Below are 57,671 nucleotides of genomic sequence, written 5' to 3'. Positions count from 1 at the left end.
GGTGTCGCACTGCCCGTTAATCGCGCGCGATAAACATGCAGCGATTCAATCACGCGCATCACATAGTTGCGCGTTTCGGTATAGGGAATATGTTCCACCCAATCGACAACATCGACATCTTCCTTGCGCGGGTCACCATATTCTTTGATCCATGCATCTGCACGGTGCGGCCCTGCGTTATATCCCGCAAATGCCAATACATATGACCCGTTATATTTATCCAGCAAACCCGCCAAATAATGTGTGCCAAGTGTTGCATTATATTTCCAATCTTGGCCAAGTTTTTGCGTTGAATAATCAACCCCAATTTCACCCGCGACCAGTTTTGCCGTGCCGGGCATGACCTGCATCAAACCACGTGCGCCTGCATGGCTTTGCGCGTATGGGTCAAGCTCGCTTTCACGTCGTGCGATAGACATGGCAACCTCGCCATCAACCTTTGATGTAAAACTCGCTAAATCTGTGACGGGGAAATAGGGGCGCGGCAAAACGATACCCCGCTTTGCAACCTCTTTTGCGATTCCAATTGCCACGAAAGGGCGATCCATTTCCAACGCCAAATCGGCCAGTTGCGCCGCCTCTGTTGCATCCATGGTTTCGGCCATATGCATGAAAAACTGGCGCAATCGGTTCTGGTTATCCGCATAATGAAAGATCAGGCCAGCTTGGAAAGCTGAGCTATTCACAAACGCTGCATCACGCCAATCTGGTACGGTTTCTTTCCCTGATAATGTATCATCCGTTGCTCCACCTAATTTTTCCGCCGCCAACTGGCCATAATAAGATGTTTGGTGTTGTGCGCCCAATTCATAGGCCACCATCGCGGCGTCATAATTACCCATCGCCTCAAATGCGCGCCCTTTCCAATAACCCGCACGGCCCAAGCTAATAGGCGATGCAACAGCGGTTTGAAAATTGTTAAAATGCTGCAACGCTTTTTGCGGGCTGTTCAGATATCGCAGCGCAAGATATCCCGACAGCCATTCCAAATCCGCATAATCGTCACCTGTGAATACGCCATGATTGCTGGCCAAAACATAGGCCGCGGCATGATCACCTGATCGCATTGCACGGCGTGCAAAACCACGGCGACGCGGTGTCCACTCTTCTGCACGGCCCAGTTGTTTGGGGTCTTTGGATTGTTCCAAAATCATTTGCTGGGCATCGTCCCAACGGCCCTTTGCAATCCGCCACAAGAACCGCTCGAATGTAAGCCCTGCATCATTTTGCAATCGCGCGGGCACGGCAGCGATCAGCGTATCAACGTTTTTGTCGACGCGGCGTAAACCGATACGTGCCTTGGCCAGTTTTTGCATATCTGCGCCAACCAATGGCAACATATCCGTCGCCTCGTTTGTCCAACCCTTCCACAACAGGTTTTCCAATCGATCAAGATGCTTGGATTTTAACACTGATGGGTATCGCGCCAAAAATGCTTCTTGCTCTTCGTCATTCAACGACAGATCAAGCCAAGCGCGGACAATTTCGCGATGCGCCGCATCCATATTTCCCTGGGCTGCATATGCCTCTGCTAAACGCAAAGCACCCTTGCCAGTTTGTGGCAATTCTATTTCGAAAAAGCTACGGATTTGCGTTGGTGAACCGCGATGAGGAATGGATGCTTCGCCTTTGCGACGCAACAATTTTAGCCCCGGCCAATCGCCGTTTCGTTCGATGAAACTTTGATAGTTATCCCACCCGCCCTGACCCGAACGCAGACGTTGCCATTCAACAACGTCGCGCGCAACAGGATCAGTCATTGATTGGCGCAGAGTATCAACTTGCTCCCAGTCGTTCTGAGCGGCAGAAATCAGCGCATCGGCCAACAATTGCCCGTCTCGTTCTGCTGTATCGGCCAACGCAACCGCGTTGAATGCCCATACCAACGTACACGCCAGAATCGCAAAAACCCTATTTTTCATTATTTTCCTGCCCTTAAGTCGTGGCAAATTAGACGAAAGCAACGCCAATTCCTATCCAGAACTTGGCAATCGCATTTTTGCCCGTTACCTTTGCACAGTTTCACGCTATTAGGGCGGCGACTCAAATCAATTTTCAGGGAGCACGAAAATGTTCAAAGGTTCTATGCCAGCACTTATCACGCCAATGTCCAATGGACTTGTGGATGATAAGGGCCTGAAACAATTGGTTGAATGGCACATCGCTGAGGGCACACATGGTTTGGTTCCCGTTGGCACAACAGGCGAGAGCCCAACGTTGAGCCACGACGAACATCAACATGTTATTCGCGTGGTGGTGGAAACCGCGGCAGGTCGTGTGCCCGTAATCGCGGGTGCGGGTTCAAACAACACCGCCGAGGCGATTAGCCTGTTACAATTTGCCAAAGATGTAGGTGCGGATGCTGGATTGGTTGTAACGCCATATTATAACAAACCAACACAGGCAGGTTTGATCGCGCATTACACTGCGTTAAACGAGGTTGGCCTGCCCATCATCATTTACAACATCCCTGGGCGTTCAGTTATCGATATGACTCCGGCAACGATGGGCGAATTGTCCAAATTGCCCAATATCGTTGGCGTCAAAGATGCCACCGGCGATATCGCACGTGTCAGCCTGCAACGCATCACCTGTGACGCCGATTTCATTCAGCTCACCGGCGAAGATGCATCCGCACTTGGTCATGCAGCACATGGCGGCAAGGGCTGTATTTCAGTGACGGCAAATGTTGCACCACGTCTGTGCGCCGAATTCCAAGACGCCTTGATGGCGGGTAATTTTCCGCGTGCATTGGAATTGCAGGATCGCCTGATGCCATTGCACAATGCGATATTCATGGAACCTGGTTTATGTGGGGCGAAATATGGTCTCTCGAAATTGGGTCACTGCAATAACGAAGTTCGCTTGCCGATGACAACCGTCGGGTCAAACACACAAGCCGCGATTGATGCTGCGATGCGCCACGCAGGTTTGATAAACTGATCCACGCCATTATTACCCAAGAGGCAATCTGCCTCTTGGCCTTGGCCGTTGATTAACATATATCCATCCATCATGGCCAAAAAAACGAAACCATCCGACAGCAATAACAAACTGGTCGCCGAAAATCGGCGGGCGCGGTATGACTATGCGATTCAAGATACATTTGAATGCGGCATGGTTTTGATGGGATCAGAGGTTAAATCCTTGCGCGAAAATTCCGCCAACATCACAGAAAGCTATGCCGATGTGGAAGATGGCGAATTGTGGTTAATCAACAGTTCAATCGCGCTTTACGCTCAGGCAAAAACATTTGGCCACGAAGAACGCCGCCGTCGCAAATTATTGGCATCCAGCCGCGAAATCGCGCGGATGTTCCAAGCGATTGGTCGCAAAGGTATGACACTGGTTCCGCTCAAGCTTTATTTCAACGACAAGGGTCGTGCGAAATTGTTGATCGGGCTAGCCAAGGGTAAAAATCATTCGGACAAACGCGCCACAGAAAAACAGCGTGATTGGCAAAAACAAAAATCACGATTGCTGCGCGATCACAGTTAACGACACCTTTGGTGTTGCGGATTTTTTCACACGGTCATAGCGTTGCGATATGAAAGTTACCGTATCCACAGATTGGCTCGCCCAACATATCAATGATCCCAAGTTGCGCATTTTGGATGCGTCTTGGTATTTACCCACAGAAAACCGCGATGGTCATGCAGAGTATAACACCCAACATATCGCAGGTGCTCAGTTTTTCGACATCGACAAAATATCCGATACATCAAGCGATTTGCCACATATGGCACCAACGGCAGCGGCGTTTGAAACCGCGGTTCGCGCTATGGGAATATCAAATGATTCAACGATCATAATCTATGATGGTGCTGGATTGTTTTCTGCCGCGCGCGTTTGGTGGATGTTTCGCGCCATGGGGCACGATGACGTTTACGTATTGGACGGTGGTCTGCCTGAATGGATCAACAAAAAACTGTCAACCCAATCCCAATCCAGCCAACCCGATGCGGGAAATTTCAGTGCTAGTTTTGATGCAACAAATGTCGTCGATGAAACACAGGTGTTGGATACCACCGCACAGGTCATCGATGCGCGCCCACCCGCAAGGTTTCGCGGCGAAACTGTTGAGCCCCGCGCAGGATTGCGATCTGGGCACATCCCAAATTCAACAAACGTGTTTTTCAAAGCGGTGTTAACCCCCGACAATCATCTAAAATCTGTCGATGAATTGCGTGATGTTTTTCAAGGTAAGAACATTGATCTGACCAAACCCATCATCACCAGTTGTGGATCAGGCGTAACTGCGGCAGTTTTGGCATTGGCGCTTGCGCGACTAGACGTAACGGAACAAGCGCTTTATGACGGGTCTTGGGCGCAATGGGGCGCCGATAAAAATCTACCTATCCAAACAGGTTAACAGGACCTTACCATGCTGACTTCGCTTCACGCACAACCCGAAGATAAAATTCTGGCACTTATGGGCATGTTTCGTGCCGATGACCGCCCAAACAAAATTGACCTTGGTGTTGGTGTTTACAAAAACGCCGAAGGCCAAACGCCAATTATGCACGCTGTTAAAAACGCGGAAAAACAGTTGTGGGAACAAGAACAAACCAAAAGCTATACTGGCCTGATCGGTGATGCGGGTTATCACAAGGCAATGTCAGACATGGTTTTGGGTGGTGTTGTTGATGCCGATCGTTTGGCATTTGCACATACACCTGGTGGCACAGGCGCCATTCGCCAAATCATGGAACTGGTTAAAATGGCCGATACTGGTGCAACCATTTGGCTCAGCGATCCAACATGGGCCAACCACCCAAGCATTATTAAACACGTGGGTTTGCCACAAACGACCTATACCTATTTCGATAATGAAACACGTTCAGTGAATTTTGATGGCATGATGGACAGCTTGCAAGGTGTGAAATCTGGTGATGTTGTCTTGCTTCATGGTTGCTGCCACAATCCAACGGGTGCAAACCTGAACAATGAACAATGGGCGCTGGTTGCCGATTTGTTGTTGGAAAAAGGCGCGATTCCATTTGTTGATATCGCCTACCAAGGTTTTGGCGATGGGTTGGAAGAAGACGCATATGGCACGCGCCTGCTTGCGCAAAAATTCCCTGAAATGTTGATCGCGGCAAGCTGTTCGAAAAACTTTGGTATTTACCGCGAACGCGCTGGGATTGTGATCGCAATTTCACCCGATGCGGCCGCAAGCAAAATTACCCAAGCTAACCTGAGCTATCTAAACCGCCAAAACTTTAGCTTTCCACCCGATCACGGTGCACGGCTGGTGACGATGGTTTTAACAGATGATGCGCTTCGTGCGGAATGGAAGGCCGAATTAGAATCCGTTCGCACTGGCATGTTGAACATTCGCCAAATGCTCGCCGATGCATTGCGCGCCGAAAGCGGATCAGATCGTTTTGGTTTCTTGGCTGAACATCGCGGCATGTTTTCACGTGTTGGCGCAACACCAGAACAGGTTCAAAAACTGCGTGAAGAGCACGCGATTTATATGGTCGGCGACAGCCGTATGAATATCGCTGGGATCACCGAAAAAACCGTTCCAATATTGGCCAAGGCGATCATCGCTGTTGGTGTTTAAATCTCACGCCCAAGGTTGAAGCCTTGGGCGTTTTTATTTGGGGTAATGCATACGCAAGACTTGCGCATCCTGACCTGATAATTTGGTAATGCTATCGGTGCCGACCTGCGCAAAAATGGATCGTTTGTCGTAATAGGGATTGTGAATATCCCAAGTAAGGCCAAGGCTTTGCACCACTTCTTCCAGTACAATAGAGTTCAATTTCGATTGTTTCACACGATCAACGGAAACGGCAATCCCAGATGACAGTATATATTTGCCAACAACAGCGCTCGCCGAAATGGCGTTGTTCACCTTTTGCCCATCCAACAACCGATATCCTGTATTTTTGATGATACGATTGCTGCCGCGTGGTTTTACCAAATGCACTTGAATATTTGCATTTTGCGCAGCGCTACCCGAATACAGACGCAACCGCACGCCTGCACCCGTTGCATTCACTTGTTGCACCGCGTTTTTGATCGCACGCTCGGTTGCCTTAACATAGGCACCATTTTTATTCACACTTTGCACCCCAACAAGCCCAACCGAAATGCCATTGCGCATTTGTTTGGGCCAGCGGCGCAACGGAGTTTGACAGGATTGCCCCGGTGTCGCCTTACATGCGATTGATTTATAAAACGCTTGGTTTGATAATTTTCCTTTGCTTTGCGTGAAATCCTTGGCGGAAATGGAAAATGAACCCACCAACAACGCCAACAATCCAAGCAAAGATTTTTTCATAACGTGTGCCATATCGTGCCTCGTTGTAGATTAAACCTTACGTAACCCGCATAAGCCAAAATTCCAGTCTATGCTTGCGTTTTAAATCATAACACCCTATGCCCGCGCTGCTGAAGAGCAAAAGTGTCCGCTACCTTTTCAAAACGGAGTACATTATGAATCGCGGTATCATCATTGGCGTCATCGCCATGGCAGCCATTGTCGTTGCCTCTAATATTCTTGTGCAATTCTTGTTGGGCGATTGGCTCACTTGGGGTGCATTTACATATCCATTCGCATTTCTTGTGACCGATTTGATGAACCGTGTTTACGGCACATCCGCGGCGCGCAAAGTTGTGTTTGCCGGTTTCATCGTTGGCATTATCTGTTCGTTCATCGGAACGCAGATTATTGGCGAGTTCGGGCCATTGGTGACATTGCGTATCGCAATTGGATCAGGCACTGCATTCTTGGTTGCGCAATTGATCGATGTTTTGGTGTTCGATCGCCTGCGTGCGGGCAAATGGTGGCGTGCTCCACTTGCATCAACATTAATCGGCTCGTCGCTGGACACCGCGATTTTCTTTACCATCGCATTTTCTGCGAGGCTGGCAATGATCGAACCAACCAATGATGTGTCATGGGCAAATGAACTCGTCCCCTTGCTGGGTGCAGGTGCAATGTTGCCATTGTGGGTGTCTCTCGCCATTGCCGATTGGGGTGTAAAATTGGTGCTGGCATTGATCGCATTGATTCCTTTTCGCCTGTTGGCACAACGCTTAACGCTGCGCATGGCCTGATCATTCACAGCACTTTCACCGAACTGTTTCAAAAAAACGCTTGGAGATTTTCCAAAGTCGTTGCATGATTCGTTTATCGGACAACGATCCGACACACGGAAACAATCAGAAAGGAGGTGCCAATGATTATTGGGAAAACAGAGCAGCTGGTGAAGGATACGAGCGAGGTGCATTTTTAGGGGGCAATCCTCCTACTAACACATCTGGCCTCAAAGCCTCCGGGTTTTGCTTGCCACCTCTAAATCTCGAGAAAAGCCTGCGTTCCTTGGCGCAGGCTTTTTTGCATGTTAAAGGATGGTAATGATCCGCATTAACGACACCATAGCCATCCAAGATTGGGAAATAAGCGAAAATTTTCAACGCGCTTCTGGCCCAGGCGGACAGCATGTGAACAAAGTGTCCACCGCCGTTGAGTTGCGCTTCGAAGCAGACAGATCACCCAATCTGCCAGCCCCTGTGAAAACTCGCCTTCGCAAATTGGCCGGACGAAAATGGACAAAGGATGGCGCGGTTATCATCACTGCAGATAAACACAGATCGCAAAAATTGAACCGCGAACTGGCACGAGAAAAACTAATCGAATTGATCGCCGCGGCATTGCAGCGCCCGAAATTTCGCGTCAAAACCAAGCCCACCCGCGCATCACAACGCCGCCGCATGGATGCAAAAACACAGCGCGGACAAGTGAAATCACTGCGCGGCAAGGTCAACCCAGATTGATTGTCGGCACTGGACGAACCCCAATCAGCGGCGTATATGGCGCGCATGACAAAAATCATCGTTGCCGCTCTTTATCATTTTACCAAGTTTGCAGATTATAAATCACTGCAAGCGCCGCTTCAGGCTGTTTGTAAATCAAACGGGGTGAAGGGATCGCTGTTACTCGCGTTCGAAGGCATCAATGGCACCATCGCGGGATCCCGGACAGGTATCGATACCGTGCTCGCGGCCATCCGCGCCCTACCTGGTTGCGATAATTTCGAACACAAAGAAAGCTTTGCGAGCGAAATGCCGTTTAACCGCATGAAGGTAAAATTGAAAAAAGAGATCGTCACAATGGGGCAACCCAACATCGATCCCACCGCAAATGTCGGCAACTATGTCGATGCGGCGGATTGGAACGATTTGATTACACGTGACGATGTGGTGGTAATTGATACGCGCAACGATTACGAGGTTGCGATTGGCACATTTGATGGTGCCATTGATCCCAAAACAAAATCATTTGGTGAATTCCCCGCATGGTGGGAAGAAAACAAACAACGTTTTCACAACAAAAAGGTCGCTATGTTTTGTACCGGTGGTATTCGGTGTGAAAAATCCACCAACTACCTGCTCGGTGAGGGTGTTGAAGATGTTTATCACCTGAAAGGTGGTATTTTGAAATACCTCGAACAGGTTCCACAGGAAAATAGCACTTGGGATGGTGAGTGTTTCGTTTTCGATAGTCGCGTTTCCGTCAAACACGGACTGGAAGAGGGGAAATACGATCTCTGCCATGCTTGTCGCATGCCGCTTGCACCCGAAGATTTCAATCGTCCAGAATTCGAAAAAGGCGTCAGTTGCCATCAATGTATTGATACAACAAGCGACACGCGCAAAACGCGTTTTCGCGAACGGCAAAAACAGGTTGAACTGGCAAAAACGCGCGGCAAGCATCACATCGGTTAACAAATACAAATTGCGCTAGACCGTGATGTTGCTTGCTGATAGCGCTTTGGTATGAGCGATCCAACAATCACGATCCTTTTGATATTATTTGCCGTCGCATTTTGCGCAGGTGCGATTGATGCAATCGCCGGCGGCGGCGGATTGATCACAGTGCCCGCATTATTATTGGCAGGTGTTTCCCCGATCCAAGCTATTGCAACGAACAAGTTTCAGGGATTGTTTGGCACAGGGACCGCCGCTTTTACCTTTTTACGCAAAGGGCATTTGAACATTCGCCGTGAATGGCCAGTTGCAGCTTTATGCTTTGTGTTATCTTTTTTGGGTGCCTATGTCGCATCATATGTATCCAGCGATGTGTTGGAAATCGCATTGCCCGTTGTGTTGATTAGCATCGCAATTTATTTCGCATTTCAACCAAAATTGGACGACAAATCAAAAAGGCCTCTGTTACCTATCGCGCTGATCAGTTTTGCCGCGCTACCGCTGGTGGGTTTTTATGACGGGTTATTCGGCCCCGGTGCAGGTAGCTTTTATATGCTTGTGCTGGTCGCACTCGGAGGACACGGGGTATTAAACGCCACGGCAAAAACCAAGTTGTTCAATTTCGCTTCCAATCTTGGAGGATTTGTAAGCTTTCTGTTCCTTGGCGTTATTTCGTGGAAAATTGGCGCGGTCATGGCCTGTGGGCAAATCTTGGGCGCGCGCGTTGGTGCAAACCTCGCGATCACCAAAGGGAATACAATTATCAAACCAATGCTTGTTACCATCTGTGTCGCATTAGCGTTAAAGTTGTTGTTCTGGAGCTAGCGTAGGTGAAAATCGCTCTAACATTTCGTACACTAATTTTTTCTTCAAAGGCTTTGCCAAATAGTCATCCATTCCAGCGGAAATAAATCGATCCCGATCGCCAGCCATAGCATGAGCTGTTAGGGCAATAATTGGCGTCGGCGGCATGTTGTTCATTTTTTCAATATCACGAATTTGGCGGGTTGCCTCATCCCCATCAAAACCAGGCATGGAGATATCCATAAACACAATTTTGGGCATTATTTTTTGATACTGTGCAACGGTATCAGGGCCGTCGCCACACACCGTCAAATTCAAATTTAACCCCTTTGTCATTTGCCTAAACACCAGTTGATTGGTTTTATTATCCTCGGCAAGCAGAACGGGTAAGTTTTCCAAGTTACACAGTGCGCTCGATTCAACGAGCATTGGCTGACCACCAAGTTCTGACGCATCAAACACACAATTAAGAGATTTATATAATTCATCGCGCAATGATGGCCGTTGCAAAATCGCGGTGAAGCACCCCGCGTTAGCCGATGACATTTTTAGATTGCGAAGATCCGAGCTCAACATAAAAATAGGTCCTTTGAACCCAAGTTCGCGAATTTGAATCGCCAACTGTTCCCCTGTTTGTTCCGGCATTTGATGATCGGTAATAACCATATCGCAGGGTGTTCCATTTTTAAATGCAGCGACAGCGTCATCCACATTTGAATATTCGTACGCGTGTAAATTCAGCGCACCCAATTGTTTTTTCAAAATTGTGCGGTTCTGTTCCAAATCATCAACAATCATTATATTATAAATTTCTTTGGGAGCAGTCGGCTGTCGGTAATATTCGTCGGTTTGCGATTTCAATCCAATTTTGAATCCAAAAACAGATCCTTTGTCCTGCTCCGAATCGAGCCACATTACACCGCCCATTTTTTCCACCAGTTTCTTACTGATCGCCAAACCCAATCCAGTGCCTTCTAATTTGCGATTTTCGGAATGATCAACTTGTTTGAATTCACTAAACACCTGCGCTTGTTTTGCCGAAGGTATTCCTATTCCAGTGTCTTCTACCGCGATATGAATTTTGTAATCCGTATCGTTCGCTGTCACCCCTACTACCCGAATTAACACGAAACCAGTTTGGGTAAATTTGATCGCATTGCTGATCAAATTCAAAAGAACCTGACGAATACGCCCCACATCACCAACAAAACCAGTGGGCAGGAACATGTCGTAGTCCAACAATAGATCCAAATGTTTGTCGTTCGCTTTAGACTGAAGCAACCGAACGCAATCTAAAACCATTTCTTCCAGATTGAATGGCTCTGGGAACAGTTCCATTTGACCTGCTTCGATCTTGGAATAATCCAAAATGTCATTGATAATTGTCAGCAACGCTTCGCCGGAATTACGAATAGTATTCGCAAACAGCGATTGTTCCTCATCCAAATCAGTTTCGGCCAGTAATTCGGCCATCCCGATCACACCGTTCATCGGTGTGCGAATTTCATGGCTCATATTCGCAAGGAACGCTGATTTGGCACTGCTTGCAATGTCGGCACGTTTGCGTGCTTGTTCTAATTCAAGAGCGCGCATTTTTTCAGCGGTAATATCAACGCGATAGGTTACGCTATCGCCAAATTTCGTTTTACGGGTTGTGATGCGAAACCATTTGCCATCCGTGGTTTGAAGCGTGCTCTCGCCAAAATCTTCTGATCGCCAGTTCGGTGCGGTTTCATCGAACCAATCTTGTGCCGTTTTCCCATTAAAATCGATCAGCCCAGTTAATGCCGCTTTTTTCAGTATATCCAAGCGTGACATACCAATTTCAATTCGGTTTTCACCATCACCGTTTGCGCTCAGATATGCTTTGTTGGCGGCGACCAACAGATCATTTTCATCGAATAATGCCATCGCATCTGGCGCGGACATCATCGCAGCAAGTATCCGTTCAGACAGATGTTTTTTTTGTTCGGCCTCGGTTTTTACGACATCACGAAAACGGGTCAGCGCGCCTTCTGCAGAAATGCGCGCTGCGCGTTCTTGTTTTAATTGTTCTTCAAGAATTGCAATACTTGTCAAAACTAATCCCACCTGTTGGCCTTGCGTTTGTGCTATGCCAAGAAGTTTAGTTTTGCGTTAATCACATAAAATTATTCGATAAAATTGAATCTAGATGCCACTAAAGAGCTTGCCGTAATTTCAACGGAATTTCTTTCACGGGGATATGAACCAATGCGCTGAATGCGCCCACGCCCACACCAACCCACCACACGGTGTTATAGGTTCCGTACATATCGTACAGTTGACCACCCAGCCATACACCAAGGAAAGATCCGAGTTGGTGACTGAAAAACACCAAGCCATACAGTGTTCCCATGTAACGCAAACCATAAATATAACCAACCAAACCCGAGGTCAGCGGCACCGTTGCCAGCCATAACAATCCCATTGAAAAACTGAACAAAAGCACCGTTACAGGGGTCATTGGAAACAGGATAAATGCCGCCGCAACAACGGTACGTGCCACGTAAATCCACATCAGCAGGTTTTTCTTTTTAAATCGCTTACCAAAATAGCCTGCTGCGATTGTGCCAATAATATTTGCTGCGCCAATCACCGCGATTGCCAATGCGCCAAGCGCACTCGTGGTGCCGACACCAATACTTGCGAGCAATCCATCGGCGGCAATCGGTCCGCACATCTCGGTCACAAACGCGGGAAAATGTGCTGTGACGAATGCCAACTGAAACCCGCAAGAAAAGAACCCGATAAAAATTAGTGTAAAGCTTGGATCGGCCAGCGCCTTTTTCAATATTGCGCTAAGCGTTTCGTCCAGTTCATCACGTTTAATCGGCTGATCCGTTTTCAAAAACGGCAATAACACCACAGAGGCCATAATAACCCCAGCGAAAACCAAAAACACGGATGACCAATTCATATAGGTCAGCAAATATTCCGCGGCTGGTGGCCCGATAATTTGCCCGACCGATCCTACCGCTGTGGCAATGCCCATGGCCATTGATCTGTTTTCATCCGACGCCGCGCGCCCAACAATCGCAAGGATTACACCAAAACCCATACCCGCAACGCCAAAGCCAACAAATAACGAGAGCATTTGATGCCCAGCAGGTGTGATTGCAAAGCTCGAAGCAACCAAGCCAAAGACATAGCATAAGATGCCAATGAAAATTGCCTTTCGATCGCCCAGCTTTTCTGCAATCGCACCAAAAATCGGCTGACCAAATCCCCACGCTAAATTTTGAAAGGCAATCGCAAGTGAAAATTCGGATCGCAGCCAAGAAAATTCTTGGGCAATTGGAATTTGAAACACACCAAAAGACGCGCGCACCGCAAAGCCCAGCATCAATATCAGTGAGCTGGCAATCAATACCGGTGTGAATAAATTTTGCTTTTGGGTAGTTTCCATTGTGACACGATGCGCAAGTTGTTATCTGAGGTCAAAGAGATTTTTGTAAGGGTTACAATTTTCATGACGCCAATTGCAACATATGATCAACGTGTGGAGTGTGGTGAATTAACCGATGATGCGGCGCAGCGGCACGCCCTAACTGCATTGCAAAACCTGCACGAACAACTTGTCGATTATAAACCTAAATCCAAATGGTTGTTGTCAGGTTTGTTCGGGGTTGCACCACCACGCCCCAAGGGACTGTATATGTATGGCGGTGTGGGGCGTGGCAAATCCATGTTGATGGATTTGTTTTTTGACACAGCGCCAATTAAACGCAAACGCCGCGTTCATTTCCACGCCTTTATGCAAGAAATCCAAGACAGCCTGCACGCCGTGCGTAAAACAGGTGTCGAAGATGCAATCAATCCCGTTGCCCAAAAAATCGTCGCCGAGGCGTCATTGCTCTGTTTTGATGAAATGCAGATTACCGATATCGCCGATGCGATGATCGTTGGGCGTTTGTTCGAGCATCTGTTCGAGGCAGGCGTGATTGTTGTAACCACGTCCAACCGTCATCCAAATGATCTGTATAAAAACGGATTAAACCGACAATTGTTTGTGCCGTTTATTGATTTGATCCAAGATTATCTGGTGATGCATAATCTGGATAGCGAAACCGATCATCGCCAAAATCGTTTGGCGGATGAACAGCTATATTTTACGCCACATGATAATGCCGCGCAAAAACAGATCGATGCGCTTTGGGATGACCTGTCCGGCGGGCAATCCACCCAATTGGTTTTAAAACGCAAGGGGCGCGAAATTACATTGCCGTTTCATAATAACAGCACGGCAATGGCCAGCTTTAATGATCTGTGTGGCAAACCACTTGGCCCTGGTGATTATTTGGAAATTGCGAAATCGGTCAAGCTGTTGATCGTAACCGACATCCCCGAATTGTCATCGGCGAAGAACAACGAAGCAAAGCGGTTCGTCACATTGATCGATGCACTCTATGAAGCGAAAACAAAACTGATTGCCTCCGCCGCGACAGAGCCAGAACAGCTTTACACAACTGGGCGCGGCGCGTTTGAATTTGAACGCACCGCCAGCCGTCTGCGCGAAATGCAATCCGCCGACTGGGGCAACGATTAACGCGTACGCTTGCGCAGCAAATTCAACAAATCTTGGTTTGCCTTACCGTCGGGCACAATGCCAAGCGATCTTTGAAATGCGCTGACGGCGTCAATGGTGTTAGGCCCCAAAATACCGTCGGCATCACCGACATCAAAACCCGCCTTGTTCAAACGTTCCTGAACCTCGATCTTTTGCGCAAGCTTTAACGCACCGGGTCCACGTGGCCATTCGCGCGCAAATTCACCGCCGCCTGTGATTTTATCCGCCAAATGCCCTACGGCCATCGCATATGAATTCGCGTTGTTATATCGTTTGATTACACCAAAGTTTTTGAACACAACAAATGCAGGGCCATCCGCACCCGCAGGCAGAAAAATCGATCCTTGGCCATGATTTGGAATGCGTCCACCATTCACCAATCGCACACCCAATTCCGTCCAACGTGCAGGTGTTGCGTTCACCTTAAGGCTCGCGTTGCCATAATTGAAACCAGATGGCAATGTCACCTCTAACCCCCATGGTTGGCCTTTGACCCAGCCGAATTTTTTCAAATAATTCGCGGTGGATGCCAATGCATCCGATGGGTTTCGCGGATCCCAGACATTACGTTTACCATCACCTGTGAAATCTTGTGCATATGCCTGATAGCTGGTTGGAATAAATTGTGTGTGCCCCATTGCACCCGCCCAAGACCCATTCATGCGCTTGGGGGTAATATCCCCGCGCTGAATAATACGCAGCGCTTCAAGCAATTGGGTTTCACCAAATTTTTGGCGTCGTCCCTCATAGGCAAGTGTGGCCAAAGCCTCGATAATATTAATATCGCCCATGTTTTCGCCGTAAGACGATTCCAAGCCCCAAATTGCAACAACGACCTCAGCATCGACGCCATATCGCGCCTCGATCTTTTTCAACGTGTTGCGTTCTGATCTAAATTTCTTTTGACCATTGGTTACACGTTTGGGGGATGTTGCGGTATCAAGATAATCCCAAATCTGGCGCGAAAATTCCGCCTGTTTACGATCATAACCAATCACGGTTTGGTTTAATTTCACGCCGCGAAATGCACGGTCATATGTTTTCGCAGACACGCCTTTGGTCAATGCCTTGGCGCGAAAGGATTTTACCCAACGCTCAAATCCCGCCTGTGTTTGCGCCACAACGATATTTTCCTGTGAATTAAAATTGCCCGTTTCGCCCGCGATACCAAAATTTGGAATCGCCAAAAATAGCGCGGCAGCACCGCCTAACATCACCTGTTTCATCAAAATCTCCTGCTCGGGATTTGTTATATTTTTTATCAGTCTAGCGATTCTTGCGCCAAGACCAAAGCGCAAAAACATACTGTTTGATCACAATGCGAATAGTCGCTTATCCTGTTTGCGACATGACCCGATGGACAGGTAATGATGAAATATCCAATTTCAAACCCGCAAATTGAACAGGCCTATGCAAGCTTTCCCGAAAATGTGCATGAAGGTGCAAATCGCCTGCGCGACCTAATTTTGACGACGGGTGCGCAACTCGCGGATGTCGATAACATCACCGAATGCCTCCGCTGGGGGCAACCGTCATACATTTCCCCGATCGGAACTGCATTGCGTATCGGCGTTCCCAAATCGGGCGGTTTTGGGTTGTTTACCCACTGCCAAAGCAATGTCATCTCCAATTTTACACAGACCTTTGGCCCCGACTTTCGCTTTGACGGCAATCGCGGGGTTTTGTTTGAAACTGAAAACGATATTCAACCGGACAAGCTTCGATTGATGATTGAACATGCTCTGACGTATAAATTGAAACGCAATTAGCGGCTGCGTTTTACTTTGCGTCGGTGCTTGGCGGATTTTGATTTCGCCTTAACCAGATTGCGCCGTGCTCCACCCTTTGAACGCGCGCGCGAACTGCCCTTGGGCATTGGTTTCCCGTCAAGCTCCAACATTTCAAGTGTCAAACCACCAGTGACCGCCGTTGCATCAACAAGGCTTACCTTGCACGGCATACCAACCTGAATAATACGCCCAGAATCCTCGCCCTTGAGCGAGCCATCTCGTTCGATATATCGCCAATATTCACGCCCCAAATTCGCCAACGGAATGATCCCATCTGCGCCCGTTTCATTCAGTTTCACAAACAAGCCGAATTTCGCGATGCCGCTGACGCGGCCTTCAAATTCATTACCAACCCGTTCGGCCAGAAATGCCGCTAGATATCGATCCGTTGTATCGCGTTCAGCCAACATCGATCGACGTTCAGTTTGCGAAATCCATTCACCCGTTTCCTTGAGCTGTTCGATATCTTCGGGGCGCAGTCCATCATCGCCAAACCCATGTGCCGTTACCAATGCACGATGGACGATCAAATCGGCATAGCGACGAATAGGCGATGTGAAATGCGCATAGCGTTTTAAGTTTAAACCAAAGTGACCAAAATTAACGGGTGCGTAATACGCTTGGGTCATGGAACGCAGCACAGACATATTGATAACTTCGGCGTCTTCGGAATCTTTGGCTGCCTCTAGCAATTTATTGATATGTTGGGTTTTCAATACCTGCCCCTTGGCAAGCGTCATACCCGCAGCATCTGCAACCTCGCGCAGTGCGTCTAGCTTTTCTGGGCTTGGTTCTTCGTGAACGCGATACAGCAATTCTGTGCGTTTAGATTCAAGCGTTTCTGCCGCACAGACATTTGCCGTGACCATGAATTCTTCGACCAATTTATGCGCATCGAAACGCGCGCGAAAATCAACCGACAACACCACGCCCTCGTCAGACAAAACAATTTTACGTTCAGGCAGATCGAGATTCAACGGCTGGCGTTTATTGCGAGCCTTGGTCGCGCTCGCATACGCAGCAAACAGATCTGCAATCGGCCCCGCCAACGGTTTCGTGGCGTCATCATATCGCCCTTCATGTGCGGCTTGTGCTTGTTCATAGGATAACGATGCCGGTGAGCGCATCAAACCGCGATGGAATTCGTGGTGCAATTTTTCACCTTTGGAATCCAAAACGATCCGCACCGCCATACAGGCGCGATCCACACCTTCGTGCAGTGAACACAGGTCGCCGGATAACGCATCAGGCAACATCGGCACAACGCGATCGGGGAAATAGGATGAATTACCACGGTTGCGCGCTTCTTTATCCAGCGGCGAACCCGCCCGCACGTAATGTGCAACATCGGCGATGGCGACCCATACAATATGCCCGCCTTCGTTTTTTGGATCATCATCGGGGGCGGCACAAATCGCATCGTCATGATCGCGCGCATCGGATGGATCAATTGTAAATAATGGCAGATGACGCAAATCGGTGCGATCGCCCAATTCTACGGGTTGGGCATTCTCAGCCTCGGCCACCACATCATCGGGGAAATGATCGGGGATTTCATGTTGGTAAATCGCGATCAGAGAAATTGATTTGGGCGCCATCGGATCCCCAAGACGTTCCACAATCCGCGCCGATGGCAAACCCATGCGCCCCTTGGGGCCAGATTGCTGTGCCTCGACCAGTTCACCGTCTTTGGCACCATTGGAATCTTTGTCCGCAACACGCCATTCGCGATCGCGTTTTTTATCCACGGGCATGATGCGCCCGCCCTCTGAACCCGTGCGATAAATCCCAACGAACAGTTCTGGTCCTTCGCTTAATTTGCGAATGATCCGCGCATCATAGGTGACATCGTCCTGCGTGCTCGGCGAGAGGCGGCACAACACTTGTTGACCTTTGGCGGGGGAGGCTTCGCCTTTGCTTGGTAAAATGTGGATACGAGGTGGATCGCCATCACCATTCCATTCCAAGGCTTCCGCCCAAACATCGCCGTCCTTATCCGGTCCCAAAGATCGTAGAACCGATACCGGTGGTAATCCATTTGGGTCGTGAAACGTGCGCTTTTCTTTTTGCAAATGCCCCTCGGCGGTCAATTCTTTCAGCATGCGTTTCAAATCGATACGCGCAGCACCCTTGATCCCAAATGCACGCCCGATGTCGCGTTTGTTGGTTTTTGTGGGGTTCTCGGCGATCCAATTCAGGATTTCGTCTTTGGTAGGAAGTTTTTTCATACCCGTTGCTTAACATGCAAAATCTATGGGGTCATTGCAATTTAACGGGCGATGATCAAATGACCGCCGATTGGTAAAATTAACATCCACACCTTAATACTTGTAACGTGGACGTGAACTTCCTAAATTTACTTCATAATTAGGCTTATAATATTGGGGAGAGCCATCTTGCGTACCGTGATCGGAATATTAATCCTAGTTTTGGGATATTTGTTTTTGGGTTTTGTTGGAACGGGCAAAATACTGACACATTGGAATTTTGGCAAAGATACAAAGGAAATCGAAACATTCGTTGCCCAATCTGCCGCTGATAGCATCCCTGTTACGGCGACATTGGTTGAAACCCATGTATCGGGGCGCGATATCACCGCCAATGGCCTGGCCGAGAATCAAGACCAGAAAGACGCAATATTATCCGCATTAAATGACGTCGAAGGACGCCGTGTCGTCAATGACAACATCACTTTGATGGACATTGCGTCACCCTATGCGTTTCATGCCGAAAAAACTGATGATGGCAATGTCACCTATTCAGGAAACACCCCACGCAACGACACATTTAGCGGTGAAATCACAAGCGAAACACTTTCGCTTGCGTCTGGGATGCCCGACAACGAATGGCCAAATGTCGTAAAAAAATCCTTTGGCGCGCTGGGGGCACTTACAAACGCAAAACTTGATATTTCCAATCGCAATATTACGCTGACTGGGTTGGCGGAAAACCTCGAAAATCGCGATGGCGTTGCGCAATTGTTTGACGTGTTACCAGATGGGTATGCGGCAAATGTAAATATTGATGTCACACCGACCCGCCCCTATGTTTTTGATGGCCAAAAAACAACCGATGGGATCGCATTTCAGGGTTTGATACCGTCCGTCGATGCCGCTGGTGAATTTACCGATATGATCGGTACCGATGCACAATTAAAACCTGCATTTGGTATGCCCGATGAAAATTGGCCGGCATTTGTTGGCAAAGGTGCGGATGCATTAGAACAATTAACCATTGGTGAAATGAGCATTGTAGATCGCACCCTGACCATCACAGGCGAAGCGGCAAATCCAACGGTTGCACTGGCCATTCAATCTGCCCTGAACGATTTACCACATGGTTACACCGCAAATGCAGATCTCACCGTCAAACCGCTGGACGAATATACATTTCGCGGTTCAAAAAACGGCGAGCAAATTGATTATGCTGGTTTCATCCCAGACGAATCCGTGCGTGAAGACATTGCAGAATTTATCGGTGATCAAGCCGAAAATCTACAACTTGCGGCTGGAATGCCCGATGAAAACTGGCCTGCCTTTGTTGGTGCAGGTGTAGATGCACTTAACGGATTAGAAGACGGTGAATTAACCATCGTTGATCGCAAATTGACGTTAACGGGCACGGTCGAAAATCCAAATGCCGCCGATAATGTGGCAACGCAAATTGGCAAAGTACCACAGGGATATGATGTGGAACTTCATTTGACCGCGCTTGACGATGGGGCGCCAGCGGTTATTTCGTTTGATTATGGCGAAGGCGCCAATGGCACCATTTCTGGCAAAGCACCAAACGGATTGACCGATGGCGAAGTCGCAGGCGCATTGGGGCTTGCAAGCGTATCGGGTGGCATCACACCCAGCCGATTAAGCGGCAAAGATGAAATCAAAACCCGCCTGATGGCAATTGGGGGCTGGGTTCCGACCTTTGAAACCGCGAAGGCATCAATTGGAACGGATTTTACAGAACTTTCTGCTGTGCTTCGTCCCGGACAGGCGTGCCGATTGGAAGAGACCAAAGCGGAAATGATCACAGCCTTTGGTGAAAATGCGGATATTTCATTGCAAGTATCCCAACAAGAACCTGCAAATGGTTCCGAACGTGTGAATGAACAAACTGGCAAATCGGAAGTGTACCAAGATTGTTTTTGGCTGGTAAAACCAGAAGAGCCAAAACCAGAACCTGTGATTTCCCAACCAGAACCAGAACCCGATCCCGCACCACAGACAGAGGATGTCGCATTGCCAACCTTGGCAACATGCCAACAGCGCACCACCGATGCGTTGAAAGGTGCAAAAATCAACTTTGTTACCGCCAAAGCAGACCTTGACCCAAGTTCGATTGAATTGATTGATCAATTAGCCGAAATTTTGCGAGTATGTATTGAACAGGGTATCTCTCTCGAGGTTGGCGGACATACCGACAGCCGAGGAAGTGCAGAATATAACGCGCAGTTAAGCCTTGAGCGCGCATCATCTGTTGTTGCAGCACTGGTTGAACGTGGTGTGGATGCATCAGCAATAAGTGCCAAAGGCTACGGTGAAACCGACCCAATCGCGTCAAACGAAACAGAAGAAGGCCAAGCCACCAATCGGCGCACGACCTTTACTTGGAATCAGAACTAAGGCGAATGCCAACCCAAAAGGAGACAAATTATGTTTAAAGAATGGGGATTTTTACTCTCGGAATGGTGGATTTTGCTTGCCTTGGCGGCATTGCTTGGATTGTTCGTTGGTTGGTTGATCTGGGGGCGGTCACGACGCCATATTGATACGTTGCAAGCCCAATTAAACGGATGCCGCGCCGATCTTGATGAATGTCAGGCCGATTTGGATGATTGTCGCAATGCCAAATCCACACCAGTCGCAGCATCTGCAGTATCCGTTGATATGTCAGAGGATTTCGATGGTGATGGCGTTATCGAAGGCACTGGCGAAGGTACCCGCCCCGATGCATTGGATGGCCCTCGCGGTGGCGTTGCCGATGATCTGAAACAGATCAAAGGTGTTGGTAAAAAGATGGAACAGCTGTGCAATAAGCTTGGCTTTTATCATTTCGATCAAATCGCCAATTGGACCCCAAACGAGGTTGCGTGGGTCGACGCGAATTTGGAAGGCTTCAAAGGCCGCGTAACCCGCGACAAATGGGTTTCACAATCCAAAATTCTGGCTGCCGGTGGCAGCACTGAATTTTCCAAAAAGGTCGAAGGTGGCGATGTAAATTATTGATCGCCCTTGATCACCTGTAAATCAGACAGATGATCAACATCCTGTAAGACATCAATATAAGCGACGCTTGCATCTGCCAGCGTCGCTTTTGTATCTGCAAGTGTGTGTTCACTTGACCAGCGCACATTGTCAAACAAACCTCGTGGTACGGATTTTGCGCCGCGTTTCAACCCGATCAACCAATATCCCCCATCAGGCGCCGCGCCAAAAACCGCGTTGTGATCGCCAAGTGCGCGAAATGCGCGATCAATCAGTTCGGGCGTGATATTCGGAATATCGGCACCGATAATCACGACTGCTCCATTTGGTGCATGGCGGAAAATACGCCCCATACGATCGCCCAAATCCCCACGTCCCTGTGGCCATTTGGGTAAATGGTTTGGCCAAATACGGCTTTGCAAACCTGCATGATCGGGTGCCACCGCCAGTACCGTGCGCCAACGACGATCATTTGATAAACGCCTGATCAAATCGCGCGATTGATGGCGAAACCACCACGCCGCGCGTGTCATCCCCAAATCCGCGCCAAGACGTGTTTTTACCCGCCCTGCTTGGGGTTCTTTCAACATGATGAAAAGATGTTTGTTCACGCAAAATAGTCCTGCAATATGCGTTTATAAATCGCCTTGAGTTGGTGAATTTGGGTGACTTCTACACGCTCATCGACCTGATGCATGGTTTTGCCAACCAGTCCAAATTCAACCACGGGGCAATGATTTTTCACAAACCGCGCATCGGATGTACCACCCGTTGTCGATGCCTCGGGCACCACGCCTGTTTCCGCATGAACCGCACTTGCAATCAACGCTGACAGTTCACCCGGTGGTGTGACGAAGCTTTCGCCAGAAACGGAAACATCCATGTCAATTTCAACATCAAATTTCTCGGCGACATCATCCGCTACACTTTGCATCCATTTGGTAATTTCTGATGAATGATGTGCATCATTGAAACGAATATTCGCGGTCGCCTTGGATTGTGCGGGGATCACGTTGTTCGCTGGGTTGCCCGTATCAATCGTCGTCACCGCCAGGGTTGATGCATCAAAATGCTCGGTACCATTATCCAATGTATGCCCCGCCAAACGGCAAACTAAGTCGGCCATCGCAGGCAACGGATTTTTCGCACGATGTGGATAGGCCGAATGCCCCTGCACACCGCGTACGGTGAAATAGGCAGTCATCGAACCGCGCCGTCCAATTTTCATCATTTCACCCATCGTGTCGGGACAGGTTGGTTCACCCACCAAACAGTGATCCATTTTTTCGCTCTGGGCATCCATCCAATCCAACAGTGCGATTGTGCCATCCTTGGCATCGCCCTCTTCGTCGCCCGTAATTGCCAATACAATTGAACCATCGGGTGGCGTATCGTTGATGAAATCGATAGCAGCAGCAGCAAATGCCGCCACGCCAGATTTCATATCTGTTGAACCGCGCCCATATAGAAACCCATCTTTGATTTCCGCACCAAAGGGATCAATCGACCATGCCTTTACATCGCCAACGGGTACAACATCCGTGTGACCATTAAAGCCAAATGTTTTCCCCGCACCCCAGCGCGCAAACAGGTTTGATACATCGCCGCGATCAACGCGCGTACAGATGAAACCAGCATCGTTTAACAATTCTTCTAGCAACACCAGCGCGCCACCTTCAGTTGGGGTGACGGATGCGCATTGCACAAGCTTTGCGGTTAATTCTACGGGATCAATTGCCATCGCATTTTCCTTTTGTTGATGCCGTGAATATCGGTTTCAACTCTTTGGGGCAAGCGGGCGCTTAAAACGGCACCTTGGCGGTGAATTCACACCATGCACCACCTGTTGGATGACGAAACCTGAGCATTGATGCATGAAGCGCAAGGCGATCCATGCTGGCAACAACACGCGCATCACCATAAAAACGATCACCCAAAATGGGATGCCCTATGGCCAACATATGCACGCGCAACTGATGACTGCGACCTGTTTTTGGCGATAATTCAACATATGTTGAATTATGATTGCGTGACAACACTCGCCATTCGGTTTGCGCAGGTTTTCCCATTTTAAAATCCACCTTTTGTAACGGGCGGTTCGGCCAGTCCACAATCAATGGCAGATCGATCAGACCTGTTTCACCCTGAACAAGCCCTGCGACAATCGCATGGTATGTCTTTCGCATCTGACGCTTTTCAAATTGCAGACCCAGATGGCGTTGTGCGGGCTTATTGCGTGCAAAAACCATCACACCCGATGTATCCATATCCAACCGATGCACCAAAAGCGCATCGGGATACTCATCACGCAATCGCGTTTCCAAACAATCGGCGTGCTCTGCCGCCTTGCCTGGAACCGATAACAAGCCAGATGGTTTATCAACCACCAACAAATCAGCATCCTCGAACAAAATGCACAAAGGTGCCGTAGATGGTTGATAGTTTAACTTTTCCAAAATCCGCTTACACCTTAACCCGTTCTGACTTGGGATCGTACATCGGGCGAAGACTCGCGGTTGCTGCCACACGCGTTCCAGCGACATCAATTTCATATGTTGATGTCAGAACATCCGCCGCCGCTTCGCCCGCACAAGGAACATAGCCCAACCCAACAGCCCCACCCAATGTGTGGCCATAGCTACCCGAGGATAAATACCCAACAATTTCGCCGTCACGCAAAATCGGTTCGTTGTGATACAACATCGGCTCACGATCATTCAGCATGAACTGCACCATGCGGCTGTTCAATCCCGTTTCCTTTTTAAGCAACACTGCATCGCGGCCAATGAAATCGGGCTTATCCGTTTTCACCGCAAAACCCAGTCCCGCTTCCATTACATGGTCTTCGCACGTGATGTCATGCCCAAAATGGCGAAATCCCTTTTCGATGCGACAACTATCCATCATGTGCATGCCGCACAGTTTCAGATCGAAATCTTGCCCTGCTTCATGAAGCGTTTCAAAAACATGCGCGGCTTGATCAGCGCTGATGTACACTTCCCAGCCAAGTTCCCCAACATAGGTCACGCGATGCACTCGCGCCAAACCCATACCAATTTCAATTTCTTGAGCGGTGCCAAATGGATTGGTCGCATTGGTGAAATCATTTGGGCTGACGGTTTGTAACAATTTACGGCTGTTTGGCCCCATAACCGCGAGCACGGCTTCACCCGCGGTGACATCGGTAATGACAACATTGTATTCACCAACATTGCGTAGCAGCCAGGTCTGATCGGCCAATCGCGTGGCCGCAGGTGTCACCACCAAATACGCGGTTTCTATCAGGCGCGTAACCGTTACATCCGCCTCGATCCCACCCGTGGAATTTAAAAATTGAGTGTAGACAATTTTGCCAACAGGTACGGACATGTCGCCACCGCAAACATAGTTTAAAAACGCTTCAGCATCGCGTCCTTCGATTCGAATTTTGCCAAATGAAGACATATCATACATGCCGATATTTTCACGCACCGCGCGGTGTTCAGCGGCAGAGTTTTCAAACCAATTCTGACGTTTCCACGAATATTCATATTCTGGTGTTTGACCCGCATTGGCAAACCAATTGGCGCGTTCCCACCCCGCCAGCTCACCCATCACCGCGCCATTATTCAACAAATGTTGATGAAATGGAGTTCGGCGAATGCCACGTGCGGTTGCCTTTTGACGATAAGGAAAATGGTCGGCATAAAGCAACCCAAGCGTTTCTTTGGATCGTTCAAACAAATATGTTTTATTGCCCTGAAATGGTTGCATACGACTTATGTCCACGTCGCCCAGATCAAACGGTTTTTCCCCTGCATCCATCCATTGCGCCAACGCCATGCCCGCGCCACCAGCAGATTGGATGCCGATGGAATTGAACCCCGCCGCAACCCAGAAATTTTCACATTCAGGCGCCAAGCCCAAATGATAAGCATCATCAGGGGTAAAGCTTTCTGGTCCATTGAAAAACGTGTGAATGCCGGCATCCGCTAACATTGGCAATCGTTCACATGCCTTTTCCAAGATCGGCTCAAAGTGATCGAAATCCTCGGGCAGTTGATCGAATTCAAAATCCGATGGAATGCCATTCATTCCCCAAGGTTTTGCATTCGGCTCAAACGCGCCCAGCAGGAATTTTCCCGCGTCTTCCTTGTAATACGCACATTCATCAGGAACGCGCAGCACTGGCATTTGGGTCAAACCCTTGATTGCCTCGGTTACGATATAAAAATGTTCGCACGCCTGTAGGGGCACGTTCACACCCCCCATACGACCCATTTCGTGACCCCACATGCCAGCGCAATTCACCACATGATCAGCAGCGATATGACCACGTTCGCCGTTCGCTTCCCAATCAATACCCGTGATGCGTTTCCCCGACTTGGTTATATTTTCAACGCGCACATGTTCACGCACAATCGCACCATTTTGACGCGCACCTTTGGCCAATGCCAATGCGATGTTGGCGGGATCGCCTTGACCATCCAGTGGCAACCAAACGCCTGCCTTAACACCATCAATGTTTAGGTGTTCGTATTTTTGCTTCACTTCGGTTGGTGAAATCTCTTCGACTTCGACCCCAAAGGCACGCGCCATTGCGGCTTGGCGATAAATTTCCTCTTTACGCTCGTCCGTTAATGCAACGGTGATCGATCCACAACGCTTGAACCCTGTTGAGACACCCGTTTCGGTTTCCAATGCGCCGTAGAGTTCTTGGCTATATTTCGCAAGCTTGGTCATATTTGCGGTTGCGCGTAGCTGTGCAATTAACCCCGCCGCATGCCATGTTGTGCCAGATGTCAATTGTTTGCGTTCCAACAAAACAATGTCTTTCCAACCCAGTTTTGCAAGATGATAGGCAACCGAACACCCGATCACCCCACCACCAATAATGACGACCCGCGCTTTATCTGGAAGGTTTGTCATGCGCGTAGTCTTTCATTTTCAGGATCCCACAACGGTTGGTCGGGCTGAACAACGGCAGCGTAACGTTTGCCGTAAATTTCCACTTCTAGCTTGGTATCTGGCACCGCCAAATCGGCGCGAACCATTCCAAGTGCGATGGATGCATCAATGCGATATCCCCATGCCCCGGACGTGGTTTCGCCAACAACTTGCCCATCATGCCAGATCGTAGACATATAGGGCGCGTCGCAATCATCCGCATCAACCAGCAATGTTACAAATGCCTTTTTACGCCCTTGTTGCATTTCATTTTGAAGCGCTGCTTTGCCCGTGAAATCCTGTGGTTTGTCCAATCGAACGAACCGATCAAGTCCGCCTTCGAACAATGTGTAATCAGATGAAAGATCACCTTTCCATGTGCGATACCCTTTTTCGACTCGAAGACTGTCCAGTGCATACATGCCAAATGGTTTTGCACCCGCCTTGATTATCGCATCATAAATTGCTGGCATGTCATCGTTCATCGCATGAATTTCCCAACCCAATTCACCCGCGAATGACACACGAACAAGGTGACATTTATTTCCGGCCAGCATTGCCGATTGATGTGTCAACCAACCCAATGATAAATCACCATCAGTTAACGGCGCGAGTATTTCACGCGATTTTGGACCTGTGACAATCAACGTATCGCGTGTAGTCGTCACATCTTTGACGGTCACGCCATCAGGTGCGGCGTTCATCAATAATTCGCCATCATGCCATTGTGCGGTTGCCGCCGTAATCAACAAAAACTCATCTTCGCCAGAACGAATACACGACATTTCCGTCAAGATGCGTCCACGCGGATCGGCCACATAGATCAGATTCATACGGCCGATTTTCGGCAATGCCCCAGTACAATACCCGCGAATAAATTCAGCAGCACCTTCACCATAAACTGCAAAACGTGAAAATCCTGGTAAATCAAGAACACCACAGTGATCGCGCACTGCTTCACATTCTTCGCGCACGCGTTGTTCCCACGGGCCAGAGCGCCCCCAAGTATGGGTCGCATCCAGCGATGTGTCATCTCCATCCTGCGCAAACCAGTTGGCACGTTCCCAGCCATTATACGCCCCCATGACACCGCCAAGTTCTTTGACGCGGGAATGCACCGGGGACAGCTTTTTATCACGCCCAGCTGGCCATTCATGGCGCGGGAAATGCATCGCATATTCGTGGCCATAAGTTTCCATACCTTTTTGAATGCAATAATCGGCATCTGTGTAATCGGTATAACGGCGCGGATCGACCGCCCACATATCCCATTCGGTGTAACCTTCGGTAATCCATTCGGCCAATACCTTGCCCGCGCCACCCGCCTGCGCGATTCCGAATGTGAACACACAAGCCTCGAACGCATTTGGAACCCCAGGCATTGGACCAAGTAATGGTAATCCATCAGGTGCATATGGTATGGGGCCATTGATCACCTTGTTGATACCCGATTGCCCTAACAGCGGCACGCGCGCCATGGCGTCCTCGATATACCATTCAAGACGTTCCAAATCATCTGGGTAAAGCTGAAAACTGAAATCTTCTGGGAATGGATCATCGGGTGTAATCCAATGGGCCTTACAATTACGCTCGTATGGGCCAAGGTTCAGGCCGTGTTTTTCTTGACGCAAATAATATGATGTATCCACATCGCGCAAAAGCGGCAGCTTACCATTTTCTTTGGAATACTCTTCGATTTCGGGGATTTCGTCGGTCAGCAAATACTGATGGCTCATGACCATCATTGGCACGGTACGCCCGCCGTAAGGTTTGAACCATTCACCAACCTTTTGTGCATAATAACCAGCGGCATTGACAACGTATTCCGCGCGAATTTCACCCTTTTCGGTTTCAACAACCCATTCGCCGTTTTCACGGCGTACACCAATTGCGGGCGTGAAACGGAAAATTTGCGCACCCATATCACGCGCACCCTTGGCCAATGCTTGGGTCAACTGGCTTGGGTCCATATCCCCATCATAGGGGTCGTACAATCCACCCGCCAAATCATGCGTTTCCAAAAACGGATAGCGATCTTTGAGCTCATCAACCTGCATCATTTCGATATCCATGCCCTGATATCGCCCCATGCCAGCGGCACGTTCAAATTCGCGCATACGCTCCGCACTATGCGCCAAACGCACAGAACCCGTCACGTTGTAATTCATCGGATAATCAACTTCTTCCCCTAAACGGCGGTAAAGTTCGGTTGAATAACGCTGCATATTCATGATCGACCAGCTTGTGGAAAATGTCGGAATATTTCCCGCCGCATGCCACGTTGACCCCGCGGTCAGTTCGTTTTTCTCCAACAGCACACAATCGGTCCAGCCTGCCTTTGCCAAATGATAGAGACTGGATGCGCCAACCGCGCCCCCGCCAATTATCACAACACGTGCGGTCGTTGGAAAATTTGCCATGCTTTCATACCTTTTGCTTGGGGATGCGCGATCCCGTTGTTAATCGTTTGAATTGTCCAAGTCTGCCGCTTGTGGCAAGCCATCGGAAATGTCGTAATAATCGCCCTGATCGGCACAACAGATGTGTTTTTCAGTTTTCAAATCGGTTTTGCCATCTAATGTGCCAGCACCGATTGATGTCGCACCCTCGCCGTCCAATTGCCAAAACAGGCTTGCGCCGCAACCCGTACAAAAACCGCGCCGTGCAAAATTGGAAGAGCGGAACCATTTCAACCCAGAATCTTCTGTTATGTTCAGTTGCTCATTTTCTACCTGCGTCGCCGCCCAATAATGCCCGCTGGTTTTGCGGCATTGCGTACAATGGCACGCTACCACAGGGCGCAATTTGCCCGTAACCTCGAATTTCACCGCACCACATTCACAAGAACCCGTTTGCATGATTAACCTAATACACTGGCGGTGCGATAACCCAGATCGCAACCGCGGTTTCATTATATGGATTTTCCCATCTGTAGCCTTCACCACGAATGCGAAAGCTGTCACCAGCGTTCAGATCAAATTGTTCTTCACCCAACCAAAGCGTCAAGCGACCAGAAATAAGATAACCAACCTCTTGGGTCTCTCGCGTGATAAAATCTGTGCGTGCGGAATTGGGGTGAAAAACCGAGCGCACCATTTCAAAATCATCTGTCAAATCTGGCGAGAGTAATTCTTCAACCAACCCTTCCTCGCTCCCGCCGATTTGGCGCCGCGCGCCCGCACGCACAATGCGACCGGTTTCATTTTCTATTGTGTCCGATTGCCCAAAGAAGAGAGAAAGCGATACCCCCAATATGTTTGAAAGTTTACGCAAGTCGTTAATTGATGGTTCCGATAAATCCCGCTCTATTTGCGAAACCCACCCGACGGAGCGTTGGGTTTGTTTCGCCATTTCCGCCAAAGTGATTCCACGCGATTTACGCAATGCGCGCAGATCGGCACCCAGTGAAGTGGCAAGATTTTGTGATGTTTTACTCATCGTTTTCTTTGTTTCGTGAAATTTGATCTAATTTTTTCACCAAACCTTTTGTTTAGTCAAGAAAATTCATTGCTTTCGAAATTCAGCACTATTTGAAGTAGATTTTGCGTATCTTCCAAAAGTGTGATATAGGTCACTTATTATCCGCTTTCCCTAACGTAACTAGAGCCATGCAGCGAAACGAACTCACATTTCCCAAAGGCACATTTCTTGGACAGATAAGCCAAGAAAGCTGGAACATTTTGTCCAGCGCATGGTCCACACATTTGTACAGCTCTGGACAGTTTTTAATTTCTGCCGATGACAGTAACTCTGATGTATTTTTCGTATTACGCGGTGCGGCCAAGGCAACAATTTACACCGACAAAGGGCGTGAAATTTCGTTTATTAGCGTGGCAACGGGCGATTGTTTTGGTGAATTTTCCGCGATCGACAATTCGCCGCGTTCATCCAGCGTTGTTGCATCTGGTGAATGTTTGGCTGCATCACTGCCCGCCGAGAAATATCTGGAATTGATCAAGACCTATCCCGATATGACGTTCGCAGCACTCTCGATTTTGGTTAGCCATCTGCGCCATCTGTCCAAGCGTGTGGTCGATTTCAATGCCAAATCTGCCGATCTGCGCTTACGCGAAGCATTGCTTGAACTTGCACTGAAAAATACGCGCGGTCCCGATGAAGATAACGTATTGATCGACCGCCCCCCAACACAAAGCGAACTGGCGGCGTTCATTTTTTCAAGCCGCGAAGGCGTCGCACGCGAAATGGGGCGTTTGCGCAAGGCGGGAATTATCGGGCGCGAGAAACGCAGCTTGCGAATTCCATCAATCGCACAGCTACGCAAAACAATTGCAAATTCGCATTAGGGCGTTTTACGCGTAAACACCCAATCGGTTTCACCAGACAATTCTGCGTTAAATTTGTATCCGTCCGTATCAAATGATTTTAACGTATCAAGTGTTTCAATACGATTTTGCACGATATAACGCGCCATTGAACCGCGCGCTTTTTTGGCAAACAAACCAATCATCTTCAAACCACCATCGCGCTCCTCTTTGAACGCTGGAGTGATAACTGTTGATTTCATATGCTTGCCAGCAGCCTTGAAATATTCATGCGACGCTAGATTGATTATCGCGCTGCCATTCGCAGCGGTATCAAGCGCTTGCCCAATCCGATCCCCCCAATAAGCGTAGAGCGTTCCGCCAGATTTGGTTTGCAATTTTCGCCCCATTTCAAGCCGATAAGGTTGAATACGATCTAACGGGCGCAACATGCCGTAAAGACCAGACAAAATGCGCAGATGATCCTGTGCATAGGCAAGATCATCATCTGACAAACTTTCCGATTGCAGACCAGTATAAGTGTCACCTGCAAATGCAAATGCCGCTTGTTTGGTTTCCAAGTCAGTTGGCGCATCTTTGAAGGCCTGAAAACGTTCTCGGTTCAACTTTGCCAAATCCTCTGAAATTTTCATCATCGCGCGAAGTTCAGAAACCGACAGTTTTTTGGCAACCTTTACCAGCACGTTCGCATCGGACTGGAATTGCGGGTTGCTGTCGGGAATTGGTTTTTCCAAAGCGTCAAAATTCATCTTTTTCGCAGGAGAGATCACAGCAAGCATTTGAACACCTTCGTCATTTTAGAATTATTCTAAACATACTCATTTTTGGCCCGAGGCCAAGCATTAATCGCCATTCAAAATATCCAAAAATGCATCACCAAAACGTTCGGTTTTTTGCGTTCCCATACCTTGGATTCGATCAAGGCTGGCCAAGTCTCTTGGTTTGATTTGCGCGATTTTGGACAATGTTGAACTGTTGCATGACAATGGTTTTCCCGTGCCATCCGCACCACGTTGCAATTCAATTTGCACAGCTTGCAATCGATCAAAAATTTCGCCTGTGTCGCGCCCGGCCAATTTACGCCGTGCTGGGTGTGATGGCGCAGATTCGCCATTTATCACGGTCAAAAAGGCCGCGCCATAGCGTTCCAATTTCACCGCGCCAACACCGGGTAATTTTGCAAACTCGTCCAAGTTTTTTGGTTTTATCGTCGCCATTCCAATCAAAGTGCTGTCTGGGAAAACCACATATGCAGGTGCTTGCAATGCCTCTGCCAATGCACGACGTTTGGCCTTGAGTGCGGACAACAATGGTTCGTCCTCTTCATTTATCAAGGCTTTTACGCGCACGGAACGGCGTGATTCTTTGACAATGGTATCGCGGCGCAATTCGATTTTTTGCTCGTCACGCAATATTGGTCGCGCAGCATCTGTCATACGCAACGCACCATATCGTTCCATATCGGGACGCACCAAATCATATCCCATCATCTGTCGAAAAATCGCCTGCCATTCGCCCTTGGAATATTCTTTGCCGACACCAAATGTGGGTAACGAATCATGTCCCTTGGCGCGAATTTTGTCGGTGGATACACCGCGCAAGATATCAATCAAATGCCCCGCGCCGAAATATTCACCCGTGCGCAAAATCGCAGAAAGCGCCATCCGCACCGAAGTCGTGCCGTCAAACAACTCCGGTGGGCTATCGCATAAATCGCAATTGCCACAGCCTTCGGTTTCATCCCCAAAGTATCGTAGCAACACACGTCGCCGACAACGCCGCGCCTCTGCCAGACCGAGCAGTGCATTCAACCGCCCATGATCCGCTTGTTTGCGCTCAACAGGTGCCAAGCCTTCGTCAATTTGGCCGCGGCGCAATCGAATATCATCTGCCCCATAAAGCGTGAGCGTTTCCGCAGGCGCACCATCACGCCCAGCGCGACCAATTTCTTGGTAATAGCTTTCCATTGATTTTGGCAAATCAGCGTGAACAACATAGCGAATATCGGGTTTATCGATCCCCATGCCAAAGGCAACGGTCGCACAAACAATTAGCCCATCTTCGCGTTGAAACCGTGATTCCGCGATACGGCGTTCTTCGGCATCCATACCAGCATGGTAGTGTAAAGCAACGTGACCCTCGGCGCGCAACGCTTGTGCCAATGTTTCGGTTTTCGCACGCGTCCCACAATAAACAATACCTGATTGATCCTTGCGGGTTGTTACAAATTTCAAAACCTGTTGGCGCGGCGTATTTTTGGCGGCAAACGCGAGATGGATGTTGGGTCGGTCAAACCCGCGCAAGAAAATCTTGGGTTCAGTTTTTGCAAACAACCGCGTTATAATTTCCGCACGCGTTTCTTCATCCGCCGTTGCGGTAAAGGCCGCAAGGGGTACGTTTAGATCATCGCGCAATGTACCGATACGTAAATAATCAGGGCGAAAATCATGTCCCCACTGGCTTACGCAATGGGCCTCGTCAACGGCGATGCGCGATACACCCACCTTGCGTAGCATCATTGCTGTGCCAGGATTGGCCAAGCGTTCAGGAGCGATATATAAAAGTTTTAGCGCACCGTGTTCCAGTGCTTCAAAAACCTCTTCAGTTTCTTCGTCAGTGTTTCCGCTGGTGAGTGCCCCAGCATTCACACCGATTTGTTTAAGTGCTGCAACCTGATCGCGCATCAATGCGATAAGGGGGGAAATAACCACCGTCACCCCATCGGACATTAACGCGGGCAATTGGAAACACAATGATTTCCCGCCACCCGTTGGCATGATTGCCAACACGTCTTTGCCAACGGTCACAGCATCAACAATTTCCTTTTGCCCATCGCGAAACGCGTCATGGCCAAATACATTTTTTAACAAGGATGCCTGCACGTTCCGACCTTTTCATCGTATTTGGCACAGAATCGCATATCACAACACGACGAACAAGCGCGGATTATTTGGTAACATATTCCAATATGTGCACCCAAGTATCCCCGTATTTGCGCGCATCTAACATCTGAAATCCATCAGGGGCTGTTTGCTCTGCGTTCTCTTCCCAAACGACCAAGCCGCCATTGGTTATCCACCCACCACTTGCAGCAGATATAAGCGCGTTTTGCCCTAGTCCCTTGCCATACGGCGGATCGAGAAAAATCAAATTGAACGGATCAAATGTACAGGCCCCAAGCCGCGTCGCGTCGCGGCGATATAATTTCGTAGGTCCTATGGCGCGCAGAATATCAATGTTTTGGCGAATAAGGCTACGCGATTTGATCCCATCATCGACGAACAAAACGAATGCCGCGTCTCGCGATAACGCTTCCAAACCCAACGCACCCGTACCCGCAAACAAATCCAACACCCGCGCATCGGTAATGGGATCGTTATACCCCCCATTGACCAACAGATTGAAAATGCTTTCACGAACGCGATCGGTTGTCGGGCGCAAATGTGCACCTGCATCCCCTTTGCCCACAGATGCCAGTGCTGTGCCCTTATATTTGCCTGCGATGATGCGCATTACATGAATGCGCGCAAATTAGCGGCAGGATCGGCAACCGCAGTTTTATCAATGGTTTTGCCTGCCTCGATAATACGTTTCCCAATCATATATCCACGCGGATCATTCATTGCATCCACTGCCAACAATCGGTCACCCTTGAAATACCAAAACGAAACCGCGCCATCGCCGCGCCGCGTTATCACATCATCAAATCCAGTATTTAAACCCGCAATTTGCAATTTCACATCATACTGATCCGACCAAAACCATGGCATTGCGATATATTCTTTTTCACCACCCATGATATTTTGCGCAACAATTTCCGCTTGATCAATCGCATTGGGAACACTTTCCAAACGAATACGTTCGCCCTTGTATGGAAAGGATGCGCAATCACCCGCCGCCCAAATTCCATCAACATTTGTGCTTCCAAATGCATCTGTCGCAATTCCATTGTCCGTCGCAACACCAGCCATCTCAGCAATCAGCGTGCTTGGCATGATTCCAATACCAGCGACGACAAAATCAACATCCAAAACGCGCCCATCGGACAATTTTGCCTGCGTAACTCGTTCATCACCGATCAATGTTTCCAACCCAACACCTTCGATAATTTCAACGCCGTTCTTCTGGTGTAGATCGCGGAAAAAATCCGAGGTTTCTTTGCAAGCGACACGTTGCAATATACGATCCGCCATTTCCACAACACTAACGCGCAATCCTTTCGACGCTGCCACCGCCGCCGCTTCCAGCCCGATGTAACCACCGCCAATCACCAAGACATGACGTTCGCCTTCAAATTCTGACGCCATCGCATCGACATCAGCCAAATCGCGCACAACGTAAACGCCGTTCAATTCACCGCCAACACTTTCTGGCAAACGACGCGGCGACGATCCCGTTGCAAAAACCAAGTGATCATAGCTTAATTTATCACCACCAACGACAACGGTTTTTGCATCGCTATCAACAGCCACCACCACCTGCCCGAGCCGCAAGGTAATATTGTTATCGTCGTAAAATGTTTGTGGCCGCAGATATAGACGTTCCAGTTCCATTTCACCCAGCAGGTATTTCTTAGACAACGGTGGACGCTGATAAGGCAATACAGGCTCTTCACCGATCAAAGTGATATCCCCGTCAAACCCATCATTGCGCAGCTTCGCAACAACGGATGAACCCGCTTGCCCAGCGCCTATCACGACTACGTGTGCCATCTCTTCCCCTTGTCCAAACTTCTGGTACAGTCAACGCAATAAACCTATACATCACAAGAACAAATTGAAAATAGAAAGGAAGACAAAATGAGCATTTCCGTTGGCGATATTCTCCCTGATGCAAGCTTTACCAAATTTGGGGAAAATGGCCCTGAACCCATAGATTTTGCGTCACTGAGCAAAGGCAAAAAACTGGTCATCTTTGCGGTTCCCGGCGCCTACACCCCCACATGTTCATCCGCGCATATGCCAAGTTTTGTGCGCACTGCGGATGATTTTCGCGCAAAAGGTGTGGATGAAATTATTTGTATTTCCGTAAACGACCCGTTTGTAATGGACGCTTGGGGCAAAGACACAGGTGCACATGATGCTGGCATTCATGTTCTTGCCGATGCCGAAAGCAAATTCACAACTGCTATCGGTATGGATTTTTCTGCACCACCAGTAGGTTTGCTTGCGCGCTCAAAACGATATGCAATGGTCGTGGAAAACGGCAAGGTCACAACGCTCCAGGTCGAGGAATCCCCCGGTGAATGCACCATCAGCGCGGGTGAATCATTGCTTGAAACGCTTTAACACTCCAAATGTTCAAAATATCCTCGCCGAAGGCATAATATCTATTGTGCGAGGGTATCCATTTTGCGTGCAAGTTTAATATCCAACTCCGACAGACCATCCGCATCGTGGGTGGTCAACACAACATTCACAGTTGAATAAACATTTGACCATTCTGGATGGTGGTTCATCTTTTCGGCAACAATTGCCACGCTGCTCATCCAGCCAAACGCGCGAACAAAGCTTTTGAATTTGAACTGCTTTTGAATGGCATCGCGTCCATCAACAACGCTCCACCCTGATTGCGCCAAATCGTTTACGGCTTGCTCTCGTTCAGCTTTATTCAGTTTCTGCGCCATCGTCTTCTCCCTTGGATTTGCGAAACGGGCCAAATGCGGTTAAAATTTCTATATCTTCGCCAACGGCGTTGCGTTCCGCTTCTAAATATTTCTCCACAGCATCGGCAAAACCAACATCGCGAAACCAGTGCAGCGAATATACTGGCGTGGGCAAATACCCACGCGCCAATTTATGTTCGCCCTGTGCGCCTGCTTCGACTCGTTTCAGCCCATGTGCGATCGCATAATCTATCGCCTGATAATAACACACCTCGAAATGCAAATATCGGTGATCCTCAACACATCCCCAATAGCGCCCGTATAATGTATCAGAGCCAATAAAGTTCAACGCTCCTGCGATCCATCGCCCATCGCGTTCACACATCACCAACAAAATATCATCGCGCAAATTTTCCTGAGCTGACTCAAAAAACGCGCGCGTTAGATATGGGGTTCCCCATTTACGCGCACCAGTGTCTTGGTAAAATTGCCAAAACGCATCCCAGTGTTCTGGCAAAATTTCATTGCCCGTAAATTGACGAATTGTTCCACCGAAATTTTGTGCGCCCATCCGTTCTTTGCGAATGTTTTTCCGTTTACGCGACGACAGGTTGTTCAGAAATTGATCAAAATCGGCGTATTCATCGTTATGCCAATGAAATTGTTGGCCAATACGCTGCAGCAACCCTAGTTGACTACCAGCAATATATTCTGCCTCGTCACAAAATGTAATGTGCATAGAGGACAGACTGTTTTGCGCTGACAGCGCGATCGCACCTTGAACCAGGGCCGACATGCCAATTTGATCAAACCCAGGCCGTGTTAAAAATCGCCGCCCTGTGGCGGGGGTGAACGGTACGGCCACCTGAAGTTTGGGATAATATTCACCCCCTGCATTTTCATACGCGTGTGCCCAATTGTGATCGAAAATATATTCGCCCTGACTGTGACCTTTGGCATAGCTTGGCATCACCGCAATAATTTGATCGTTTTGGCGCGCAATAATATGGCGCGGAACCCAACCCGTACCAGCGCCAACAGAACCGCTATCCTCCAGCGCTTTTAAAAAACGATGCGTGGTGAATGGATCCTTAGGACGGCCCACAACATTTGCGCAAGCGTCCCATTCTTGTGGCGCGATTTCATTGATTGCAGTGACAACCGAAACTTCGATATTTGGCGCATCGCTCATGCGTTAAAATTGCGCGAGGTATTTTTCGAATGTCACGTTCTGCGCTACTTTTCTTGCTTCGGCTTCTTGTGCTTTAGATCGTACTGTCCAACAAAAAACCGCACCGCCCTGGCCTTTTATTTTTGCCACAGCATCAGATTGCAAATCGTTTACATTATGCGAAATAAATGATGCGCCTACATTTTCATAATCTGGAATTTTGGCGAGAGATTTGCGGCGATCATCGGCAATCATTGGCCAGTCTTTCTCCGTATATGGATCGGTCACAATGCCGCGCGGGTAATCTGGTAAAACGCGCGCAAAAGTTGCGATCATATGTGGGTTAAATGACATGAATGCCAGCGGGCCTGAATATTCCTCGATACAACGTTTCACCGCGTTCACCATGTCGTCAGATTCTTCGCCCAGCATCAAATTTTGCGCCTTCAATTCAACCAACAACGGCACGCGCCCATCGATGAATTTTAAAAATTCCTCGAACGATGGGATTGTACGCTCGCCATGCAACAATTTAATTTGCACCAATTTCGCCGCAGTTTTGTTTTGCACATAACCTTTTTGCCCCGTCAGGCGCGCCAGTTCATAATCATGAAACACGACCGCCACGCCATCGCTGGACAATTGTAAATCAATTTCAATTGCATACCCTGCATCAATCGCCGCCTGTGCTCCCTCGAACGAATTTTCAGGGCGCCCATCGGTAATGTCATGCAATGTTCGGTGGCTAATGGGTTTTGTGAAAAAGGCACTATCAAGCTTGGTCATGAAATTTGAAAAATCCCGTCAATTTCCACTGCCACACCAAGTGGAAGGCTTGAACTTCCGACCGCTGCGCGTGCATGTGCGCCAATATCGCCAAAAACTTCGCCGATAAAATCAGACGCGCCATTTACGACCGCTGGGTGTTCTTTGAAATCGGGCGTAGAATTCACAAATCCCCCCAGTTTCACCACGCGTTTCAATCGATCCAAATCGCCATCACAGGCCGATTTCAGCTGTGCAATTAAATTGATTGCGCATGATTTGGCCGCGGCCTGTCCTTGCTCCACGGTGAAATCATCGCCCAATTTTCCACAAATACGCCCCGTTTCATCTTGGGCAACTTGGCCAGAAATGAACACCAAATCACCCACTATCACATATGGAACATAATTCGCAGCAGGTGCTGGTGCATCTGGCAATTCAACGCCAAGTTCCGCCAATCGGGTTTCGTATTTTCCTGACATTTCACACTCCTGTATTTTGCCCGTAATTTGGATGCCACGCTAATGTTATTCGCATCAAGAGCAAGCCAAAATTACGGCGATCAGTTTTCGCGAAATGCGCGATTAAAATAATCGGCAAGCGGTTTGATCAGGTAACTTACAGGTGTGCGCTCATCGGTTTTTATGAATGCTTCGACGGGCATACCTGGCAATAATTCAACATCACCCAATTTTTCCAATTCACCCTCTTTGGGCAAAATATCCGCGGAATAATATGACACCCCTGTGATTTCATCTTGAAACACGTCTGCGGAAACACGTGCAACGGTGCCATAAATTTCTGGTGTTGTACGCAAATCAAACGTTGAAAACCGCAAGGCGGCCTCTTGTCCGATATGAACTTGATCAACATGAATTGCTTCGACCTTGCTTTGGATTACGAATGGTTGATCTTGTGGGATAATATACATAATCGGATCGGCCGCGCGCACAACGGATCGCAGGGCGAATACCTGCATCCCGTAAACCACACCCGCAACGGGTGCGCGTACATCCAACCGCGACAGGGTTTCGCGCGCACTGAACAATTGATCAATAAACTCTAATTCGCGCACTTCCATTTCGCGCAACTCTGAAATCGCTTGTTCGCGCTGTGCGGTACCAAGGCGTAAGATTTGGATATCGGTTTCAATCATCTGTGCAGCACCACCAGCAATCGCCGATTGCAATTCACCAACCGTGCCCTGCAATCGCGCCAATTCGCGTTGTAATGATAATACGCGGGTGGCTTGCGCCAATCCTTTGGCCAGCAAATCTTGTTGGTCTTTCAACTCCAATTCGACGAACTCAATTTGTTTTTCGGTTGAAGCTAATTGCGCTTCTGTTCCGCCAATTTGAATTTTGATCTGACCTTTACGCTCTTCAAGCTGTTGTTCCTCTTTTTGCATCGACTCGCGTTGTGCAAAAAACAATCGACGCTGTCCTTCGACGATATCGTTTACCTCTGGTTTTTGGTTTGCTCGTTCCAACAGAGATTTTGGAAACGAAATCGTTTCTTGTTCGTCTTGCATTGCTGTTAATCGTGCTTTTCTTGCCGACACTTCGGCAAGTTGGCTTTCGATCAGCGCGATTTGGGAACTTAAAAACCGATCGTCAAAACGGATCAATACATCACCAGCATCGACGCTGTCGCCATCTTTGACATTGATTTGTCCAACCACGCCACCTTCGGGGTGTTGCACGATCTGGCGAAAGCTTTCGACTTGGATCAGGCCGCTGGCGACGATTGCGCCCGCTATTTTGGTAATGTTGCCCCAAACGCCAAGACCAACAACCAAAACAAGAATTGCACTAAAACCTGCCAAAACTGGTTTTTTTGCTGACCAACCTGACGCGGTTTCCACAGGATTAGTCATCTTTTGGCTCCTTGTTCAACGCGTCACTTAAAATCATTGGTTTGATCTTTTTGTATTCTCGTGGCGATTGTGGCTTTTCAGGTTTCGCTGATCGCGGGCGCGCCAAACCTTGCGCGATTTGATTGGCGTTTTGTACATTCGCCTTGAGTACTTCGTCGCGCGGGCCAAATGCCTTGGGCGTGCCGCCCTCCAGTATCAATAACGTATCACATTCCGCGATGGCCGCTGGGCGATGAGCCATAATGATCACTGATTTACCATTTCGTTTCATTTGATGAATGGCGTTATTCAACGCGTCCGAACCAACGCTATCCAAATTTGAATTGGGCTCATCAAGTACGAGCAGAACCGGATCGCCATATAATGCCCGCGCCAGCCCAAGCCGTTGCCGCTGGCCACCAGACAGCTTGCCGCCAAATGCGCTTAACACCGTGTTATACCCATCTGGTTGTTGCAAAATCATTTCATGTGCCCCTGCTTTTTGCGCCGCCTCGATGACCTTTGCGTCATCGGGCGCAACAGACATACGTGCGATATTCTCCGCAATTGTTGCGTTAAACAGTGTCACATTTTGGGGCAGATATCCGATATACTGACCAAGCGTATCGGGTTCATATTGATCGAGCGCAGCACCATCAAGACGGATTTTACCCGAACTGGGCGGCCAGATACCTGTGATAACACGTGCAAGGCTGGATTTACCCGCAGCACTTGGTCCGATCACCCCCATCGCCTGTCCTGGTTGAACACGAAAAGACACCATGCGCAGGCTGGGTTCACGTTCACCTGGGGGGAACACCGTTAAATTTTGCGCCTCTAGCATTGCTTTTGGTACGGGCAGAATTGTACGCGCTTGTTGCACAGGCACGGTCTGCAACAAGCGTGACAGATTATGCCAACCGTCCTTTGCCTGTAACACCAGTGGCCATTGCCCAATTGCCAATTCAATTGGTGCCAAGGCACGCCCCATTAAAATAGACCCCGCGATCATTGCACCGGGTGTCATTTCTCCCTGCAAAACCAAATACGCGCCCAACCCAAGCATGGCCGATTGCAACAGCAAGCGGAAAGATTTGGAAAATGACGTGAAAAAACCAGTAAGATCAGACGATGAAATTGACGACTTCAGTGCCGCATCGCGCGATTTTTTCCACCGCGTCAAAACCGCATCGCGCATTCCCAAACCTTCGACGGATTCAGCGTCTTCGCGCACGGCTTCGGCAAAATGATCAGCGATTGCCGCTTGTTGTTGTGATTCAATCACGCCTTTTTTCGTCACCAATTGGTTGATCACAGTCATTGCAATCAACAGCGCCCCGCCAGACATCGCAAGAATGCCCAACCACGGGTGGAACAGGAAAATCGCGGCTGCAAAAATTGGTGTCCACGGGATATCACAAATCGCGAACAGTGCAGGTGATGATAAAAACCGTTGAACATAGCTTAGATCACGTAAGCCTGTTTTTGGCACACCTTGTTGTTCAGGAACTTTTGCCGATTTCAAAACCGCATCAAAAACCCGTGCATCAAGACGTGATTGAAACCGCGCCGCCACGCGCCCCAAAACGCGCCCTCGCGCCCAATCAAGTACCCCCATCAAAACATACAGAACAACAACCAGCACCATCAATGCGGTCAGTGTTTCCTCTGATCTGCTACCAAGCACACGATCGTAAACCTGCAACATAAACAGCGGCCCCGTGAGCATCAGCAAATTCACGAACACACTGAAAACCCCAACGGTCAGGAATAAAATGCGGCTCTCGCGGCGCACAGAACGCAATTCGTTCAAACCTGTTGGATAAATGTTTTTTTCAACCATCGTGAATTACCCCATCATTCGTGCACGAGTTTCGCATAATTTATCAATATACCCTATTAGAAAAGTGTGAATCGACACTGTTTGTAGGTTTAGCCCTGATATAAGGTAATTCTTGCTCTGTTCACAATTCGCAGCGCATCAATGGACTTTCGCGTGTTGGGCAACTATGTAGACAAAAAAATCGAGTGGACGAATGTTGAAATTTAAAAATTTGAGTAATTCCTTTATTACAAAGCTACCCATTGCGGCAACGATTATCGCTGTTTCCGCCTGTTCAGACAACCCAACAGGCAGCACAATTGTTGACCCCTACGAGGCCGACAACCGCAAAGCACACGCATTTAACAAGGCTGTGGATAAGGCATTGTTTAAACCAGCAGGTGAATCTTATGGTAATTTAATGACGGAGCAAGATGATATGATCATCAATAACGTCGTTGAAAACCTATCCACACCGAAAAAGGCTGTGAACAATTTGCTGCAAGCCAATTTGGAAGGCTTTGTTGAAAACACGCTACGTTTTTCGATTAACAGCACGCTTGGCCTGTTTGGTTATTTCGACGTTGCCGCCCAAGATTTTGGTCTGCCAGCGCGCCATACTGATTTTGGTCAAACCCTACACAAATGGGGATTTGGCGAAGGGCGTTACCAAGAACTACCATTACTTGGCCCAAGCACGGGGCGTGATACCGTTGGTTTTGTCGCCGATATTTTTCTTGATCCTGTGGGTGCCGTTACATCCCCAGCTGTCAGTCTCGGTATCAGTACCGTGAAAGGTATCGAATTTGTCGGTGATCGGCATACATACGCCGATTTGATCGACGGTGTTCTGTATGAATCAGAAGACAGCTATGCTGCATCACGAATCTACTACTTGCAAAACCGTCGTTTCTTTTTAAATGGCGGTATATCAGAGGCCGATTTGGAGGACCCCTATGCAGACGAATAACAATCTAAACCGTCGCGGTTTTATTATCGCTGGCTCCGCAACCGTCCTTGGCACGGCTGCCCCTAGTTTTGCAATTTCAAGCGGCTCTGCCGAAAGCTTGGTCAACGGGCTGGTCGCCGAGGTTTTGAAAACCGTAAACGCATCAATGTCAGACAATGCGCGTTTTGCAAAATTTGAACAAATCTTTGCGCGTTACGCAGATGTGCCGCTAATTGCGCGCAAGTCATTGGGCCCAGCATATCAATCCGCCAGCAAATCCCAACAAGCAGCATATGTAGATGCGTTTAAGGGTTATATGGCACGATCGTATGGTGGACGTTATTTCAAACAATTCATCGGCGCAGAAATCAAAGTCACAAAATCCAAGAAAATTTCTGGCGGATATTTGGTCGACAGTTCGGTAAAAACCAAAGGCGGCACACCGTTTTTGACGCAATGGCATGTGATTGATGCCCGCGGAACAGATAAAATGTACAATATTTTTGTCGAAGGTGTTTCAATTTTAACCGACACACGCACACAAATTGGCTCAATGCTGGATTCACGTGGCGGCAATATTGATAAGCTGATCGCGTACCTTAAAACAGCGCGCTAAACGCTAGTTTTTCTTTTTCAGCGAATTTAGAATTTGATTGAGGATGTTCTCTGCATCATCCTCAATTTTTTTCATCCGTTTATCCAGTTTCTTTTCAAACTTCTCAAATGGCTTTTCCGCTGTTTGACGTTTTTCTTGACGCGGTGCGGGTGTTGCGATTTCGGGCTCTGGAACGGTTGGTGGTTCGATGGGGCGGATCATATTCAATGGCGTTGCGGGCATCCCCTCATGCACACGCAACATTGTTTCTTTCCAAATTTCTGCGGGCAAACCACCGCCCGTAACACCGCTTAGCTTTGAATTGTCATCATAGCCCATCCAAACGCCTGCAACATAATCACCGGTGAACCCGATAAACCACGCATCACGTGCGGAATTTGTTGTCCCCGTCTTACCAGCCACTTCGCGATCATCCAGTTTTGCACGCCGCCCCGTGCCCGTTTCAACCACTTGGTTCATCATATAAACCAATTGTTCTGCGGCGCGATCGTTAATCACGCGCACCCCTGTGCCACCCGATTTACCCAATAATGGTTCAGGATCGCCCTGAATCGTTAGCGCAGTCAAACCATAGGGAACCGCCAGACGTCCACTGTTTAATATGCCAGCATATGCACCTGTCATTTCCAACAAAGTTGATTCTGATGCACCCAGCGCCAGCGCAGGCCCCGGTGCCAAATCACGGTTGATGCCAAAATCATGCGCAACCGCTTCGACACGCTTGCGCCCAATATCCTCTGAAATGCGCACAGCAGTGGTGTTAATTGATTTGGCCAATGCGGTCGTAAGTGTGGTTTCCCCCAAATAATTCCCTTTTAGGTAATTATCAGGCGTCCATGGTCCTGATCCTGGGATATCAATGGTGATTGGCGCATCCAAAACAACGCTGTCATATTGATAGCCAGATTCTAGCGCCGCGGCATAAACAAAGGTTTTAAAAGCAGAACCCGTTTGGCGCAGCGCCTGTGTTGCGCGGTTAAATGACCCTTCGGCACCAGTGTGGCGGCCGCCAACCATCGCACGAACAGCGCCATCCTTGGACAGAACCACAATGGCGGCTTGGGCTTTTGAACCTTTTCTGACCTTTTCTTCGAAGATATATTTCAAAGCATCTTCGGCGGATTTTTGGATGCGTTTATCAAAGGTCGTTTTGATAACCACATCTTGTTTGGCATCCTTGATAATAAATTCGGGGGCCGCTTCCATCACCCAATCGGCGAAATACCCGCCCGCGCGTTCACGTGCCACATCGGACAATTGCGCGGGGTTGGTGCGTGCATCATCTGCTTGTGATTTGGTCAGGTATCCTTGTGCTTCCATCAAACCGATAATCAAATTTGCGCGTTCTTGTGAACGTTCCAAATTACGGGTTGGCGCGTAACGAGTCGGCGCCTTTAACAGGCCTGCCAACATTGCGGCCTCTGCGGGATTTACTTCGCGCGCAGATTTACCAAAATACCGCTGGCTTGCTGCTTCGAACCCATTGGTGCCTGAACCCAGATACGCACGGTTCAGATAGATCGCCAAGATTTCGTCCTTGGTGTACTTCAGTTCCATCGCCAATGACATTGGAACCTCTTTCAATTTGCGCGTCTTACTTGGCAAATCTAAAAAATAGGCGTCTTTGGTAACCTGTTGTGTAATTGTTGAACCACCATGGCCGTCCAATGCGGACCGTCCTTCTCGCAGGTTAGTACGAATGGCACCTGCGATGCCGCGTGGGCTGATCCCAAAATGGCGATAGAACCGTTTGTCCTCTGTCGCAATCACAGCATTTCGTAGATGCGGGGAAATCGTATCGGGTTCGACCAACCCGCCAAATTGATCGCCGCGCCACGCAAATGTTTTCCCTTGATGATCCAACATGGTCACAGACCCGCGCTGGCGTTCATCCATCAAACCACTGGCGTCGGGCAGATTACGATAATCAATTGCAACAAACCCGCCCAAAACCAATCCAAAAACCAACGCAAATCTGCTGGTCGTCCACCAAACCAGACGACCAACCGCACGTAAACTGCGCACAATGAACCCAGCCTTTTTCACAGGCTTGCGTTTACGCTTGGCACTGCTGCGCGTTGATTTCGCTGGCGTAGGTTTGCTTGGTTTCTTTTTGGATGCCTTTGGGTCTGGAAAGTGCCGTTTGGGCGCTACCAGTTTATGTTTATCCTTGGAACCGTTCGTCATCTGCTCGTCGCCTTTTTCAGGTCTATTGGTGAAAGATAGTCTGTCTGAGTCGGTTTGTGGAGTAGCAACGCAAAGTTATTTTCAATCGTTGTATGTCTATTTTTTAATCAAAAATGTATGTTAGGTTAAAAATTAGGCAAATTGAGCCATTGCCATTAGTTTTTTGCCTCATTTCGTTGATGTGCCCGCTCTTTCGCCGTTTTTGTATCCTCATTGCGATACGCGGAAAACCGCGTTTGGAAACGAGGGAAACATGAAACTAGTAATAGCAACGATCAAACCGTTCAAGCTGGAAGAGGTGCGCGAAGCACTTTCTGCTGCTGGCGTGACAGGGATGATGGTCACTGAAATCAAAGGTTATGGCACACAATCTGGCCACACCGAAATTTATCGCGGCGCCGAATATGCCGTAAATTTTGTTCCAAAAATCCGACTGGATATTGTTGTGACCGACAGCGCAGTTGACGCCGTTGTCACTACCATCGAAAGCGCCGCGAAAACTGGAAAAATCGGTGACGGGAAAATTTTTGTTCTGAACGTAGAACAAGCAGTTCGGGTTCGCACAGGCGAATCTGGCGAAGACGCTGTTTAAACGGCACACGAAGGGAAAATGAAATGAAACGACTTACTCTTGGTCTCGCTGCAACGCTTACCGCAATTCCTGCGGTCGTGTTTGCAAATGACGCCCCCGCTGATCTGATTGAAACAGGTTACATCCTAACAACGCTGTTGTTTTTGATGGGTGGCTTTATGGTGTTTTGGATGGCCGCCGGTTTTGCCATGTTGGAAGCGGGTCTTGTCCGTTCCAAAAACGTAACAATGCAGCTAACAAAAAACATGGGGCTGTTTAGCCTTGCGTGTATCTTCTACTACCTACTTGGCTATAACCTAATGTACCCAGGTGATGGTTGGTCAATTGACGGCGTGCTTGGTGCGTTTTCAGTAACATCACTGGAACCAGTTGGTCTTGCTGCAAGTGATGCGGCATTGGATTATGCATCTACCGGCTCTGACTTTTTCTTTCAGTTGATGTTCTGTGCCGCGACCGCATCAATCGTATCAGGTGCTGTTGCTGAACGTATCAAACTTTGGCCGTTCCTTGCATTTGTTATCGTTTTGACAGCTGTGATTTACCCAATCCAAGCATCTTGGAAATGGGGCGGTGGTTTCTTGGATGCCGCTGGCTTCTTGGATTTCGCTGGTTCAACTGTTGTACACTCTGTTGGTGGCTGGGCTGCTCTGGCTGGTGCTTTGATCTTGGGGCCACGTATTGGTAAATACACAAAAGACGGTCGTGTTGTTCCATTCTTGGGTTCAAACTTGCCATTGGCAACATTGGGTACATTCTGCTTGTGGTTGGGTTGGTTTGGTTTCAACGGCGCATCACAATTGGCGATGGGTACTGTTGGCGACGTAACTGACATCTCTCGTATCTTTGCGAATACAAACGCGGCTGCGGCTGCCGGCGCTATCGCGGCATTGATCTTGACACAGTTGATCTACAAAAAAGCCGACCTTACGATGATCTTGAACGGTTCATTGGCTGGCTTGGTTGCAATCACTGCGGAACCATTAACACCTTCTTTGACAGGTGCGACATTGATCGGTGCCATCGGTGGTGTGATCGTTGTGTTCGGCGTTCCATTGCTCGACAAACTCAAAATCGACGATGTTGTTGGTGCTATCCCTGTTCACTTGTTCGCAGGTATCTGGGGTACGATTGCTGTTGTTTTCACAAACGGCGATGCATCACTGGGCACACAGCTTTATTCAATCATCGTTGTCGGTCTGTTCGTATTCATCACATCATCGGTTCTTTGGTTCATTTTGAAAATGACCGTTGGCATCCGTGTTGGTGAAGAAGAAGAAATCACAGGCTTGGACGTATCTGAATTGGGTATGCCTGCTTACGATATCGTAAAATAATTTCCCGGGGATAGCGATCTATCCTCCACCTGACCGGCCCTTTGGGGCCGGTTTTTTTGTTCTATAAAGTGTGACGCACATCACTATACCCAAAGTGTGATCACTGTTACCGTTCTTGGATAACTAGATATATTTTAGCGTAACAATTTCAATTTTCATTCAAAATATCACAGTATGTATTTTTGAGCTTTCCGCGCGGATTATTTATTTTCGCCAAGTCTTAATTTTCGCTGTGATCGTACAGGGGAAACTATGACAACGTTTACTTTTCAAGGCGTATCGACAAACTCCACGACGCCAATCGCCACATTAACAATTGTAACAAGCGCCGCTGACAGCGTGTTTAGCTACACGGGAGCTGGGGGAATTGGAGACCCCGTTACCTTCGATTATTCAAATGCTTACGATGTCACTCTGGAATACAACGGCACACTTTATACTTTCGAAGAGGTTGTTGCATCAAATTTTTATATGTTTGAAACGCAATGGGCGAATGGCCCAACAACAATCGCGGGTATTCAAATAGGTGGGAACGCCATCGCTTTTTCCATTTCTGGCACTTTTTTGAACGATTTTTCCTTATCATCTGCTGAAACATCCGCCGGAGGCATTTTTGCGCCCGACACCGATTTTACTTTTGCGCAAAGCGATTACACTTCCATTACAGAAAATGACGTGATCGAAGGAAGCAACCAATCAGAGGTTTACGAAACCACATTGGGTGATGATACGATTAACAGCAGAGGTGGCGACGACACCATAATGGGTGGCGGCGGCGATGATGTTGTTAATTCCGGTCGCGGCAACGATCGTATTGAAGGGGGCGCTGATCAGGATTTGTTGCGCGGCGGCCAAGGCAATGATTTCATCTATGGTGGCGACGGTTTGGATCGCATGATTGGCGGTAGTGATAATGACCTATTACATGGCGGCGATGACAAAGATGTCATGTATGGAGGAAGCGGTAACGACGATGTTGTCGGACAAGATGGCAATGATCGTTTGTTTGGTGGCGATGGTGGCGATCATATGAACGGTGGCAAAGGCAACGATGTGCTCGCGGGAGGCATCGGAGCCGGTGATATATTCTACTTTTACTTAAATGATGGATCAGATCGGATATTGGATTTTGAAACTGGCCTTGATCGAATAAGATTTGTTGGTACTGGATTAGAATTTGATGATCTTGATATTTCGGGGCGCGGGACCGATACGGTCATTCGTTATGGCGATTCAAGAATTGTGCTCAAAGATGTTGATGTCGATGACATCATGCCAGAAGATTTCGGGTTCTAAATAGGCATTAATAAGTCGCATTGAAGCTCGCCATTTATGGCGAGCTTTGGTTACATTAAATGGTAAACCGGCCCGATATTTTTGCACATTGGCAAAGGGGAAATATGACAAATATCATAACGCAGCTCACCAATCTGCCTTACCAGCAGCAACGCATTGACCTTGCCGCGGCGTTTCGTTGGACGGCGCGATTGAACATGCACGAAGCGGTGGCCAACCATTTTTCATTAGCGGTGAATGACGACGGCACACAGTTTCTGATGAATCCAAATCAGATGCATTTTTCACGGATCAAAGCATCTGACATGTTGTTGATTGATGCGAATGACCCAGAAACACTACATGGGCCCAATGCACCCGATCCAACCGCTTGGGGATTACACGGAGCAATTCATCGCCATTGTCCTCATGCACGATGCGCCATTCACGTACACTCAATTCACGCCACTGTATTGGCAAGCCTTGCGGACAGCCGCCTTTTACCCATTGATCAAAACACAGCGACATTTTTCAACCGATATGTCATTGATGAACATTACGGTGGGCTTGCCTTTGAAGAAGAGGGCGAACGTTGCGCCGAATTGTTCCAAGATCCAAATAAGAAAGTCATGATCATGGGCAATCACGGCGTCATGGTCATTGGCGATACGGTCGCGGATACATTTAATCGAATGTATTATTTTGAACGCGCTGCAGAAACATATATTCGCGCATTACAAACAGGTCAGCCATTGCGCGTATTATCGGATGACATCGCAGAAAAAACCGCACGCGAACTTGAAGAATACCCTGAACAAGGTGATCGCCATTTGGCAGAGCTAAAAGCGATACTGGATGAAGAAGGCGCGAATTACGCGCATTAAAAAACGTGCCGCGCAAACATGTGCGGCACGTCAGAAAATTATGCATATAGCGGCTGAACACCCAGCATTTGATGAATTTGGTTCACTTGCTGTTTGCCAATGTTCATCGCATTTGCAAGATCGTTCAAATATTGCGCTTCGTTTTGGTTATCCAAATTAATGCCCATCAATGACATCATGTAAACTTGTTGCTCCATGCCATTTGGCACATCAGCGGCAAGACCACGGATATCAATGCCGCGGTTCATCTCAGCGTTCACAAAGTTAATTTCGTCTTGGTCAAGATCACCAAGATGTTGCAACAACTGCTGTTTCTCGGTCTCATCAACGCTGCCGTCGGCCTTTGCTGCCTGCAACATCGCACGGATCATCAGGCCTGCTGCGGCTTCTTCTTTTTGGCTTGGCTTTTCTTGAACATTGCCGAGCCCACCCGCGCTTCCGCTAAGCGCATCATTCAACATGCCGCCCAAACCACCAGCCGCAGAACCCGCGCCCAATTGACCCAGCAAACCACCCAGGCCACCAGCACCAGCACCAGCACTAGATGCACCGCCACCAAGCTGACCTAATATATCGCCAATTCCACCTGCGGATTTACCGCCACCCAATTGACCCAGCAAATCACCGATACCACCGCCCGTGCTGGCACTGGTTGTGCCACCAGTTTGACCACCAGTAATGCTTTCCATGATGCCTTCAAGCCCTGTTGATTGGCCCGATGCGGATCCACCAAACACGCTTCCACCACCTGACTTCGCAGCACCACCGCCACCGATTACACTTTTGACTCCACGCGCGACGGCGTAACCAACTGCAAGTTTTGCAAGCGTTCCAACTAGGCTCATAAGAAATCCTCCAAGATAAATGAGTTACCAAGAATATAGGAACGCCAGCCCCATCTGCAAAGGGCACAGAGCCTATTCATAAGGAAATATCTGCGCATCGGTGCTGTTGATGTGGTTACATTTCAATGATTTCAGCGACTTCGATGCTTCCACCTTCGTCATTGATCGGGCAACCTTTTGCGATTTCACAGGCTTCTTCGATGGTTTTCGCGGAAACGATTGTAAATCCAGACGTCGGATTAGAACCACCATTATCGGCAATACCGCTCGCGCTCACGGTTTTAGACATGCCAACTGGATTCCCCGGATTCGAAAATTGTGATTGGTGTTTATCCATCCAAGCCTGCCATTTTGCCATCATCTGTTCGCCCTCTTCGGGCGTTTCGGGATGTTTGCCACCGTGATATACATAAAGAAATTCAGACATGTTGTTCCTCCTGTGTTTGTCCAGCCATTGCATCAAGTTTGCGTAAACTGGATGTCCAGCCTTGGTTATGGTTTTGTGCAGATTCATCATCCGCCAATCCAGAATGGGTTAAGGTGAAATTCGTTCCACCCACACCATCATCTTTAACGTCCATTCGCACAACGCTCTCGTGGCCGCGTTGATCTTGATCATTGTGCCATGCCCATGTGAATTCCACGTAACGTGGTGGTGAAACTTTTTTCACAACACCTGACACTTTGAATTTCTGGCCTTGAGCGTTTTCCATAACCGTAACCCATTTACCAGATTGTGTAAGATCAAGTTCAAATTCAGGGCATGTCATGTTTTCTGGCCCCCACCATTTCAATAAATGTTCTGGACGGGTGATATAATCATACACAGTTATCGGGCTTATCGGAAAATTTTTTGTAATGATGAGTGGCTTCATTTTCTTTCCTTTTCTGCAAGCAACACTTGTTCCAATCGATCCACACTTGATTGCCAAAATTCTTGATGGCTGATCGTCCAATTATGAACTGCCATAATGGCCTGCGGGCGAACGCGATACATGCGACGTTGCGCATCGATGCGTTGTTCCACCACCCCCGCGTTGCGTAATATTTTCAAATGGCGTGAAATCGCAGGGCCAGACATATCTGCAACCTGTTGCAATGATCCCGCAGATGTTTCGCCATCCACAAGCAATTGATTCACAATCGCAAACCGCGTTGGATCAGACAGTGCCGCAAATGTTTTGTTTAAGCTTGGCATAAACTTTCCATTGTAAACTGTATTTAACAATACCGTTAAATAATGAAGAGTCAAATTATACTCGCTTCTGGCACGTCGCTCCGCTAGCGTTTCACAAAAACGAGAACTCATGCAAAATTCACAAAACACCAAAGGCGCGCTTCTTATGGCGGGATCTATGGCGGGCTTTGCCTTTAATGATGCCGCCATTAAACTTGGCGCCGCTGATATTGGTATTTATCAAGCCATTTTTGTACGCGGTGTTTTCGCATCCCTGTTAATAGGATTGTTTGCGTGGCGCATGGGTGCGTTTAAAATTCTACCAAATTCAACAGATTTGCGCTGGATCGCCTTGCGCACCCTTACCGAACTTGGGGCTACTTTTTGCTTTTTGACCGCTCTCTTGCATATGCCAATCGCGAATGTCACCGCAATTTTGCAAGCGCTTCCGCTAACCGTGAGCCTTGCAGCGGTCTGGTTGTTGAATGAAACCATCGGCTGGCGACGTGCGGGGGCCATTTTCATCGGGCTTGTCGGGGTGATGCTGATTATCAAACCTGGTACGGAAGGGTTTAACAGTTACGCAATATTGGCGATGGTTGCTGTGGTCTTTATTACATTTCGCGATCTGATTGTTCGGCAATTTTCAGATCAAGTGTCCACGTTATTTGTCAGCTTTGTCACCGCAATCGCGATTACATTTGCAGGGGCAATTGCGCTGATCATCACACATTCATGGCAACCAATGACATCGCAAACGTTGTTGTTACTGATGCTTGCATCCGTCTTAATTTTTGTAGGTTACTACTGTTCCGTCGCCGCAATGCGATTTGGCGAAGTCGCAATCGTTGCGCCATTTCGATATAGCATCATGATATGGGCCATTTTGCTGGGATGGATTATCTGGGATGAAACACCCGATTATTTGACACTGATCGGAATGGTTATTGTCGTTTCAATGGGTGTTTATACTTTCTGGCGCGAACGTGGAAGGCTCTAGGTGCGACGACACCAAATTCTAGCAGCCATTCAATTTTTCCTCGCAAATCAGATTTCTTTCATTCTCTCTGCTGCCCGCGGCATCACCATCAATGGAAATCTCTGCTTGGGAATAATCGCTTTGCCTGTTCACGCGGATGCATAGCGCGGGCAGGATAGCGTGTTTTTTTAGGTGTATCATCGGTACGGGCACCTTCGGTTTGGATTGCATCATCCATGGGATGCCCCAATTCTGTTAGCTTCGCAGACATATCGACGATGATCTCTGCGATTAAATGTACCACGATACCCTCACGCTGGATACGGCCTGTAACCTTGAGCAATCGTGCCCCCATGACGGCCCGACGAAACTGTTCATAGATTTTCGGCCAGACCACCACATTAGAAACGCCCGTTTCATCCTCTAGTGTCAAAAAAATTACACCCGATGCGGTACCAGGTCGTTGGCGTGTGATCACCAAACCGCAAACAGAATACCGCCCCAAGGGGATTTTCGCCAAGCGATTGTGGGTGGTAAGATCAGGAATATTTGAACGCAACATTTCCATTGGGTGGGCGCGCAGGCTAAGACGTGCGGCGACATAATCTTCTACGACCTCTTCGCCTAAATGCATGGCTGGCAGGTTGACCTGTGGTTCACAAATAGCCTCTCCGTCAATCGGGTCGTTGAACAAAGGCAAAGGCGTTTTGCTACGAATTGCTTTGACATCCCAAAGTGCCGCGCGCCGTGTCATTCCCATATCCGCAAATGCATCCGCTTGTGCCAAGCGTTCCAAAACCGCTGGAGCCACCCCCGCGCGCAGCCAAACAGTTTGTGGATCGCGATACCCATTGCCGCGCGCGGCAATAATCCAGCCCGCATCCTCTTCTTTTAGTCCTTTAATTTGGCGAAACCCTAACCGCAGAGCCAAACTGCCATCTGGGCATTTCTCTAACGTATTGTCCCAATCACTGTGGTTAATACAAATTGGCCGCACCTCAACCCTGTGTTCACGCGCATCACGCACGATCTGAGCAGGGGCGTAAAATCCCATAGGCTGTGAATTCAACAATGCACAGGCAAAAACCGCGGGATGGTGGCATTTCAACCACGCAGACACATAGGCCAACATCGCAAAGGCTGCTGCGTGGCTTTCGGGGAAACCATAATCAGCAAACCCTTCGATTTGAGAGAAACACTGGGCCGCAAATTCGGGGGCATACCCATTATCCAACATGCCTTGGATGAACCGCTCCTGAAATACACCAATGGTCCCCATACGGCGGAATGATGCCAAAGATCGGCGCAAACGATCCGCCTCTTCTGGTGTGAACCCTGCCGCAACAACAGCGATTTGCATTGCCTGCTCTTGGAACAATGGCACTCCAAGCGTTTTGCCCAACACGTCGCGCAACGCTTCGGAAGGGTAGCTAACCTTTTCCAATCCTTGGCGTCGTTTGACATAAGGTTGAACCATGCCCCCTTGGATTGGGCCCGGGCGCACGATCGCCACCTCGATGACCAGATCATAAAATGTGCGCGGCTTCATGCGCGGTAAAAAATTCATCTGAGCGCGGCTTTCGACCTGAAACACGCCCACGGCATCTGCCTTGCACAGCATATCATAGGTTGCGATATCCTCTTGGGGAACGTTGGCAATATTCAGATCAATGCCCGTATGGTTGCGCATCAATGCAAATGCCTTGCGAATACAACTAAGCATACCCAGCCCCAGCACATCAATCTTTAGAATGCCCAAGGCATCAATGTCATCCTTATCCCATTCAATGACAGTGCGGTCTTCCATCGCGGCATTTGCAATCGGGCTCAGTTCATCCAAGCGCCCCTTGGTGATAATGAAACCACCCACATGTTGCGACAGATGGCGCGGGAAACCGATGATTTCACCAATCAGGCGAATGGTTTGCATCAACCGACGATCCGTGGGGTCAAGCCCAAATTCGCGGATACGGTCCAGATCAACGCCCCCATTTGACATCCCCCAAATCTGGCTTGATAAACCAGCCGCCACATCTTGGGATAACCCCATAACCTTGCTCACCTCGCGAATGGCGGAACGTGTGCGAAAACGGATAACTGTCGCGCAAAGCCCTGCTCGGTGGCGACCATATTTTTTGTAAATCCACTGAATGACCTCTTCGCGACGCTCATGTTCAAAATCCACGTCGATGTCTGGTGGTTCACCGCGATATTTAGATACAAATCGTTCAAATACCATGGTGATCATATCAGGGCTCACATCTGTGATACCAAGCAGATAACACAAAATCGAATTGGCCGCAGAACCACGCCCTTGGCACAAAATACCTTGGGAGCGAGCGAATTGAACAATGTCATGAACCGTCAAGAAATACGCAGAAAACCCAAGATCCCGCACCAATGACAATTCTTTCTTCATCAGCGCATGTGCCCTGTCTGGGGCACCATTGGGATAACGGCATTTCATCCCCGCCCGCGCCAACCGTTCCAAACGCGCCTGAGGTAATTCCCCCTTGCCGATTTCATCGGGGTATTCATAAGATAATTCTGCCAAATCGAAACGGCATCGATCCGCTATTTCTTGTGTGCGCAGAATGGCGCTTGGACAATCGCGAAACAATCGCGCCATATCGCTGGCTGATTTAAGACGGCGCTCCGCATTTGCAAGCGCACGCGTGCCAATTTCGTCTATCCTAATATGGTCGCGCATACAGGTCACCACATCGGCCAATTGGCGTCGTTGCGCGCGATGCATCAAAACATCACCCACAGCCACCAGTGGTGTATTTGCCTTTTGCGCAAGGCGCGACAAGGCTTTCATACGTGACTGATCACGCCCATCATATCTGGGTGCCGCAGCTAAAAACACATGATTTGGGAATTTATTTTTCAGGGTTTTGATATCATTCAGAAACGGTTTCTGTCTGCCCTTGGGACATGCAATCAGGATCATCCCCGAACAACCATCGCGCATATCCGCGAGCGTTAGATGGCACTCTCCCTTCACTGCCCGCCGCTTCCCAAGCGTCAAAAGCCGCGTAAGCCGCTGATAAGCGGCCCGATCTGTTGGCAAGGAAATCCAATCCAACATACTATCTTGGATCACCAAACGACACCCTACAATCAGACGCGGTAAATGAATGGCATCGTTTGTCTCACCTCTGAGCTCCTTTAACGCAGTCCACGCCCGAACTACCCCAGCCAAAGAATTTTCATCTGTGATTGCAATGGCAGAAAGCCCTAATTCAGCGGCCCGTATGACATATTCTTCTGGATGCGACACACCTGTTAGAAACGTGAAATTGCTTGTGATAGATAGCTCAGCGTATCCAACACTATCTGTGTCTATTTCTATCGAATGATGGGGGGATTGGGACGTACTCATGCAAACTGTCCCTGCACAAACCACGCTGGTTTTTGTGGTGTATAAAACAACCACAACCGCCACCCTTCGCGTGTTTCCACACGCCAATAATCGCGCACGCCTGATCGCCAGTTTTCGTCATCTAACCACCATTCTGGGGCGATCCGTTCGGGCCCTGTGGCCTTGCCAGTGGTCAGTTGCATGCCCCGCCATTGAAATTTCTGTGGAGGTCTTGCGCCATTAGCCACAATTTGTTCTGGCGGAAACAGAACGATAGGGCGGGGATAAAGACAAACCCAAGGTTCGCTTGGTAACGAATAAGCAGCCAATGCGATGTTAAAACTGCGTTCGGGGATATGACTGTCAGCAGGTAAAAACCGATGGATATTTTCAATACCAATGCGTGTACCAATGCGGCTGATCAAATCGTCCAGTTCCCCTTTGTCACTGTTTTGCACATGGTTCGTCTGACGGGCAGGCAAGGGTTCCACCTGCACTGCCTCTAACCGAATTTTATCAATTCCATACCCAGCTTTAACCGCACCAATCCCGCGCTGAAACAACGATAAAATCCGCCTTGGATCCCGCAATGGGCTAGCCAAGCGTAATTCGACCTGTTGATGATCTTGGTCAACGCGATACACCGTAAGAACCAAAGTTCGTGCGCCTGCCTCTTGGTTCTCTAACTTTGGGCAAAGTTTATCCAGCAAACGACCCGTCGCCGCGATAACATCACGTTCCAATCCGATAGGATCGGGGAAACTGATCCGAACACCATAATGGGGCGGATTGGACAAGGGCGTAATATTTTCGACCTGATGGCCCAATGCTTGATCCACCCGCATCAAGACCTCGCGTCCAAAACGACGTGTCAATGTCGCACGAGGTATAGCAATCAAATCTGCTATCCTTCGCACCCCAAGGCGCGCAAGAGATACGATAATATCATCTGGCAACCGTAACGCCGCCACAGGCAACGATTCTAACGCGATATTGTTACCATTTGCATAATGCGTCAACGCCCAAGCCGCACCGCGCGTATCAGCGATGCTCAGCCGTGCTGAAACACCCGCACGATCCAAACGCATTTGCATATCAGCAAGCATCACCTCTTCGCTGCCGAATAAATGTGTTGACCCTGTTACATCTAAAACTAAACCATCCGAACCATCCAAACCGACCCATGGGCAATAACGCGTGGCCCAACGGCGCAAAATATGCAGGAATGCCTGATCGTTGACCGGGTCGGCGGGATGGCTTTGTAAGTTTGGACAAAACGCCCGCGCATCGGCATAGGGCATACCGCGATGCAAACCAGCCTTTTGGGCATCGTCATTTAGACAATACACCCGATTGGAATTATTCTGTTTCAATGTCAGAACCAAAGGCCCATCAATCATGCGCGACCTAAGAACCCGATCCGTTGCCAGTCGGGGAAACCAGATCGACACAATGCGCCGTTGAATTCCATCTAACATACCAAGACCCCAATGTTCCCGATTTGTTCTTAATAATATCCCAACGCTGTAGAGTCGAGTCATCTGGATCAAAGATCGCTGCTGCATGCCAACGGGTTTCTGCCACATTACTGCCCATACCATCTTGGATAAGACCCAAACCTAATGTTTGTCCAGCTTGTGCCGCCAATTGTAAACGCCTCGCCGCAGTCAGGCTGATGGGTTTTGTAAGCTCATAAATAACCATTTGAACCGCTGTCGAACGAAGCGTTTCTTCGGCCACGGCTAAAACATCAATCTGGGTCTTAGCATATACCATTAGAATGCGTCTGGGATCGAATATATTGGCAAATCCACTAGGATTTAAGATGTTGCTGCGATGGTTTTCTCGCACATATATTACGGTGTTTGGTATCTGTGCTGCTAGCATAAAGGCAAATGTATTTTTCGCGGTGCCACAAACCTCATGTGCGCG

The 57,671-nt window shown here is 48.7% G+C and carries 52 protein-coding genes (1 of these 52 running past the window's edge); 21 read left to right on the top strand and 31 right to left on the bottom strand.

Annotated elements, in window-relative coordinates; genetic code table 11:
- A protein-coding gene (locus tag IE094_RS13380; protein WP_189641220.1) for a lytic transglycosylase domain-containing protein crosses the window boundary here: on the bottom strand, positions 1–1,922 show its 5' portion. 34 nt of this gene lie to the left of the window's left edge; 1,922 of the gene's 1,956 nt are visible here — the first part of the coding sequence; it begins with the start codon at positions 1,920–1,922; its stop codon lies off the left edge, out of view.
- A 148-nt stretch (positions 1,923–2,070) separates the two neighbouring features.
- Between IE094_RS13380 and dapA the strand changes: the two genes are divergently transcribed.
- From dapA to IE094_RS13360, 4 genes are all read left to right on the top strand, one after another.
- A complete protein-coding gene (gene dapA / locus IE094_RS13375; RefSeq protein WP_189641219.1) occupies positions 2,071–2,943 on the top strand; it encodes a 4-hydroxy-tetrahydrodipicolinate synthase in 873 nt (290 codons plus the stop codon).
- Positions 2,944–3,015: 72 nt separating this feature from the next.
- Positions 3,016–3,498 (top strand): SsrA-binding protein SmpB, encoded by a 483-nt coding sequence (smpB, locus tag IE094_RS13370; protein WP_189641218.1) that lies wholly within the window; start codon positions 3,016–3,018, stop codon positions 3,496–3,498.
- 49 nt (positions 3,499–3,547) lie between these two features.
- On the top strand, positions 3,548–4,372 hold the full coding sequence (sseA, locus tag IE094_RS13365; RefSeq protein WP_189641217.1) for a 3-mercaptopyruvate sulfurtransferase: 825 nt from the start codon (positions 3,548–3,550) through the stop codon (positions 4,370–4,372).
- Between the two features lie 12 nt (positions 4,373–4,384).
- Positions 4,385–5,569 carry an amino acid aminotransferase gene (locus IE094_RS13360; protein WP_189641216.1) on the top strand — a complete coding sequence of 395 codons (1,185 nt, stop codon included), beginning with the start codon at positions 4,385–4,387 and terminating at the stop codon, positions 5,567–5,569.
- 33 nt (positions 5,570–5,602) lie between these two features.
- Here the strand turns inward: IE094_RS13360 and IE094_RS13355 are convergent, their stop codons facing one another.
- A complete protein-coding gene (locus tag IE094_RS13355; RefSeq protein WP_189641215.1) occupies positions 5,603–6,292 on the bottom strand; it encodes a DUF2927 domain-containing protein in 690 nt (229 codons plus the stop codon).
- Positions 6,293–6,447: 155 nt separating this feature from the next.
- Between IE094_RS13355 and IE094_RS13350 the strand changes: the two genes are divergently transcribed.
- The 4 genes from IE094_RS13350 to IE094_RS13335 all read left to right on the top strand — a co-directional run bounded on the left by IE094_RS13350 (position 6,448) and on the right by IE094_RS13335 (position 9,549).
- Positions 6,448–7,071 carry a queuosine precursor transporter gene (locus IE094_RS13350; RefSeq protein WP_189641214.1) on the top strand — a complete coding sequence of 208 codons (624 nt, stop codon included), beginning with the start codon at positions 6,448–6,450 and terminating at the stop codon, positions 7,069–7,071.
- 300 nt (positions 7,072–7,371) lie between these two features.
- Positions 7,372–7,791, top strand: a complete 420-nt coding sequence (arfB, locus tag IE094_RS13345) for an alternative ribosome rescue aminoacyl-tRNA hydrolase ArfB (protein ID WP_189641213.1) — start codon at positions 7,372–7,374, stop codon at positions 7,789–7,791.
- 45 nt (positions 7,792–7,836) lie between these two features.
- On the top strand, positions 7,837–8,742 hold the full coding sequence (trhO, locus tag IE094_RS13340) for an oxygen-dependent tRNA uridine(34) hydroxylase TrhO (protein WP_189641212.1): 906 nt from the start codon (positions 7,837–7,839) through the stop codon (positions 8,740–8,742).
- 51 nt (positions 8,743–8,793) lie between these two features.
- The gene (locus tag IE094_RS13335) at positions 8,794–9,549 is read left to right on the top strand and encodes a TSUP family transporter (RefSeq protein ID WP_189641211.1); all 756 of its coding nucleotides are present in this window, start codon (positions 8,794–8,796) and stop codon (positions 9,547–9,549) included.
- On the opposite strand, the gene IE094_RS13330 is transcribed toward IE094_RS13335, so the two are convergent.
- Complete coding sequence (locus tag IE094_RS13330; protein ID WP_189641210.1) at positions 9,526–11,607, bottom strand: response regulator; 2,082 nt, start codon at positions 11,605–11,607, stop codon at positions 9,526–9,528. The two genes, IE094_RS13335 and IE094_RS13330, sit on opposite strands and share 24 nt — an antisense overlap.
- Positions 11,608–11,707: 100 nt before the next feature.
- On the bottom strand, positions 11,708–12,955 hold the full coding sequence (locus tag IE094_RS13325) for an MFS transporter (RefSeq protein ID WP_189641209.1): 1,248 nt from the start codon (positions 12,953–12,955) through the stop codon (positions 11,708–11,710).
- Between the two features lie 63 nt (positions 12,956–13,018).
- Between IE094_RS13325 and zapE the strand changes: the two genes are divergently transcribed.
- Entirely contained in the window at positions 13,019–14,095 is a 1,077-nt protein-coding gene (gene zapE / locus IE094_RS13320; protein ID WP_189641208.1) for a cell division protein ZapE, read from the top strand.
- Here the strand turns inward: zapE and IE094_RS13315 are convergent.
- Positions 14,092–15,342 (bottom strand): lytic murein transglycosylase, encoded by a 1,251-nt coding sequence (locus IE094_RS13315; protein WP_229802347.1) that lies wholly within the window; start codon positions 15,340–15,342, stop codon positions 14,092–14,094. The two genes, zapE and IE094_RS13315, sit on opposite strands and share 4 nt — an antisense overlap.
- Positions 15,343–15,483: 141 nt before the next feature.
- Here IE094_RS13315 and IE094_RS13310 point away from each other — a divergent pair, with 141 nt between their 5' ends.
- A complete protein-coding gene (locus IE094_RS13310; RefSeq protein ID WP_189641207.1) occupies positions 15,484–15,885 on the top strand; it encodes a DUF1801 domain-containing protein in 402 nt (133 codons plus the stop codon).
- Here the strand turns inward: IE094_RS13310 and rnr are convergent.
- The gene (gene rnr / locus IE094_RS13305; protein WP_189641206.1) at positions 15,882–18,134 is read right to left on the bottom strand and encodes a ribonuclease R; all 2,253 of its coding nucleotides are present in this window, start codon (positions 18,132–18,134) and stop codon (positions 15,882–15,884) included. The genes IE094_RS13310 and rnr overlap by 4 nt on opposite strands.
- 177 nt (positions 18,135–18,311) lie before the next feature.
- Between rnr and IE094_RS13300 the strand changes: the two genes are divergently transcribed.
- Entirely contained in the window at positions 18,312–20,528 is a 2,217-nt protein-coding gene (locus IE094_RS13300) for an OmpA family protein (RefSeq protein ID WP_229802353.1), read from the top strand.
- Between the two features lie 30 nt (positions 20,529–20,558).
- The gene (locus IE094_RS13295) at positions 20,559–21,131 is read left to right on the top strand and encodes a helix-hairpin-helix domain-containing protein (RefSeq protein WP_189641204.1); all 573 of its coding nucleotides are present in this window, start codon (positions 20,559–20,561) and stop codon (positions 21,129–21,131) included.
- Here IE094_RS13295 and IE094_RS13290 read toward each other — a convergent pair.
- The 7 genes from IE094_RS13290 to IE094_RS13260 all read right to left on the bottom strand — a co-directional run bounded on the left by IE094_RS13290 (position 21,125) and on the right by IE094_RS13260 (position 29,474).
- Positions 21,125–21,721 (bottom strand): TIGR04282 family arsenosugar biosynthesis glycosyltransferase, encoded by a 597-nt coding sequence (locus tag IE094_RS13290; RefSeq protein ID WP_189641203.1) that lies wholly within the window; start codon positions 21,719–21,721, stop codon positions 21,125–21,127. The genes IE094_RS13295 and IE094_RS13290 overlap by 7 nt on opposite strands.
- On the bottom strand, positions 21,718–22,851 hold the full coding sequence (dapE, locus tag IE094_RS13285; RefSeq protein ID WP_189641202.1) for a succinyl-diaminopimelate desuccinylase: 1,134 nt from the start codon (positions 22,849–22,851) through the stop codon (positions 21,718–21,720). The genes IE094_RS13290 and dapE overlap by 4 nt, the downstream gene beginning before the upstream one ends.
- Before the next feature lie 61 nt (positions 22,852–22,912).
- The gene (locus tag IE094_RS13280) at positions 22,913–23,566 is read right to left on the bottom strand and encodes an RluA family pseudouridine synthase (protein WP_229802345.1); all 654 of its coding nucleotides are present in this window, start codon (positions 23,564–23,566) and stop codon (positions 22,913–22,915) included.
- A gap of 7 nt (positions 23,567–23,573) precedes the next feature.
- Complete coding sequence (locus IE094_RS13275) at positions 23,574–26,018, bottom strand: GcvT family protein (protein ID WP_189641201.1); 2,445 nt, start codon at positions 26,016–26,018, stop codon at positions 23,574–23,576.
- Positions 26,015–28,456, bottom strand: a complete 2,442-nt coding sequence (locus IE094_RS13270; protein ID WP_189641200.1) for a GcvT family protein — start codon at positions 28,454–28,456, stop codon at positions 26,015–26,017. Before IE094_RS13270 ends, IE094_RS13275 begins: the two co-directional genes overlap by 4 nt.
- 39 nt (positions 28,457–28,495) lie before the next feature.
- Positions 28,496–28,894: a GFA family protein gene (locus IE094_RS13265; RefSeq protein ID WP_189641199.1), complete on the bottom strand. Its 399-nt coding sequence runs from the start codon at positions 28,892–28,894 to the stop codon at positions 28,496–28,498.
- Between the two features lie 7 nt (positions 28,895–28,901).
- Positions 28,902–29,474 (bottom strand): helix-turn-helix domain-containing protein, encoded by a 573-nt coding sequence (locus IE094_RS13260; protein ID WP_189641198.1) that lies wholly within the window; start codon positions 29,472–29,474, stop codon positions 28,902–28,904.
- A 170-nt stretch (positions 29,475–29,644) separates the two neighbouring features.
- Between IE094_RS13260 and IE094_RS13255 the strand changes: the two genes are divergently transcribed.
- On the top strand, positions 29,645–30,340 hold the full coding sequence (locus tag IE094_RS13255; protein ID WP_189641197.1) for a Crp/Fnr family transcriptional regulator: 696 nt from the start codon (positions 29,645–29,647) through the stop codon (positions 30,338–30,340).
- Here IE094_RS13255 and yaaA read toward each other — a convergent pair.
- From yaaA to IE094_RS13235, 4 genes are all read right to left on the bottom strand, one after another.
- The gene (gene yaaA / locus IE094_RS13250) at positions 30,337–31,098 is read right to left on the bottom strand and encodes a peroxide stress protein YaaA (RefSeq protein ID WP_189641196.1); all 762 of its coding nucleotides are present in this window, start codon (positions 31,096–31,098) and stop codon (positions 30,337–30,339) included. The genes IE094_RS13255 and yaaA overlap by 4 nt on opposite strands.
- 63 nt (positions 31,099–31,161) lie before the next feature.
- A complete protein-coding gene (gene recQ / locus IE094_RS13245) occupies positions 31,162–33,201 on the bottom strand; it encodes a DNA helicase RecQ (RefSeq protein WP_189641195.1) in 2,040 nt (679 codons plus the stop codon).
- 64 nt (positions 33,202–33,265) lie between these two features.
- Entirely contained in the window at positions 33,266–33,832 is a 567-nt protein-coding gene (rsmD, locus tag IE094_RS13240) for a 16S rRNA (guanine(966)-N(2))-methyltransferase RsmD (RefSeq protein ID WP_189641194.1), read from the bottom strand.
- Positions 33,832–35,031 carry an NAD(P)/FAD-dependent oxidoreductase gene (locus IE094_RS13235; RefSeq protein WP_189641193.1) on the bottom strand — a complete coding sequence of 400 codons (1,200 nt, stop codon included), beginning with the start codon at positions 35,029–35,031 and terminating at the stop codon, positions 33,832–33,834. Before IE094_RS13235 ends, rsmD begins: the two co-directional genes overlap by 1 nt.
- An 87-nt stretch (positions 35,032–35,118) precedes the next feature.
- Between IE094_RS13235 and IE094_RS13230 the strand changes: the two genes are divergently transcribed.
- A complete protein-coding gene (locus IE094_RS13230) occupies positions 35,119–35,607 on the top strand; it encodes a peroxiredoxin (RefSeq protein WP_189641192.1) in 489 nt (162 codons plus the stop codon).
- 41 nt (positions 35,608–35,648) lie between these two features.
- Here IE094_RS13230 and IE094_RS13225 read toward each other — a convergent pair whose 3' ends face one another.
- From IE094_RS13225 to IE094_RS13200, 6 genes are all read right to left on the bottom strand, one after another.
- The gene (locus tag IE094_RS13225) at positions 35,649–35,945 is read right to left on the bottom strand and encodes a 4a-hydroxytetrahydrobiopterin dehydratase (protein ID WP_189641191.1); all 297 of its coding nucleotides are present in this window, start codon (positions 35,943–35,945) and stop codon (positions 35,649–35,651) included.
- Positions 35,926–37,116, bottom strand: coding sequence for a GNAT family N-acetyltransferase (locus tag IE094_RS13220; protein WP_189641190.1), 1,191 nt, complete (start codon positions 37,114–37,116; stop codon positions 35,926–35,928). The genes IE094_RS13225 and IE094_RS13220 overlap by 20 nt, the downstream gene beginning before the upstream one ends.
- A gap of 3 nt (positions 37,117–37,119) precedes the next feature.
- On the bottom strand, positions 37,120–37,881 hold the full coding sequence (locus tag IE094_RS13215) for a glycerophosphodiester phosphodiesterase family protein (protein ID WP_189641189.1): 762 nt from the start codon (positions 37,879–37,881) through the stop codon (positions 37,120–37,122).
- The gene (locus IE094_RS13210; RefSeq protein WP_189641188.1) at positions 37,878–38,342 is read right to left on the bottom strand and encodes a RidA family protein; all 465 of its coding nucleotides are present in this window, start codon (positions 38,340–38,342) and stop codon (positions 37,878–37,880) included. The genes IE094_RS13215 and IE094_RS13210 overlap by 4 nt, the downstream gene beginning before the upstream one ends.
- An 80-nt stretch (positions 38,343–38,422) precedes the next feature.
- Positions 38,423–39,736, bottom strand: coding sequence for an HlyD family type I secretion periplasmic adaptor subunit (locus tag IE094_RS13205; protein ID WP_189641187.1), 1,314 nt, complete (start codon positions 39,734–39,736; stop codon positions 38,423–38,425).
- Entirely contained in the window at positions 39,729–41,558 is a 1,830-nt protein-coding gene (locus tag IE094_RS13200; RefSeq protein WP_189641186.1) for a type I secretion system permease/ATPase, read from the bottom strand. The genes IE094_RS13205 and IE094_RS13200 overlap by 8 nt, the downstream gene beginning before the upstream one ends.
- 211 nt (positions 41,559–41,769) lie before the next feature.
- Between IE094_RS13200 and IE094_RS13195 the strand changes: the two genes are divergently transcribed.
- Together IE094_RS13195 and IE094_RS13190 are read left to right on the top strand one after the other, a co-directional pair.
- Complete coding sequence (locus tag IE094_RS13195) at positions 41,770–42,507, top strand: MlaA family lipoprotein (RefSeq protein ID WP_229802343.1); 738 nt, start codon at positions 41,770–41,772, stop codon at positions 42,505–42,507.
- Entirely contained in the window at positions 42,494–43,102 is a 609-nt protein-coding gene (locus tag IE094_RS13190) for an MlaC/ttg2D family ABC transporter substrate-binding protein (protein WP_189641184.1), read from the top strand. The genes IE094_RS13195 and IE094_RS13190 overlap by 14 nt, the downstream gene beginning before the upstream one ends.
- Positions 43,103–43,105: 3 nt before the next feature.
- Here the strand turns inward: IE094_RS13190 and IE094_RS13185 are convergent, their stop codons facing one another.
- The gene (locus IE094_RS13185) at positions 43,106–45,289 is read right to left on the bottom strand and encodes a transglycosylase domain-containing protein (protein ID WP_189641183.1); all 2,184 of its coding nucleotides are present in this window, start codon (positions 45,287–45,289) and stop codon (positions 43,106–43,108) included.
- 253 nt (positions 45,290–45,542) lie between these two features.
- On the opposite strand from IE094_RS13185, the gene IE094_RS13180 reads away from it, so the two are divergent.
- From IE094_RS13180 to IE094_RS13165, 4 genes are all read left to right on the top strand, one after another.
- Complete coding sequence (locus IE094_RS13180) at positions 45,543–45,881, top strand: P-II family nitrogen regulator (protein WP_189641182.1); 339 nt, start codon at positions 45,543–45,545, stop codon at positions 45,879–45,881.
- 23 nt (positions 45,882–45,904) lie between these two features.
- Positions 45,905–47,215: an ammonium transporter AmtB gene (amtB, locus tag IE094_RS13175; RefSeq protein ID WP_189641181.1), complete on the top strand. Its 1,311-nt coding sequence runs from the start codon at positions 45,905–45,907 to the stop codon at positions 47,213–47,215.
- A gap of 252 nt (positions 47,216–47,467) precedes the next feature.
- A complete protein-coding gene (locus tag IE094_RS13170) occupies positions 47,468–48,511 on the top strand; it encodes a calcium-binding protein (RefSeq protein WP_189641180.1) in 1,044 nt (347 codons plus the stop codon).
- A gap of 104 nt (positions 48,512–48,615) precedes the next feature.
- Positions 48,616–49,374 (top strand): class II aldolase and adducin N-terminal domain-containing protein, encoded by a 759-nt coding sequence (locus IE094_RS13165; RefSeq protein ID WP_189641179.1) that lies wholly within the window; start codon positions 48,616–48,618, stop codon positions 49,372–49,374.
- A 38-nt stretch (positions 49,375–49,412) separates the two neighbouring features.
- Here IE094_RS13165 and IE094_RS13160 read toward each other — a convergent pair whose 3' ends face one another.
- From IE094_RS13160 to IE094_RS13145, 4 genes are all read right to left on the bottom strand, one after another.
- Complete coding sequence (locus IE094_RS13160) at positions 49,413–50,219, bottom strand: DUF533 domain-containing protein (RefSeq protein ID WP_189641178.1); 807 nt, start codon at positions 50,217–50,219, stop codon at positions 49,413–49,415.
- A gap of 115 nt (positions 50,220–50,334) precedes the next feature.
- Entirely contained in the window at positions 50,335–50,646 is a 312-nt protein-coding gene (locus IE094_RS13155; RefSeq protein WP_189641177.1) for a YciI family protein, read from the bottom strand.
- On the bottom strand, positions 50,639–51,094 hold the full coding sequence (locus tag IE094_RS13150; RefSeq protein WP_189641176.1) for an SRPBCC family protein: 456 nt from the start codon (positions 51,092–51,094) through the stop codon (positions 50,639–50,641). Before IE094_RS13150 ends, IE094_RS13155 begins: the two co-directional genes overlap by 8 nt.
- Complete coding sequence (locus IE094_RS13145; RefSeq protein WP_189641175.1) at positions 51,091–51,417, bottom strand: ArsR/SmtB family transcription factor; 327 nt, start codon at positions 51,415–51,417, stop codon at positions 51,091–51,093. The genes IE094_RS13150 and IE094_RS13145 overlap by 4 nt, the downstream gene beginning before the upstream one ends.
- A gap of 109 nt (positions 51,418–51,526) precedes the next feature.
- Here IE094_RS13145 and IE094_RS13140 point away from each other — a divergent pair, with 109 nt between their 5' ends.
- Entirely contained in the window at positions 51,527–52,396 is an 870-nt protein-coding gene (locus tag IE094_RS13140; protein WP_189641174.1) for a DMT family transporter, read from the top strand.
- 88 nt (positions 52,397–52,484) lie between these two features.
- Here IE094_RS13140 and IE094_RS13135 read toward each other — a convergent pair whose 3' ends face one another.
- The 3 genes from IE094_RS13135 to IE094_RS13125 all read right to left on the bottom strand — a co-directional run.
- A complete protein-coding gene (locus IE094_RS13135) occupies positions 52,485–55,760 on the bottom strand; it encodes an error-prone DNA polymerase (protein WP_189641173.1) in 3,276 nt (1,091 codons plus the stop codon).
- Positions 55,757–57,217, bottom strand: coding sequence for a Y-family DNA polymerase (locus IE094_RS13130; RefSeq protein ID WP_189641172.1), 1,461 nt, complete (start codon positions 57,215–57,217; stop codon positions 55,757–55,759). Before IE094_RS13130 ends, IE094_RS13135 begins: the two co-directional genes overlap by 4 nt.
- On the bottom strand, positions 57,147–57,671 hold a 525-nt coding region (locus IE094_RS13125; protein ID WP_189641171.1), incomplete at its 5' end, for an ImuA family protein. The genes IE094_RS13130 and IE094_RS13125, both read right to left, overlap by 71 nt.

This window comes from Paramylibacter ulvae, assembly GCF_014652655.1.
Taxonomy (GTDB): Bacteria; Pseudomonadota; Alphaproteobacteria; order Rhodobacterales; family Rhodobacteraceae; genus Amylibacter; species Amylibacter ulvae.
This window is presented reverse-complemented; position numbering and strand designations above follow the sequence as displayed.

Bases quoted from the DNA above. Each gene is read 5' to 3' on its own strand.
- dapA (WP_189641219.1), top strand. From the start codon at position 2,071: ATGTTCAAAGGTTCTATGCCAGCACTTATCACGCCAATGTCCAATGGA.
- smpB (WP_189641218.1), top strand. From the start codon at position 3,016: ATGGCCAAAAAAACGAAACCATCCGACAGCAATAACAAACTGGTCGCC.
- sseA (WP_189641217.1), top strand. From the start codon at position 3,548: ATGAAAGTTACCGTATCCACAGATTGGCTCGCCCAACATATCAATGAT.
- IE094_RS13360 (WP_189641216.1), top strand. From the start codon at position 4,385: ATGCTGACTTCGCTTCACGCACAACCCGAAGATAAAATTCTGGCACTT.
- IE094_RS13355 (WP_189641215.1), bottom strand. From the start codon at position 6,292: ATGAAAAAATCTTTGCTTGGATTGTTGGCGTTGTTGGTGGGTTCATTT.
- IE094_RS13350 (WP_189641214.1), top strand. From the start codon at position 6,448: ATGAATCGCGGTATCATCATTGGCGTCATCGCCATGGCAGCCATTGTC.
- arfB (WP_189641213.1), top strand. From the start codon at position 7,372: ATGATCCGCATTAACGACACCATAGCCATCCAAGATTGGGAAATAAGC.
- trhO (WP_189641212.1), top strand. From the start codon at position 7,837: ATGACAAAAATCATCGTTGCCGCTCTTTATCATTTTACCAAGTTTGCA.
- IE094_RS13335 (WP_189641211.1), top strand. From the start codon at position 8,794: ATGAGCGATCCAACAATCACGATCCTTTTGATATTATTTGCCGTCGCA.
- IE094_RS13325 (WP_189641209.1), bottom strand. From the start codon at position 12,955: ATGGAAACTACCCAAAAGCAAAATTTATTCACACCGGTATTGATTGCC.
- zapE (WP_189641208.1), top strand. From the start codon at position 13,019: ATGACGCCAATTGCAACATATGATCAACGTGTGGAGTGTGGTGAATTA.
- IE094_RS13315 (WP_229802347.1), bottom strand. From the start codon at position 15,342: ATGAAACAGGTGATGTTAGGCGGTGCTGCCGCGCTATTTTTGGCGATT.
- IE094_RS13310 (WP_189641207.1), top strand. From the start codon at position 15,484: ATGATGAAATATCCAATTTCAAACCCGCAAATTGAACAGGCCTATGCA.
- rnr (WP_189641206.1), bottom strand. From the start codon at position 18,134: ATGAAAAAACTTCCTACCAAAGACGAAATCCTGAATTGGATCGCCGAG.
- IE094_RS13295 (WP_189641204.1), top strand. From the start codon at position 20,559: ATGTTTAAAGAATGGGGATTTTTACTCTCGGAATGGTGGATTTTGCTT.
- dapE (WP_189641202.1), bottom strand. From the start codon at position 22,851: ATGGCAATTGATCCCGTAGAATTAACCGCAAAGCTTGTGCAATGCGCA.
- IE094_RS13275 (WP_189641201.1), bottom strand. From the start codon at position 26,018: ATGACAAACCTTCCAGATAAAGCGCGGGTCGTCATTATTGGTGGTGGG.
- IE094_RS13270 (WP_189641200.1), bottom strand. From the start codon at position 28,456: ATGGCAAATTTTCCAACGACCGCACGTGTTGTGATAATTGGCGGGGGC.
- IE094_RS13265 (WP_189641199.1), bottom strand. From the start codon at position 28,894: ATGCAAACGGGTTCTTGTGAATGTGGTGCGGTGAAATTCGAGGTTACG.
- IE094_RS13260 (WP_189641198.1), bottom strand. From the start codon at position 29,474: ATGAGTAAAACATCACAAAATCTTGCCACTTCACTGGGTGCCGATCTG.
- IE094_RS13255 (WP_189641197.1), top strand. From the start codon at position 29,645: ATGCAGCGAAACGAACTCACATTTCCCAAAGGCACATTTCTTGGACAG.
- yaaA (WP_189641196.1), bottom strand. From the start codon at position 31,098: ATGCTTGCTGTGATCTCTCCTGCGAAAAAGATGAATTTTGACGCTTTG.
- rsmD (WP_189641194.1), bottom strand. From the start codon at position 33,832: ATGCGCATCATCGCAGGCAAATATAAGGGCACAGCACTGGCATCTGTG.
- IE094_RS13235 (WP_189641193.1), bottom strand. From the start codon at position 35,031: ATGGCACACGTAGTCGTGATAGGCGCTGGGCAAGCGGGTTCATCCGTT.
- IE094_RS13230 (WP_189641192.1), top strand. From the start codon at position 35,119: ATGAGCATTTCCGTTGGCGATATTCTCCCTGATGCAAGCTTTACCAAA.
- IE094_RS13225 (WP_189641191.1), bottom strand. From the start codon at position 35,945: ATGGCGCAGAAACTGAATAAAGCTGAACGAGAGCAAGCCGTAAACGAT.
- IE094_RS13220 (WP_189641190.1), bottom strand. From the start codon at position 37,116: ATGAGCGATGCGCCAAATATCGAAGTTTCGGTTGTCACTGCAATCAAT.
- IE094_RS13215 (WP_189641189.1), bottom strand. From the start codon at position 37,881: ATGACCAAGCTTGATAGTGCCTTTTTCACAAAACCCATTAGCCACCGA.
- IE094_RS13210 (WP_189641188.1), bottom strand. From the start codon at position 38,342: ATGTCAGGAAAATACGAAACCCGATTGGCGGAACTTGGCGTTGAATTG.
- IE094_RS13205 (WP_189641187.1), bottom strand. From the start codon at position 39,736: ATGACTAATCCTGTGGAAACCGCGTCAGGTTGGTCAGCAAAAAAACCA.
- IE094_RS13200 (WP_189641186.1), bottom strand. From the start codon at position 41,558: ATGGTTGAAAAAAACATTTATCCAACAGGTTTGAACGAATTGCGTTCT.
- IE094_RS13190 (WP_189641184.1), top strand. From the start codon at position 42,494: ATGCAGACGAATAACAATCTAAACCGTCGCGGTTTTATTATCGCTGGC.
- IE094_RS13185 (WP_189641183.1), bottom strand. From the start codon at position 45,289: ATGACGAACGGTTCCAAGGATAAACATAAACTGGTAGCGCCCAAACGG.
- IE094_RS13180 (WP_189641182.1), top strand. From the start codon at position 45,543: ATGAAACTAGTAATAGCAACGATCAAACCGTTCAAGCTGGAAGAGGTG.
- amtB (WP_189641181.1), top strand. From the start codon at position 45,905: ATGAAACGACTTACTCTTGGTCTCGCTGCAACGCTTACCGCAATTCCT.
- IE094_RS13170 (WP_189641180.1), top strand. From the start codon at position 47,468: ATGACAACGTTTACTTTTCAAGGCGTATCGACAAACTCCACGACGCCA.
- IE094_RS13165 (WP_189641179.1), top strand. From the start codon at position 48,616: ATGACAAATATCATAACGCAGCTCACCAATCTGCCTTACCAGCAGCAA.
- IE094_RS13160 (WP_189641178.1), bottom strand. From the start codon at position 50,219: ATGAGCCTAGTTGGAACGCTTGCAAAACTTGCAGTTGGTTACGCCGTC.
- IE094_RS13155 (WP_189641177.1), bottom strand. From the start codon at position 50,646: ATGTCTGAATTTCTTTATGTATATCACGGTGGCAAACATCCCGAAACG.
- IE094_RS13150 (WP_189641176.1), bottom strand. From the start codon at position 51,094: ATGAAGCCACTCATCATTACAAAAAATTTTCCGATAAGCCCGATAACT.
- IE094_RS13145 (WP_189641175.1), bottom strand. From the start codon at position 51,417: ATGCCAAGCTTAAACAAAACATTTGCGGCACTGTCTGATCCAACGCGG.
- IE094_RS13140 (WP_189641174.1), top strand. From the start codon at position 51,527: ATGCAAAATTCACAAAACACCAAAGGCGCGCTTCTTATGGCGGGATCT.
- IE094_RS13135 (WP_189641173.1), bottom strand. From the start codon at position 55,760: ATGAGTACGTCCCAATCCCCCCATCATTCGATAGAAATAGACACAGAT.
- IE094_RS13130 (WP_189641172.1), bottom strand. From the start codon at position 57,217: ATGTTAGATGGAATTCAACGGCGCATTGTGTCGATCTGGTTTCCCCGA.